This window comes from Streptomyces sp. NPDC012827, assembly GCF_042900905.1.
GTDB lineage: Bacteria > Actinomycetota > Actinomycetes > Streptomycetales > Streptomycetaceae > Streptomyces > Streptomyces gulbargensis.
The window spans coordinates 538,055-593,082 of sequence record NZ_JBIBBY010000001.1; the positions used below are offsets into that span (position 1 = coordinate 538,055).

At 73.0% G+C, this 55,028-nt stretch carries 58 protein-coding genes and 1 tRNA gene (1 of these 59 cut by a window edge); 22 read left to right on the plus strand and 37 right to left on the minus strand.

Translation table 11 applies throughout. The features are described from left to right. Positions 1–260 precede the first annotated feature (260 nt). Both ACFY60_RS02370 and ACFY60_RS02375 read right to left on the minus strand, forming a co-directional pair. Positions 261–1,631, minus strand: coding sequence for a DUF3152 domain-containing protein (locus tag ACFY60_RS02370; RefSeq protein WP_388607464.1), 1,371 nt, complete (start codon positions 1,629–1,631; stop codon positions 261–263). Positions 1,632–1,639: 8 nt separating this feature from the next. Further along, a complete protein-coding gene (locus tag ACFY60_RS02375) occupies positions 1,640–2,605 on the minus strand; it encodes an alpha/beta fold hydrolase (RefSeq protein ID WP_388607462.1) in 966 nt (321 codons plus the stop codon). A gap of 141 nt (positions 2,606–2,746) precedes the next feature. On the opposite strand from ACFY60_RS02375, the gene ACFY60_RS02380 reads away from it, so the two are divergent. The 4 genes from ACFY60_RS02380 (at position 2,747) to ACFY60_RS02395 (ending at position 4,858) form a co-directional block, all read left to right on the plus strand. Then, entirely contained in the window at positions 2,747–2,962 is a 216-nt protein-coding gene (locus ACFY60_RS02380) for a hypothetical protein (protein WP_309053093.1), read from the plus strand. 297 nt (positions 2,963–3,259) lie between these two features. Continuing rightward, positions 3,260–3,919, plus strand: a complete 660-nt coding sequence (locus ACFY60_RS02385; RefSeq protein ID WP_309053092.1) for a TetR/AcrR family transcriptional regulator — start codon at positions 3,260–3,262, stop codon at positions 3,917–3,919. 151 nt (positions 3,920–4,070) lie between these two features. Beyond that, entirely contained in the window at positions 4,071–4,298 is a 228-nt protein-coding gene (locus ACFY60_RS02390) for a DUF3107 domain-containing protein (RefSeq protein ID WP_189800025.1), read from the plus strand. Between the two features lie 251 nt (positions 4,299–4,549). Beyond that, entirely contained in the window at positions 4,550–4,858 is a 309-nt protein-coding gene (locus ACFY60_RS02395) for a hypothetical protein (RefSeq protein ID WP_388607460.1), read from the plus strand. A gap of 187 nt (positions 4,859–5,045) precedes the next feature. Here ACFY60_RS02395 and ACFY60_RS02400 read toward each other — a convergent pair whose 3' ends face one another. Next, complete coding sequence (locus ACFY60_RS02400) at positions 5,046–5,768, minus strand: ferritin-like fold-containing protein (RefSeq protein WP_388607457.1); 723 nt, start codon at positions 5,766–5,768, stop codon at positions 5,046–5,048. A gap of 487 nt (positions 5,769–6,255) precedes the next feature. On the opposite strand from ACFY60_RS02400, the gene ACFY60_RS02405 reads away from it, so the two are divergent. Next, positions 6,256–8,997: a DEAD/DEAH box helicase gene (locus ACFY60_RS02405; RefSeq protein ID WP_389457079.1), complete on the plus strand. Its 2,742-nt coding sequence runs from the start codon at positions 6,256–6,258 to the stop codon at positions 8,995–8,997. 136 nt (positions 8,998–9,133) lie between these two features. After that, entirely contained in the window at positions 9,134–10,021 is an 888-nt protein-coding gene (locus tag ACFY60_RS02410) for an alpha/beta fold hydrolase (RefSeq protein WP_388607453.1), read from the plus strand. A 43-nt stretch (positions 10,022–10,064) separates the two neighbouring features. Here ACFY60_RS02410 and ACFY60_RS02415 read toward each other — a convergent pair whose 3' ends face one another. After that, on the minus strand, positions 10,065–10,898 hold the full coding sequence (locus ACFY60_RS02415) for an NYN domain-containing protein (protein WP_388608148.1): 834 nt from the start codon (positions 10,896–10,898) through the stop codon (positions 10,065–10,067). A gap of 362 nt (positions 10,899–11,260) precedes the next feature. Between ACFY60_RS02415 and ACFY60_RS02420 the strand changes: the two genes are divergently transcribed. After that, positions 11,261–11,413 carry a hypothetical protein gene (locus tag ACFY60_RS02420; protein ID WP_309057628.1) on the plus strand — a complete coding sequence of 51 codons (153 nt, stop codon included), beginning with the start codon at positions 11,261–11,263 and terminating at the stop codon, positions 11,411–11,413. 115 nt (positions 11,414–11,528) lie between these two features. On the opposite strand, the gene ACFY60_RS02425 is transcribed toward ACFY60_RS02420, so the two are convergent. The 4 genes from ACFY60_RS02425 to ACFY60_RS02440 all read right to left on the minus strand — a co-directional run bounded on the left by ACFY60_RS02425 (position 11,529) and on the right by ACFY60_RS02440 (position 15,448). Then, positions 11,529–12,134, minus strand: a complete 606-nt coding sequence (locus tag ACFY60_RS02425) for a MarC family protein (RefSeq protein ID WP_388607451.1) — start codon at positions 12,132–12,134, stop codon at positions 11,529–11,531. 803 nt (positions 12,135–12,937) lie between these two features. Beyond that, positions 12,938–13,798: a PHP domain-containing protein gene (locus ACFY60_RS02430; protein WP_388607448.1), complete on the minus strand. Its 861-nt coding sequence runs from the start codon at positions 13,796–13,798 to the stop codon at positions 12,938–12,940. 200 nt (positions 13,799–13,998) lie between these two features. Further along, positions 13,999–14,637, minus strand: coding sequence for a DUF6758 family protein (locus ACFY60_RS02435; RefSeq protein WP_388607446.1), 639 nt, complete (start codon positions 14,635–14,637; stop codon positions 13,999–14,001). Between the two features lie 226 nt (positions 14,638–14,863). Further along, positions 14,864–15,448 (minus strand): suppressor of fused domain protein, encoded by a 585-nt coding sequence (locus ACFY60_RS02440; RefSeq protein WP_388607444.1) that lies wholly within the window; start codon positions 15,446–15,448, stop codon positions 14,864–14,866. Between the two features lie 423 nt (positions 15,449–15,871). On the opposite strand from ACFY60_RS02440, the gene ACFY60_RS02445 reads away from it, so the two are divergent. Further along, positions 15,872–16,999, plus strand: coding sequence for a magnesium and cobalt transport protein CorA (locus tag ACFY60_RS02445; RefSeq protein WP_388607442.1), 1,128 nt, complete (start codon positions 15,872–15,874; stop codon positions 16,997–16,999). 24 nt (positions 17,000–17,023) lie between these two features. Here ACFY60_RS02445 and ACFY60_RS02450 read toward each other — a convergent pair whose 3' ends face one another. Next, positions 17,024–17,683 (minus strand): TetR/AcrR family transcriptional regulator, encoded by a 660-nt coding sequence (locus tag ACFY60_RS02450; protein WP_388607440.1) that lies wholly within the window; start codon positions 17,681–17,683, stop codon positions 17,024–17,026. 109 nt (positions 17,684–17,792) lie between these two features. On the opposite strand from ACFY60_RS02450, the gene ACFY60_RS02455 reads away from it, so the two are divergent. From ACFY60_RS02455 to ACFY60_RS02465, 3 genes are all read left to right on the plus strand, one after another. After that, positions 17,793–18,041, plus strand: a complete 249-nt coding sequence (locus ACFY60_RS02455; RefSeq protein ID WP_388607439.1) for a hypothetical protein — start codon at positions 17,793–17,795, stop codon at positions 18,039–18,041. A 77-nt stretch (positions 18,042–18,118) separates the two neighbouring features. Beyond that, positions 18,119–18,517 (plus strand): VOC family protein, encoded by a 399-nt coding sequence (locus ACFY60_RS02460; protein ID WP_388607437.1) that lies wholly within the window; start codon positions 18,119–18,121, stop codon positions 18,515–18,517. A 98-nt stretch (positions 18,518–18,615) separates the two neighbouring features. Next, complete coding sequence (locus tag ACFY60_RS02465) at positions 18,616–19,122, plus strand: hypothetical protein (RefSeq protein WP_388607435.1); 507 nt, start codon at positions 18,616–18,618, stop codon at positions 19,120–19,122. Positions 19,123–19,227: 105 nt separating this feature from the next. Here ACFY60_RS02465 and ACFY60_RS02470 read toward each other — a convergent pair whose 3' ends face one another. Then, positions 19,228–20,016, minus strand: a complete 789-nt coding sequence (locus ACFY60_RS02470) for a hypothetical protein (protein ID WP_388607434.1) — start codon at positions 20,014–20,016, stop codon at positions 19,228–19,230. A 269-nt stretch (positions 20,017–20,285) separates the two neighbouring features. Between ACFY60_RS02470 and ACFY60_RS02475 the strand changes: the two genes are divergently transcribed. Genes ACFY60_RS02475 through ACFY60_RS02485 form a run of 3 tightly spaced genes read left to right on the plus strand, consistent with a single transcriptional unit; the run spans position 20,286 to position 23,297 of the window. Further along, positions 20,286–21,566, plus strand: coding sequence for a magnesium transporter MgtE N-terminal domain-containing protein (locus tag ACFY60_RS02475; protein ID WP_388607432.1), 1,281 nt, complete (start codon positions 20,286–20,288; stop codon positions 21,564–21,566). After that, positions 21,559–22,119, plus strand: a complete 561-nt coding sequence (locus ACFY60_RS02480) for a DUF1003 domain-containing protein (protein ID WP_309051580.1) — start codon at positions 21,559–21,561, stop codon at positions 22,117–22,119. The genes ACFY60_RS02475 and ACFY60_RS02480 overlap by 8 nt, the downstream gene beginning before the upstream one ends. A gap of 44 nt (positions 22,120–22,163) precedes the next feature. Next, positions 22,164–23,297 carry an Mrp/NBP35 family ATP-binding protein gene (locus ACFY60_RS02485; protein WP_388607429.1) on the plus strand — a complete coding sequence of 378 codons (1,134 nt, stop codon included), beginning with the start codon at positions 22,164–22,166 and terminating at the stop codon, positions 23,295–23,297. Between the two features lie 65 nt (positions 23,298–23,362). On the opposite strand, the gene ACFY60_RS02490 is transcribed toward ACFY60_RS02485, so the two are convergent. The 5 genes from ACFY60_RS02490 to sigE all read right to left on the minus strand — a co-directional run bounded on the left by ACFY60_RS02490 (position 23,363) and on the right by sigE (position 28,183). Continuing rightward, positions 23,363–23,989 carry a hypothetical protein gene (locus tag ACFY60_RS02490; protein WP_388607427.1) on the minus strand — a complete coding sequence of 209 codons (627 nt, stop codon included), beginning with the start codon at positions 23,987–23,989 and terminating at the stop codon, positions 23,363–23,365. 74 nt (positions 23,990–24,063) lie between these two features. Further along, positions 24,064–24,543, minus strand: a complete 480-nt coding sequence (locus tag ACFY60_RS02495) for a sec-independent translocase (protein WP_309055156.1) — start codon at positions 24,541–24,543, stop codon at positions 24,064–24,066. Between the two features lie 91 nt (positions 24,544–24,634). Beyond that, positions 24,635–26,431, minus strand: coding sequence for a S1C family serine protease (locus ACFY60_RS02500; RefSeq protein WP_388607425.1), 1,797 nt, complete (start codon positions 26,429–26,431; stop codon positions 24,635–24,637). A 76-nt stretch (positions 26,432–26,507) separates the two neighbouring features. After that, on the minus strand, positions 26,508–27,428 hold the full coding sequence (locus ACFY60_RS02505; protein WP_388607424.1) for a zf-HC2 domain-containing protein: 921 nt from the start codon (positions 27,426–27,428) through the stop codon (positions 26,508–26,510). Continuing rightward, the gene (sigE, locus tag ACFY60_RS02510) at positions 27,425–28,183 is read right to left on the minus strand and encodes an RNA polymerase sigma factor SigE (protein ID WP_388607422.1); all 759 of its coding nucleotides are present in this window, start codon (positions 28,181–28,183) and stop codon (positions 27,425–27,427) included. Before sigE ends, ACFY60_RS02505 begins: the two co-directional genes overlap by 4 nt. A gap of 142 nt (positions 28,184–28,325) precedes the next feature. On the opposite strand from sigE, the gene ACFY60_RS02515 reads away from it, so the two are divergent. Next, on the plus strand, positions 28,326–28,991 hold the full coding sequence (locus ACFY60_RS02515) for an O-methyltransferase (RefSeq protein WP_345287126.1): 666 nt from the start codon (positions 28,326–28,328) through the stop codon (positions 28,989–28,991). A 122-nt stretch (positions 28,992–29,113) separates the two neighbouring features. Here the strand turns inward: ACFY60_RS02515 and ACFY60_RS02520 are convergent, their stop codons facing one another. Further along, positions 29,114–29,281: a DUF3117 domain-containing protein gene (locus tag ACFY60_RS02520; RefSeq protein ID WP_073809075.1), complete on the minus strand. Its 168-nt coding sequence runs from the start codon at positions 29,279–29,281 to the stop codon at positions 29,114–29,116. Positions 29,282–29,593: 312 nt separating this feature from the next. Here ACFY60_RS02520 and ACFY60_RS02525 point away from each other — a divergent pair, with 312 nt between their 5' ends. Continuing rightward, positions 29,594–30,397, plus strand: a complete 804-nt coding sequence (locus ACFY60_RS02525; RefSeq protein WP_388607420.1) for an enoyl-CoA hydratase/isomerase family protein — start codon at positions 29,594–29,596, stop codon at positions 30,395–30,397. Between the two features lie 23 nt (positions 30,398–30,420). On the opposite strand, the gene ACFY60_RS02530 is transcribed toward ACFY60_RS02525, so the two are convergent. Next, the gene (locus ACFY60_RS02530) at positions 30,421–31,005 is read right to left on the minus strand and encodes a DNA-3-methyladenine glycosylase I (RefSeq protein WP_309052757.1); all 585 of its coding nucleotides are present in this window, start codon (positions 31,003–31,005) and stop codon (positions 30,421–30,423) included. Beyond that, positions 31,002–31,415, minus strand: a complete 414-nt coding sequence (locus ACFY60_RS02535) for a hypothetical protein (protein ID WP_388607418.1) — start codon at positions 31,413–31,415, stop codon at positions 31,002–31,004. The genes ACFY60_RS02530 and ACFY60_RS02535 overlap by 4 nt, the downstream gene beginning before the upstream one ends. A 110-nt stretch (positions 31,416–31,525) precedes the next feature. Here ACFY60_RS02535 and folP point away from each other — a divergent pair, with 110 nt between their 5' ends. Further along, positions 31,526–32,386, plus strand: a complete 861-nt coding sequence (folP, locus tag ACFY60_RS02540; protein WP_309052755.1) for a dihydropteroate synthase — start codon at positions 31,526–31,528, stop codon at positions 32,384–32,386. Positions 32,387–32,455: 69 nt separating this feature from the next. Here the strand turns inward: folP and ACFY60_RS02545 are convergent, their stop codons facing one another. Both ACFY60_RS02545 and dapE read right to left on the minus strand, forming a co-directional pair. Beyond that, positions 32,456–33,205 (minus strand): TIGR00730 family Rossman fold protein, encoded by a 750-nt coding sequence (locus ACFY60_RS02545; protein ID WP_388607415.1) that lies wholly within the window; start codon positions 33,203–33,205, stop codon positions 32,456–32,458. A 75-nt stretch (positions 33,206–33,280) separates the two neighbouring features. After that, on the minus strand, positions 33,281–34,384 hold the full coding sequence (gene dapE, locus ACFY60_RS02550) for a succinyl-diaminopimelate desuccinylase (RefSeq protein WP_388607414.1): 1,104 nt from the start codon (positions 34,382–34,384) through the stop codon (positions 33,281–33,283). Positions 34,385–34,413: 29 nt separating this feature from the next. On the opposite strand from dapE, the gene ACFY60_RS02555 reads away from it, so the two are divergent. Both ACFY60_RS02555 and ACFY60_RS02560 read left to right on the plus strand, forming a co-directional pair. Next, the gene (locus ACFY60_RS02555) at positions 34,414–35,349 is read left to right on the plus strand and encodes a hypothetical protein (RefSeq protein ID WP_388607413.1); all 936 of its coding nucleotides are present in this window, start codon (positions 34,414–34,416) and stop codon (positions 35,347–35,349) included. 373 nt (positions 35,350–35,722) lie between these two features. Continuing rightward, positions 35,723–36,124, plus strand: a complete 402-nt coding sequence (locus tag ACFY60_RS02560; protein WP_388607410.1) for an ATP-binding protein — start codon at positions 35,723–35,725, stop codon at positions 36,122–36,124. Between the two features lie 70 nt (positions 36,125–36,194). Here the strand turns inward: ACFY60_RS02560 and dapC are convergent, their stop codons facing one another. Then, entirely contained in the window at positions 36,195–37,292 is a 1,098-nt protein-coding gene (gene dapC / locus ACFY60_RS02565; protein WP_388607407.1) for a succinyldiaminopimelate transaminase, read from the minus strand. Positions 37,293–37,379: 87 nt separating this feature from the next. After that, positions 37,380–37,700, minus strand: a complete 321-nt coding sequence (gene fdxA / locus ACFY60_RS02570) for a ferredoxin (protein ID WP_058940613.1) — start codon at positions 37,698–37,700, stop codon at positions 37,380–37,382. A 112-nt stretch (positions 37,701–37,812) separates the two neighbouring features. On the opposite strand from fdxA, the gene ACFY60_RS02575 reads away from it, so the two are divergent. Both ACFY60_RS02575 and ACFY60_RS02580 read left to right on the plus strand, forming a co-directional pair. Continuing rightward, complete coding sequence (locus ACFY60_RS02575) at positions 37,813–38,814, plus strand: GNAT family N-acetyltransferase (protein WP_388607405.1); 1,002 nt, start codon at positions 37,813–37,815, stop codon at positions 38,812–38,814. Further along, on the plus strand, positions 38,811–39,662 hold the full coding sequence (locus ACFY60_RS02580) for a tetratricopeptide repeat protein (protein WP_388607403.1): 852 nt from the start codon (positions 38,811–38,813) through the stop codon (positions 39,660–39,662). Before ACFY60_RS02575 ends, ACFY60_RS02580 begins: the two co-directional genes overlap by 4 nt. 62 nt (positions 39,663–39,724) lie before the next feature. Here ACFY60_RS02580 and ACFY60_RS02585 read toward each other — a convergent pair. Continuing rightward, positions 39,725–39,799, minus strand: a tRNA-Ala gene (locus ACFY60_RS02585). Between the two features lie 134 nt (positions 39,800–39,933). Here ACFY60_RS02585 and ACFY60_RS02590 point away from each other — a divergent pair. Further along, positions 39,934–40,296 (plus strand): DUF1304 domain-containing protein, encoded by a 363-nt coding sequence (locus ACFY60_RS02590; RefSeq protein ID WP_388607401.1) that lies wholly within the window; start codon positions 39,934–39,936, stop codon positions 40,294–40,296. A gap of 72 nt (positions 40,297–40,368) precedes the next feature. On the opposite strand, the gene ACFY60_RS02595 is transcribed toward ACFY60_RS02590, so the two are convergent. The 14 genes from ACFY60_RS02595 to ACFY60_RS02660 all read right to left on the minus strand — a co-directional run. After that, on the minus strand, positions 40,369–42,423 hold the full coding sequence (locus ACFY60_RS02595; RefSeq protein ID WP_388607399.1) for a hypothetical protein: 2,055 nt from the start codon (positions 42,421–42,423) through the stop codon (positions 40,369–40,371). Positions 42,424–42,599: 176 nt separating this feature from the next. Then, positions 42,600–42,953, minus strand: coding sequence for a DUF6113 family protein (locus ACFY60_RS02600; protein WP_345284832.1), 354 nt, complete (start codon positions 42,951–42,953; stop codon positions 42,600–42,602). After that, positions 42,950–43,843, minus strand: coding sequence for an N-acetyl-1-D-myo-inositol-2-amino-2-deoxy-alpha-D-glucopyranoside deacetylase (gene mshB / locus ACFY60_RS02605; RefSeq protein WP_388607397.1), 894 nt, complete (start codon positions 43,841–43,843; stop codon positions 42,950–42,952). Before mshB ends, ACFY60_RS02600 begins: the two co-directional genes overlap by 4 nt. 50 nt (positions 43,844–43,893) lie before the next feature. Then, positions 43,894–44,088, minus strand: coding sequence for a hypothetical protein (locus ACFY60_RS02610; RefSeq protein ID WP_053640878.1), 195 nt, complete (start codon positions 44,086–44,088; stop codon positions 43,894–43,896). A 319-nt stretch (positions 44,089–44,407) separates the two neighbouring features. Beyond that, positions 44,408–45,352, minus strand: coding sequence for a hypothetical protein (locus tag ACFY60_RS02615; protein WP_388607395.1), 945 nt, complete (start codon positions 45,350–45,352; stop codon positions 44,408–44,410). Between the two features lie 57 nt (positions 45,353–45,409). Beyond that, on the minus strand, positions 45,410–46,513 hold the full coding sequence (locus tag ACFY60_RS02620) for an ABC transporter ATP-binding protein (protein WP_388607393.1): 1,104 nt from the start codon (positions 46,511–46,513) through the stop codon (positions 45,410–45,412). After that, positions 46,506–47,489, minus strand: a complete 984-nt coding sequence (locus ACFY60_RS02625) for an ABC transporter ATP-binding protein (RefSeq protein WP_388607390.1) — start codon at positions 47,487–47,489, stop codon at positions 46,506–46,508. Before ACFY60_RS02625 ends, ACFY60_RS02620 begins: the two co-directional genes overlap by 8 nt. A 6-nt stretch (positions 47,490–47,495) precedes the next feature. Next, positions 47,496–48,485 (minus strand): ABC transporter permease, encoded by a 990-nt coding sequence (locus ACFY60_RS02630; protein WP_388607388.1) that lies wholly within the window; start codon positions 48,483–48,485, stop codon positions 47,496–47,498. Beyond that, positions 48,478–49,401 (minus strand): ABC transporter permease, encoded by a 924-nt coding sequence (locus ACFY60_RS02635; RefSeq protein WP_388607387.1) that lies wholly within the window; start codon positions 49,399–49,401, stop codon positions 48,478–48,480. Before ACFY60_RS02635 ends, ACFY60_RS02630 begins: the two co-directional genes overlap by 8 nt. An 87-nt stretch (positions 49,402–49,488) precedes the next feature. Further along, positions 49,489–51,114 carry an ABC transporter substrate-binding protein gene (locus ACFY60_RS02640; protein ID WP_345284847.1) on the minus strand — a complete coding sequence of 542 codons (1,626 nt, stop codon included), beginning with the start codon at positions 51,112–51,114 and terminating at the stop codon, positions 49,489–49,491. Between the two features lie 171 nt (positions 51,115–51,285). Beyond that, entirely contained in the window at positions 51,286–52,392 is a 1,107-nt protein-coding gene (locus tag ACFY60_RS02645; protein WP_345284849.1) for a dipeptide ABC transporter ATP-binding protein, read from the minus strand. After that, a complete protein-coding gene (locus tag ACFY60_RS02650; protein WP_388607385.1) occupies positions 52,385–53,443 on the minus strand; it encodes an ABC transporter ATP-binding protein in 1,059 nt (352 codons plus the stop codon). Before ACFY60_RS02650 ends, ACFY60_RS02645 begins: the two co-directional genes overlap by 8 nt. Before the next feature lie 17 nt (positions 53,444–53,460). After that, positions 53,461–54,411 carry an ABC transporter permease gene (locus ACFY60_RS02655; protein WP_388607383.1) on the minus strand — a complete coding sequence of 317 codons (951 nt, stop codon included), beginning with the start codon at positions 54,409–54,411 and terminating at the stop codon, positions 53,461–53,463. Further along, positions 54,404–55,028 carry the 3' portion of an ABC transporter permease gene (locus ACFY60_RS02660; protein WP_388607381.1) on the minus strand. The gene runs 302 nt beyond the window's last position, so the window shows 625 of its 927 coding nt (coding positions 303–927); its start codon lies off the right edge, out of view; its stop codon occupies positions 54,404–54,406. Before ACFY60_RS02660 ends, ACFY60_RS02655 begins: the two co-directional genes overlap by 8 nt.

The following is a 55,028-nucleotide window of genomic DNA, read 5'->3' on the forward strand; positions in this document are numbered from 1 at the left end:
GCCCCCCGCGGCCCCCGCGCCCGGCCCGGCCGGGGGGGGGGGGGGGCGGCCCCCCCCCCCCCCCCCCCGGGGGGGGCCGGGGCCCCCCGGGGGCCCCCCCCGCCCCCCCCCCCCCCCCCACCACCGGAAGGGGTGAATGCGCGTAACTTTGCCGACGGGACGGCGTTCCGTTGCGATACGCGTCCGGATGATCACCCAGCGTCAACCCCGGGCCGCTCCTCGGCCGGGCCGTCGAACGGCGGGGCCGCGCGGGAAAGGCCTCAGTGGCCGGGGTGGACCCACGGGTTCGGGCGGCACTTGACGCCGTCGATCTCCAGGGACTTCGTCTGCTGCTGCATCACGGGGGCGAGGGCTCCGGGCGTGCGGCAGTTGACGTGGCCGTTGCCGAGCCGGTGTCCGACCTCGTGGTTGATGAGCATCTGACGGTAGGCGTGCATCGCCTTGGGCCCGAAGGTCTCGGAGCCCTGGGCCCAGCGGAAGGCGTTGATCATGACGCGCTCGGTGGAGGCGGAGTCGCAGGAGACGTTGTCGACAGTGGTGTCGAGCCCCGACTTGGCGCACCATTTCGCCGTCGTCCCGGGGCTGGCGAGGGTCACCACGAACTCCGGCTCCCCGGTCGCGATCCGCTCGAAGGCCATGGCGCCCCGGCCGGCCCAGCTGCGCGGGTCGTTCAGGGTCTTGTGGACGGCGTCGGCGAAGAGGGCGGGGTCGAGACCGATGCCCTTCTCGACGTCGATCCGGTAGCGGATCAGACGCCCCTTGCCGGGCGCCTTCCGATAGCCCGGCACGGCCTGGAACTCGCCGTTGCCGGTGAGCTTCGGGTCGATCGGGAACTGGCGGGTCATGAGCTGCTCGTACGTCGGCGCGGACGTCCTGCGAGGGGCTGGGGCGGCCGGCGGGGTCCTGGGCACGGACCGCCCGTCGGAGCGCGAGGCGGTGTCGTCGGAGACGCGTCCCCCGGCGGCCTCGGCGGCGCGCGCGGCGCCCGGGCCCTTCTGCCGTTCGGCGACCTGTCCGGCGACGACGACGGCGAGGACGGTGGTGACGGCGGCGGCCGCGATCCCCGCGTAGGTGAGGCCGCGCCCCCGGCCGGTGCGGCCGTCGGCCCCGTCGCGGCCGTCGGTCTCCTGGCGACCTGCGTCGGCGGGTCCCTGGGGGGCGCTGTCCGTGCGCGGGCCGGGGACGGACCCGGCCCGGCGGCCGGACGCCCCGGCGGCGCCCGGACCGGCCGCGGGGGTACGGGGCGTCGCGCGCCGCACCGGCGGAGGGGCACCGCCCTCGTCGTGGGCCGGGTGCCCGCCACGCACCGGGCCGCCGTGCGCGGAAGGACGCGCGTCCCGGGCACCGCCCGGCACGGAGCCGTACGCGGGAGTGCCGTGGGCGGGAGTGCCGTACGCCGGGGTCCCGTGTGCGGGCGTCCCCTGCGCCGGGGTGCCGTACGCGCCGGGCGCGGGGCGCGCGGCCGGCGCCCCGTACGGGCGGGGGTTCTGCGCCGGGGCGGCCTGGGGCTCCCGGTCGGCCGGGCTCTGCGGCTTGCGGCGCCTGCCCGTTCCGGTGCCCTCTTCCACGACGGGCACGCGGCCGGTGTCGGAGAGCGAGGGCGCGGCGCCCTTGCGGCTGTGTCGTCCCACGCCCCGGATCAGCTCCCGCCGTGGTCGGCGATCAGTTCCCGGGCGGCCTGCGCGACCGTCTCGGGGTACTCCATCATCGCCACGTGCCCCGCGTCGGGGAGGGTCAGCAGACGCGAGCCCCGGAAGGCGGCGGCGGCCCGCCGGGCCATCCGGTACGAGACGAGCCGGTCGCGCCGCCCGTACACGAGGAGCGTCGGGGCGAGGACCCGCTCCGCCTGGCGCCACAGGCCCTGCTGGCCGCCCAGGGTGTAGGCGTCCACGATGCCGCGCGAGGAGCGGGCCATGACGTCCCAGAAGTACGGGAGCGCCATGCGGCGCTCCATCTCCTCGACGGCGTGCCGCAGTCCTTCGTCGGTGACGCGGCCCGGGTCCCCGTAGCAGAGGCCGAGGACGCCGCGGACCCGCTGCTCGGCCGTCCAGTCCCGGGTGAGCCGGGAGAAGAGGGGGGCGATGCCGGGGAGGGCGAGGAGCGCTGTCGGCCAGGCGCCGCGCTGGGCGCGCAGTTCGGGCAGGGCCGGGGAGATCAGGGTGAGGGTGCGCACCAGGTCCGGGCGGACGGCCGCGACGCGGGTGGCGACGGCGCCGCCCAGCGAGTTGCCGAAGAGGTGGACGGGGCCGCGGCCGCCGGCGTCCAGCAGCCGGATGACGGCCCGGGCGTGCCCGGTGACCGAGTAGTTGCCGTCGTCGGGCGGCGGGGAGTCGCCGAAGCCGGGCAGGTCGACGGCCTCGCCGTCCACGGTGTCCGCGAGCAGCGGCATCAGGGTCGACCAGTTCAGCGAGGAACCGCCGAGGCCGTGGACGTACAGGGCGGGCGGCAGACCGGGCCGGTCGCCGGGGCGGGCCCGCACGGTGAGCGTGAGCCCGGGGAGCGCGACGGAGCGCAGTTCCTCGCCGTCGGCGACCCGTACGGTGCGGATCCGGGACGCCGGGGGCGCGGCGGCGCTCCGGGTTTCCGGCAGCTCGGTCGAGGACATGGCCGCAATATTACGAGACGATCACGCGGCGGCGCGTGTGGGTGCGGTCACACGCGCGTGTGCGGAGGGGCGTTCCTGCTCATACGCTCGATGAGAGGGGCCGTCGCACCGGCCCGCCGCTCCCGTGCCGGAAGGAAGCGCATGACTGTCGATCCGACCGAGCCGGACACCTTCGCAGAGGAAGAGGACGCCGTGCTCGACGAGGAGATCCCGGAGGCCGACGCCGCCGAGCAGCAGACCGAACTGCAGCAGCGGGAGGACGAACCGCTCACGCACGTCGCGCACGAGTCGGCGAACGAGGCGGACGCGACCGAGCAGGCGCGGGTCGTCGCGCTCGACGAGGACGACTACCGCTGAGACCGGGCACCGGCCCGGACGGCACCGTCCCCGGTGACCGAGGACGGGTTCGGGGCCGTGGCGTCCGGCGCCGGCGGACGGGGCGTCCGAGCCGTGTGACGGGTGGCCGAGGACGGTCGACCGGCGCTCCGGCGCCGGCCGGCCGGCCGCTCCGTCCGTCCTCCGCACGCAACCGGCTGTCGACCAGGGCGTCCGGTCCGTGAAATTCTGCGTTCGCACCGCGCACAGCCGCGTTACCCAAAAGTACGATGGCGGCGCGTCGCGACAGCGCGCATGGATCGATTCTTGGGAGGCCGCGTGAGCGCCATCGAGCAGACAGAGGCAGCACGCCCTCGGGGCACGCGCCTGCCGCGACGTGCCCGACGGAACCAGCTCCTCGGCGCGGCCCAGGAGGTCTTCGTCGCCCAGGGCTACCACTCGGCGGCCATGGACGACATCGCCGAGCGCGCGGGCGTCAGCAAGCCGGTGCTCTACCAGCACTTCCCCGGGAAGCTGGAGCTCTACCTGGCCCTGCTCGACCAGCACTGCGAGGCGCTCCTGCAGTCCGTGCGGACGGCGCTGGCCTCCACCACGGACAACAAGCTGAGGGTCGCGGCCACCATGGACGCGTACTTCGCGTACGTGGAGGACGAGGGCGGCGCCTTCCGGCTGGTCTTCGAGTCCGACCTCACCAACGAGCCGGCCGTGCGCGAACGCGTGGACCGGGTGAGCCTGCAGTGCGCCGAGGCGATCTCCGACGTGATCGCGGAGGACACGGGCCTGTCCAAGGACGAGTCCATGCTGCTGGCCGTGGGCCTCGGCGGCGTCTCGCAGGTCGTCGCCCGCTACTGGCTGTCCAGCGAGTCCCCGATCCCCCGCGACAAGGCGGTGGCGCTGCTGACCTCGCTCGCCTGGCGCGGCATCGCCGGTTTCCCGCTGCACCCGTCGGAAGGCCAGCTGAGCGCCGAGGGTCACTGACCCTTCCGGACCCTCCCCGCCGGGGACATTCCCGCCGGCTGTTCGCTCCTGGCGTGCTGCGGCTGAGCCGTGCGCGTCCCCTCACCGGGCTAATGTGTGCAGCGTACGGCGCGGCAACCGCGCAACGCTGACCGTTCGGAGGGACATAGCCGTGGAGGTCAAGATCGGCGTGCAGCACGCACCCCGGGAGATCGTTCTGGAGAGCGGGCAGTCCGCCGAGGAGGTCGAGCGCGCGGTGGCCGACGCGCTGGCCGGCAAGGCGCAGCTGCTCAGCCTCTCGGACGAGAAGGGCCGCAAGGTCCTGGTCCCGGCCGAGAAGATCGCGTACGTGGAGCTCGGTGAGCCCGCGGTGCGCCGGGTGGGCTTCGGCGCGCTCTGAACCCCGATCCCGGCCCGGTCCGTGGATCCGCACGGAAAAAGGCCCGGTGGACCGTCTCGGTCCGCCGGGCCTTTTTCCGTCGGCGCCCGTGCGCCGCTCGGGGCGCGAAAGCGCCGGGTTCGTCCGGGTGTCCCCCTTTTGCCGCGTTCGGCCACGTCAGGGCGTACGGGGAGGATTGCCCTCGGAACGCGAAGGGTAGGTACGGCTGTGACCGCACCACCCGCCCCGCACCACTCGCGAGGTGATCCACCGTGTTCCTGGAAGCCCTCGGTTCCGCGCTGCTCGGTTTCGCCCTGGCCTGGGTGTTCGCGCATCGCCTGGCCGACCGCCTCCCCGCCCGGGGGATCGTTCTCGCCGCCGGCCCGCTCGGCGGGGTCTTCGGGGCGCTGGTGACGCACGGGGCGCTGGGCCCCGGTCACTTCCTGGCCACCCTCGTCGGGGCGGTCGCGGTGGCGGCGGTGCTGCTGTCGCTGCTGGTGCGCCCGTCGTCACGGCGGCTGCGCCGATCAGCCGGCCTCGGCCGGGGCGTGAACGGCGCCGCCCGTCCGTACCACCTCTGACGTCCGTCCGTGCGGAGCGCGCTCCGCACGGACCACTTCCCGGGCGGCGTACCGCTGCTGACGGGCCGTACCGGATCGCTGCCGAAGCTCCGGGGCGGTCGTCACCGCCGCCGCGGTCCGCTTCCCCGGTACGGGCCGGAGGGCCGTCCGGAGTCCCGCGACACGGCCCCCGGGGGCTCCGGCGGTCCTACGCGGCGAGGCCCAGCGCGGCCATCCGCTTGGTGTGCGCCTCGGTGATGCGGGAGAACATCCGGCCGACCTCCGCGAGGTCGAAGCCGTCGGCCACCCCGCCGACCAGCATGGTCGAGAGGGCGTCCCGCTCGGCCACGACGCGCTGCGCCTGCGAGAGGGCCTCGCCCATCAGGCGGCGCGCCCAGAGCGCGAGGCGTCCGCCGACCCGCGGGTCGGCGTCGATCGCGGCGCGGACCTTCTCCACGGCGAAGTTGCCGTGGCCGGTGTCGTCGAGGACGGAGAGCACCAGGGCGCGGGTGTCGGAGTCGAGCCGGGCGGCGACCTCCCGGTAGAAGTCACTGGCGATCGAATCGCCGACGTAGGCCTTGACCAGGCCCTCCAGCCAGTCGGACGGGGCGGTCTGGCGGTGGAAGTCGTCGAGCGCCTTGGCGAAGGGCTCCATCGCGGCGGTCGGCTCGGCGTCGACGGCGGTGAGCCGGTCGCGGAGCCGCTCGAAGTGGTGGAACTCGGCGGAGGCCATCTTCGCCAGCTCGGCCTTGTCCGCGAGGGTCGGCGCCAGCTTGGCGTCCTCGGCCAGCCGCTCGAAGGCCGCCAGCTCGCCGTAGGCGAGGGCGCCGAGGAGGTCGATCACGGCGGCCCGGTACTGCGGCTCGGCGGATGCCGTCGCCCAGTCCTTGGCGGCGATCCCGGTGGGTGTGGCGTTGTCAGGCGTCTCCATGCAGCGCACAATAGCCCGCCCGCACGGCGCCCGAAGGCCCTGGTCAGTCAGTGTGACCGTGCCCTCATCCCGTTTTCTCCCAACACACCTGCGCGATTCCGGGGTACAGTGATAAAGCGCCTGCTGAGTATGCGGACATGCTTTCGCGTGTTCGGACGTATTCGGTGGGCCGACTCATGAATGAGGATGCCCGGTCGGTGGCCCGATCGGCTCCGGCCCGACAGCCCTTCCGGCGGACCCGCGGAAGGGTCACCCTCAGCGGTACGACGCTCGAGCGACGGCAGTGGTCCCGTGTCACCCGGCAGTGATCTTCCCGATCCGGCCCGGAAGCGTCCCGGCACGGTGAGACCCCCTTCGTTCGCCTCGTCCCGCGTCTCACAGAAGAGGCAGCACCCTGACTACGACTTTCCGAGAGCTCGGAATCCTCCCCGAGACGGCCGAGGCCCTTGAGGCCGTCGGCATCGTCACCCCCTTCCCCATCCAGGAGATGACCCTGCCGGTCGCCCTCACCGGCACCGATGTCATCGGCCAGGCCAAGACCGGCACGGGCAAGACCCTCGGCTTCGGTCTGCCGATCCTGGAGCGCGTCACCGTCCCCAGCGACGTGGAGGCCGGCCGCGCCACGCCCGAGCAGCTGACCGACGCCCCGCAGGCGCTCGTCGTCGTGCCCACCCGCGAGCTGTGCCAGCAGGTCACCAACGACCTGCTGACCGCCGGCAAGGTGCGCAACGTCCGCGTGCTCGCCATCTACGGCGGCCGGGCGTACGAGCCCCAGGTCGAGGCGCTGAAGAAGGGCGTCGACGTCGTCGTCGGCACCCCCGGCCGTCTGCTCGACCTGGCGGGCCAGCGCAAGCTCGACCTCTCCCACGTCAAGGTCCTCGTCCTGGACGAGGCGGACGAGATGCTCGACCTGGGCTTCCTGCCCGACGTCGAGAAGATCATGAACATGCTGCCGCCGAAGCGTCAGACCATGCTGTTCTCGGCCACCATGCCGGGCGCGGTCATCGGCCTCGCCCGCCGCTACATGTCGCAGCCGACGCACATTCGCGCCACCTCGCCCGACGGCGAGGGCGTGACCGTCGCCAACATCAAGCAGCACGTCTACCGCGCGCACAACATGGACAAGCCGGAGATGGTCTCCCGCATCCTGCAGGCCAACGGCCGCGGGCTCGCGATGATCTTCTGCCGCACCAAGCGCACGGCCGCCGACATCGCCGAGCAGCTGGAGCGTCGCGGCTTCGCCTCCGGCGCGGTCCACGGCGACCTCGGCCAGGGCGCCCGCGAGCAGGCGCTGCGCGCCTTCCGCAACGGCAAGGTCGATGTGCTCGTCTGCACCGACGTCGCCGCGCGTGGCATCGACGTCGAGGGCGTCACGCACGTCATCAACTACCAGTCGCCGGAGGACGAGAAGACGTTCCTCCACCGCGTGGGCCGCACCGGCCGCGCGGGTGCGAAGGGTACGGCGGTGACGCTGGTCGACTGGGACGACATCCCGCGCTGGCAGCTCATCAACAAGGCGCTCGGTCTGGACTTCCACGACCCGGTCGAGACCTACTCGAGCTCCCCGCACCTGTTCGAGGAGCTGGACATCCCGGCGGGCACCAAGGGCATCCTGCCCCGCGCCGAGCGGACCCGTGCGGGTCTGGGCGCGGAGGAGCTGGAGGACCTGGGCGAGCCGGGCGGCCGGCGCGGCCGCGGTGGCCGCGAGCAGAAGCCGGCGGCCGAGGAGCGTCCGGAGGAGCGCACGCGGACCCCGCGCCAGCGTCGCCGGACCCGGGGCGGCGGCGGCACCCTCGCCGACGCGCCCGCGACGGCCGACGCCACGGTGACGGCCGCTCCGGCGGAGGCCCCCGCGGCTCCCGCCGAGGAGGCTCCGGCCGGTCCCCGTACCCCGCGCCGCCGTCGCCGTACGCGCGGCGCCGGTACGGGCACGGTGCCGGTGGCCCACGCCGCCACGCCCGCCGCCCCCGTCAAGGAGACCGCTTCGGTGGCTCCGGCGGTGGAGACCCCGCGGACCGAGGTACGCCAGGTGATCGAGGCCCCGCAGGCCGCCGAGGCACCGAAGGCCACCGAGGACCGCAAGACCGCCGAGGCACCGAGCACCGAGGCTGTCCGGAAGCCCGAGGCCGCCGAGGCCCCGGTCGACGAGCAGTCGAAGCGGGCCCCGCGCCGCCGCGGCCGGACCGCCCGCCCGGAGGCCCCCGCGGCCCCGGCCGCCGAGGTCGTGGCGCCCGCGCCGCGCCGCCGCCGGCCGCGCATCGTGCGCCCGGCGGAGGACACCGTGTCCTTCCAGACGGTCGAGACCGCCGCCGCGGCGCTGCGTGCGGAGGCCGCTGCCGCCGCCGCGGCTCGTACGGAGGCGCCGAAGGCCGCCGCCGAGGCACCGCAGGCCGTCCGGGCCCAGACGCCGGCCCAGGCCCAGGCACCGGCGGAGGAGGCCCCGAAGGCCCCGCGCACCCGCCGTGCCGCCCGCCGCGCCGCCGGCTCCCCCGTGACCGCCACCGCGCCGGCCGAGGCCGCCGTCGTGACGGAGACCGCCGAGGCACCGGTGGAAGAGGCTCCGAAGGCCCCGCGCACCCGCCGCACCGCGCGCCGCGCCGCCGGCTCCCCGGTCACCACGACCGCGCCGGCCGAGGTCATCGTCGTGGCGTCCGCCCCGGAGCAGGCCGCTCCCGAGCAGGAGGCCGTCGCCGAGGTCCCGGCGCCGCGCACCCGTCGTACCGCCAAGAAGGCCGTCGCCGCGGAGGTCACCGAGGCACCCGAGGCCACCGAGGAAGCCCCCAGGACCACGCGCCGCCGCACCACCAAGAAGGCCGTCGCCGCCGACGTCACCGAGGCACCCGAAGTCACCGAGGAAGCCCCCAAGACCACCCGGCGCCGCACCACCAAGAAGGCCGTCGCCGCCGACGTCACCGAGGCACCCGAGGCCACCGAGGAAGCCCCCAAGACCACGCGCCGCCGCACCACCAAGAAGGCCGTCGCCGCCGACGTCACCGAGGCACCCGAAGTCACCGAGGAAGCCCCCAAGACCACCCGGCGCCGCACCACCAAGAAGGCCGTCGCCGCCGAGGCGCCCGCCGCTTCCGAGCCCCAGACGGCGGCCCCCCGCCGCCGGGTGACGAAGAAGGCCGCCGCGGCGGAGTCCGCCCCGGTGGCGGCCGAGGAGGCCCCGAAGGCCACGCCTCGTCGCCGTACGACCAAGAAGGCGGCGGCCGAGCCGGAGAGCTGATCTCCCGCACGTCACGCGCCTCGCGGCCCGGTTCCGGATGCTCCGGAACCGGGCCGCGGCCGTGTCCGCCGGTGGGCGCGCCGCGGGTGTGCCGTCCGGTCGGGCCACGCCCGGTGGCCAGGGCTACAGTCCAGACATGAGCAAGCCCCGGACCCTCGTGCTGCCGCCCCGCACCCGTGCCCGCCGTCTCGTCACCGCGCGGGGCGACTTCGCGGTGCTCGACACCGCACCGGCGGGCGAGCGGCGCGGAACGGTCCTCCTGCTGCCGGGCTACACCGGCAGCAAGGAGGACTTCCTCGCCCTGCTCGGGCCGCTCGGCGAGGCCGGTTACCGGGCGGTGGCCGTGGACGGCCGCGGCCAGCACGAGTCGCCGGGCCCCCGGGGCCGGGCCGCCTACCGGCGACGGGCACTCGCCCTCGACACGGCGGCGCAGGCCGGGGCCCTCGGCAACGGTCCGGTGCACCTGCTCGGCCACTCCTTCGGCGGTCTCGTGGCCCGCTCGGCCGCCACCCTCGCGCCGGACGCCTTCCTGTCGCTCACCCTGCTGTCCTCGGGGCCCGGCCGGGTGGCACGGGCCCAGCGGATCCGGGTCCGCGCCCTGCGGGGCGCCCTCGCCGTCCTGCCGAAGGAACAGGTGTGGGCGGCGACGCGCTGGCTCGACAGCCGGGGCGAGGAACCCGAGGCGGCCGACCCCCCGGAGATCGTGGGTTTCCTGCGGCGCCGCTGGATGCGGACGCGGATCTCCCAGCTGGCGGGGGCGGGGCGGCTGCTGCTGCGGGACCCGGACGGTACGGCGGAACTCGCCGCCCTGCGGATGCCGCTGCACATCGTCTACGGCTCCGACGAGATGGTCTGGCCGCCGGCCGAGCTGGCGGCCGCGGCGGCCCGTACGGGGGCGCACCACACGGTTCTGCCGGGCGCGGGCCACTCCCCCAACGTCTCGCATCCGAAGGAGCTGGCCGACCGTCTGACGGCGTTCTGGCAGCGGGCCGACGCCCCCGTCCGGGTGGGTACGGCCCCCTGAGGCCTTCGGCGCCCTGGGACGTCCGGTGCCCGGAACGCCGCCGTCAGTACTGTGACCGGAGGTGCTGCCAGAAGCCGTCGCGCAGCGCCCGCCGCAGGGCGGCGTGGCCGCGCAGTGAGCGGCTGAGCAGCCCCTCGGCCTCCATCAGGAGATCTTGGTCGACGGGCCCGGGGAGGTAGGGATCACCGGGCAGGAGCTCGGCGAGCTGGTCCCGGCCCCGTTCGGCGAGCCAGGTGGCGGCGATCCGGGCGCCGATGAAGCGGACCTCGTCGCGGGAGGGCGGGGGCTCGCCCTCGTTCTCGTACATCGTGACGGGCCGGCGGGTCACGTACGGCCGGCAGAAGTCGAGGTCGAAGGTGCGCTGGCTGTCGACCTCCCAGAGCAGTGCCTCGGCCTGGTTGCGGCCCTCGGCGGCCTCGATGCCCCAGAGGTGCACGCGGGCCCCGTAGCCCTGCGCGGCCTCCACGGCGGAGACCAGGTCCTCGTCGCCGCCGACGAGCGCCGCGTCGCTGATGGCACGGTGGCGGGCGAGGGACTCCAGATCGCTGCGGATGAGGGAGTCGACGCCCTTCTGCTGGTTGTTGGCGTTGAGGTTGCCGAGGCGGACCTTGACGTCGGGGAGTTCCGCGATGGCCTGCTGCTCGGGGGTGTGGATGCGGCGGCGGGCGCCGTCGTACCAGTAGACACGCAGGAGACGGCTGTCCGCGAAGATCGTGCGCGCCTTGTCGATGAAGGCGTCGATGAGGCCCTCGGCGTCGAGGTCGAAGGAGCGCCGGTCCTCGGTTCCCGCCACCAGCAATCCGGCCGCAGCATGGACGTAACCCGCGTCCACGAAGATGGCGTGGGTGGAGGGCGTTTTGGCGACCTCCGCCAGCATGCGCTGCAGGAGTTCGTTGGTGCGTTCCAGGCGTGCGTCGAGCGCGCGCAGGCGGGCGTCGGCGGCCGGGTCGCGGGGAGCGGAGGGAGGGGTGGGACCGGTGTCCTCGTCGCGGGCGGGGCCGGGAGGCGGTGCCGTCGGCGGGTCCGAAGGCAGGGGCGCGGCCGGGGTGGCGGAGGAGGTGGTCCGAGCGTCGTCGTTCATACGCGCCTCATTCTCCGCCGGACGCGCCCTACCCGCCAGTAGTTAGCCATCCGAAAATTTTCCTTAGCGTAAGGAATGTTTGCAGGATGCATCTCGTTGAACCCGTATGTCACACAGTTCTCCACCAGGAGGATCAACTCAGACGAAGGGAGAAGCCTGTGCGCTTCGAAATTCTGCGACTCGACGACGTCGACGGCACGCCCGTGGACAGGACCGTCGTGGACGCCGCCTCCGTCAACGGGATCGTGCAGCAGGCCGCAGCGATCGGCCAGCGCATCTGGATCCGACCCGCCGAGACCTCGGCCTTGTAACAGGCCTGACGGTCCACATAACGCACCGCGCCCCCGCGTGGACTCCGCCCAGACGGAATCCGCACGGGGGCGCAGTGGTGTCCTGGGGCGGGGCGCGGACGGGAGCCCGCGCGGGTCAGGCGCCCCGGATCACCTGGGTGACGCCGTTGATGATCTGCTGCACGGCGATGGCCGAGAGCATCATGCCGGCGAGGCGCGTCACGAGCACCACGCCTCCGTCCTTGATGACCCGGATGATCAGCAGCGAGTAGCGCATGGTCAGCCAGAGGACGAGGTGCATGGCCACGATGGCCGCCCAGACGGAGATCTGCGCGCTCGCGCTGTCCGCGTGCTGCACGGCGAGGATCACGGACACGATCGCGCCCGGCCCGGCGAGGAGCGGCATGCCGAGCGGGACGAGCGCGACGTTCACGTCCTTGGTCTGCTTGGGCTCGTCGGTCTTTCCGGTGAGCAGGTCGAGCGCGATGAGCAGGAGCAGCAGGCCGCCCGCGATCATCAGGGCGGGGACGGAGACGTGCAGGTAGGCGAGGATCTGCTGCCCGAGGATGCCGAAGACGGTGATGACGCCGAACGCCACGGCGACGGCCTGCCACGCCATCCGGCGCTGCACCTTGGTGGCGCGGCCGGAGGTCAGGGCGAGGAAGATCGGGGTGATTCCCGGGGGATCCATGATCACGAAGAGGGTCAGGAAGAGCGAGCCGAAGACGGCGACGTCGAACACGGTGGGGTGCCTTGCGGGGAGAGGTGGATCGGTTGCGGAGGACGCCCCCACCGTCGGAATCTGTGATTCCGCCGTAGGGGCGCGCGTGCCCGCCACAGGCGAGCAAGGGCGTGTGCCGCCTTGCTCACCGGCGTCGAGCGGACATGAAGCTGTACGGGGCGGGGCGGGGTGCCGCGGGACCCGTGGGGTGGGCGCTGCGGACCGGGAGCGCCGTGGCCCTGACGTCCGGGCAGCCGCCCCGCGAACGGGCCGGGTGCCGTCCGTCACGAGCCGCGAGGCCCTGCCGGACGGCAGCCCGAGCGGGTCCGTGGCGAGGTCGCGGGGCCGGAAGGCCCGTACGAACCCGCCCGCCGAGCCGGGAGCCCGGAGGCCCGTACGGACCGGCCACCGGAGTCCGAGGACCCGTGCGCCACCCATCGATCGAGCCGACCGGCCGCCTGCCGGGCGCACGGCCCGTCCGGCGGACCCGACCGCAAGCCCGACGAGCGGACCGGCATCCGAGCCACCCTGGGCCTCGACCGGGGAGCCGCCCGGGGTAACCCGCCGGAAACCCGAGTCCGTCGCCGTACCGGACGACGGGGCTACGGGCCGACCCGCGACCGCCGGGGTTCGCTCCCTCGGCGCGATGGGGGGTCGACCGCCAGGTTGTCCCGGAGGCCCGTACGCACCGACCGACCGAGCCGGCCTGGTGACCGGATCGCGCTCGCGTCCCGGTCACGCCGGTCCGGCCGGAGCCGGGCGTCGCGGCCGTACGGCGCCCGAAGGGGCGACCCGCCCCGCCGGAGGCACCGCGCCCTGTGGGGCTAGGCGGCTCCCCCGGTGCCGGGGACCGGGAACGCGCCGGTGGCGCGGCGGATGATCTCGCCGTAGATCTCGGGGTCGGTGGTGTACTCGCCGAGTCCGCACGTCTTGCGGCTGCCGTGGTAGTCGCTCGAGCCCGTCGTCAGCAGACCCAGCTCCTTCGCGAGGCCCCGCAGCCGGGCGCGTGTCGGCTCGTCGTGGTCCATGTGGTCGACCTCGATGCCGTCGAGCCCCGCCTCGGCCAGCCGGGCTATCGCGGCCTCGGGGACGCACGCGCCGCGCTTGACCGCCAGGGGGTGCGCGAAGACGGTGACGCCGCCGGCCGCCTTGACCAGCCGGATCGCCTCGAAGGGGTCCAGCTCGTGCTTCCGGACGTGGGCGCGGCCGCCGTCGGCGAGCCACTGCGGCGTGAACGCGCCGGACACGTCCGGTACGACCCCGAGCTCGACGAGGGCCTCGGCGACGTGCGGGCGGCCGACGGAGCCGTCTCCGGCGATGCGGGCGACCTGGTCCCAGGTGAGGGGAACGCCGAGGTCCTGGAGCTTCTCGACCATGGCGCGGGCGCGCGGCACACGGTCGTCACGGACGAGTTCGCGCTCGGCGAGGAGCGTGGGCTCCTCCGGGTCGAAGAGGTACGCGAGCATGTGGAGGCCGATGCCGTCGAGGCGGCAGGACAGCTCGGCCCCGGTGACGAGGGTCAGGCCCTCGGGCAGGGCGGCGATCGCCTCGGCGTGGCCGCGGGTCGTGTCGTGGTCGGTGAGCGCGACGACGTCGAGGCCGGCCGCGCCGGCCTTGCGGACAAGTTCGGCCGGACTGTCGGTGCCGTCGGACGCCGTGGAGTGGGTGTGCAGATCGATGCGCACGACGCGGGACTCCAGGGGCTCGGCACGGACGGAGGGACACTCCAGCATAACGGGCGATTCGCACGCTCTTGTACGGAGCCGGTGGCGCCCACGCCTGTTACGCGGACGCCCCGTCAGGACGACCGGCCGGGCTCCCGTGGGAGCCGCCCCTGCGCTCGCGGGACGGTGCCGGCGAGGCGGCTTCGGTCGTGTCCCGGGCCTCAGGAGAGCAGTCGCGGGGTGAGCGCCCCGCAGGGCAGCAGTTCGACCTCGGCACCCGCGTCGCGCAGATCCGTCAGGACCAGCTCGTCGTACATGAGCAGGCCGGACTGCTCGGGCCAGACGATCGCCCACAGCCAGAGGCCACGCGCCTCGCCGGCGAACACGGCGCGGTCGTGCGGGGCGCCGGTGACGTGCCAGAGCGGGGTGGGTCGCCCGGCGGCGAGCACTTTCGCCTGGGGCGGTTTGTCGATGGCCATGCCGGGGCCGGGGTCGGGGCCGTCGATCCCGGCGTACCGGGCACCGAGGCCGACGCCGAGCTCCTCGGCGATCAGGAGCAGCTCGCCGATTCCGCCGAGCGGGCCGGGCCCCGAGCAGGCGACGGCGGTCGCGCGTCCGCCGCTGCGGTCGTCCCCGGCGTACGCGACACCGGTGAACAGCCAGCCGACGGGCAGCGGCCACGGCATCCAGACCGGGACGTGGGACCGGTGGACGACGACGCCGAGGGCTTCGACGCTGGGCGGGATCACGGGCTGGAGCGGATGCACCGAGCCGTGGACATCACACTGCCAGGAGTCGGCGAAGAGACCGGGCGCCCTGACCCGGCCACCGCACTTCGGGCAACTGGGTTCGCCCCTCATAGGGCTCAACGGTCCTACCCCATCCGCTCCGCGTCAAGGACGCCTCCGGATGATCACCCGTCCGGCGGGAGCCGTTCACCCTCGGTACTCCCGGCGCCGCCGGGGAGGGCGGACGCGCAGCGCGTCCGCCCCTCACTCGCCGTGACCGCCCCGGACCGGGGCAGCGGGCGGCGCCCCGTGGCCGCGGGCCGGACTCGTCCCGAACTCCTCGCGGTGGCGCGGAGGTTCAGTCCAGGTTCACGGAGCGTCGCAGCGGGTCGCGCAGGTCGGTGCCCTGGATGAGCCAGCGCTCCTCCAGGGCCTGGGCCCCGTGCACCCGCTTCCAGGCGGCCTCGTTCGCGGTCATGGGCAGCAGCGGCAGGAAGCGCACCGGGTCCATGGGGTGGTCGAGCTCCAGATCCTCGACGAGGCCGCCGGACTCGGCGACGAGGACGGAGCTGAAGGGGGCGCCGGGCCAGAGCGGTTCGCCGACGTCGAGCGACGCGCCCGGGGCGACGACCACTCCCTCGACCTGCGGGGTCGCGGCGAGGACGGCCAGCGGGCGCAGCACCTTGTCGGTCTCGGCGAGTCCGCCGCGCACGGTGAGGACGAGTTCCGCGCGGGGGCCCTTGACGGGGTCGGCGAGGGCGGAGGTGGGGTCGGCCATCGGTTGTGCGGACATGCCGAGGGTGGCGTACCGCACGAGATCGCCGTCCATGAAGCGGAGCACCTCGATCCGGTCCGTGCCGAGGAACGTCACCGCGGCCCTCGCGTCCGGTTCGCCGAGCGCCGTGCGCAGCCGGGCCTCGACCAGTGCAAGAACTTCTCCCATGCGGCGAGCATAGATCCCGTCGGGAATGGGCAAGGGACGGGATTGACCCTCGGTCGGCTGATAGTGTTGGCCACTGGTCGGGATTCCCGACTGCTCGTCACACGTCATCCCTCACGAGGGACCGGCCGGAGGAGGTGGGACTGCGATGGACCGAAGTCGGTCGGGCAGTACCAGCCGCTCTTTCGCCGCTCCGTACTCGAGCCCGGTGCGCTGCACCCTCCGGTGACCCGGGGTCCGTTCGGACCCGACCTCTCCGGCATCTCGCACGACGGAAGAGCACTTTCGCCTTTGCCTGTCTGTAGCGAACGCCGTCACCGCGCCCTGCCGGTGCCGCCCGCTTTGTGGACGACGTAGCTCCACGTCCTCATTCCGGGCTGTGCCACGTGTCGCGCGCCGACGGCCTCTCCGTGAAGGAGCATGCCCATGTCGATGATTCGTGACCTGCGCGCCGCCGTCCGTCCGGGCCTGCGCCACTCCCTGCGCAAGACGCCCACCACGTACACCGCTTACGACCCGACGCGTGACCACTCCGCCTCCAGTGCCGTGGTCGACTGCGCCGTCTACCGCGACGGGCTCCGCGTCGAGGACCGCGACTGCCTGACGCCCCGGGGCGCGATGCGTCACGTCCGCGAGAGCGGCGGCTTCGCGTGGATCGGCCTGCACGAGCCGACCGAGGCCGAATTCGCGGTCATCGCCGCCGAGTTCGGGCTGCACCCGCTGGCCGTCGAGGATGCCGTGCACGCCCACCAGCGGCCCAAGCTGGAGCGGTACGACGACACCCTCTTCACCGTCTTCAAGACGATCCACTACGTGGAGCACACCGAACTGACCGCGACCAGCGAGGTCGTCGAGACGGGTGAGGTCATGTGCTTCACCGGCCCCGACTTCGTCATCACCGTCCGGCACGGCGGCCAGGGCTCCCTGCGCAACCTCCGCCACCGCCTCCAGGGCGAGCCCGAGCTCCTCACCAAAGGGCCGTCCGCCGTCCTGCACGCCATCGCCGACCACGTGGTGGACGGCTACATCGCGGTCGCCGACGCCGTGGAACTGGACATCGACCAGCTGGAGATCGATGTCTTCTCACCCGCGACGAAGGGCTCCACACGCGGTACGGACACGGGGCGCATCTACCAGCTCAAGCGTGAGGTGCTGGAGTTCAAGCGGGCGGTGACCCCGCTGCTGCGCCCGATGCAGCTGCTGAGCGAGCGTCCGATGCGGCTCGTGGACCCCGACATCCAGAAGTACTTCCGTGACGTCGCCGACCACCTCGCCCGCGTCCAGGAGCAGGTCGTGGGATTCGACGAGCTCCTGAACTCGATCCTCCAGGCCAATCTGGCGCAGGCCACCGTCGCCCAGAACGAGGACATGCGCAAGATCACCTCGTGGGCGGCCATCGTGGCCGTCCCGACGGCGGTCTGCGGTGTGTACGGCATGAACTTCGACCACATGCCCGAGCTGCACTGGAAGTACGGCTACCCGATGGTCCTCACCGGCATCATCGCGGTCTGCTTCACCATCCACCGCACCCTGAAGCGCAACGGCTGGCTGTAGGCCGCGAGCGGCCGGCCGTCCTCCTCAGGCCTGGAGGGCGGCTCTCAGCAGTCCGTACACGTGGTCGGTCTCGGGCACGAGCGCGGCCTCGATCTCGTCGTCCGTGCGGCCGGCCAGGGTGAGCTCCTGTATCCGCCGGAACAGGAGGCGGTCGGCGGCGGCGATCTGCGCGGCGGCGGCCCGGGCCTCGATCGCCGTGACGCTTCCCGAGCCCCCCTCCCGCTCCTCCCCCTCCTCTCCCTCCGCCTCGGAGGCGGCGACGAGCGCTCGGGCGAGGGCCTCCTCGCGCAGGTCGTGCAGCTCGCGCAGCCGGGCGGTGAGCGTCGGGCTGTCCGCGATCATGCGGGCGAACTCGGGGCCGGTGAAGCCGGCGACCGGGCTGTGCTCCGCGAGCGTGGCCCGGAACGCCCGCTCGAGCGCCGTGAGCGGCGCCTCGCCCGGCTCGCGGTCCGCGACGGTACGGGCGAGGCCCTGGGTGAAGGCCTCGTGATGGTCGAGGGCCAGGTCCTCCTTGCGCGGAAAGTAGTTGGTCACCGTCTTCTTGGCGACGCGGGCCGCGTGCGCGATCTCGGTGATGGTCGTCTGCTCGAACCCCTGCTCGACGAAGAGCCGGGTGGCGCAGTCGGAGATCAGCTGCCGTGTCTCCTGCTTCTTGGACTCCCGGAGTCCCAGCTCGGTACTCATGAGGGAATCTTACACCCGGCGCAAAATTAGTCTTGCGCTACTCGGGCGCCTCTGCGTAAAGTTACATCCGTCGCAATATTCCTCCCGAGCCAAAGGACGTCATCCGCCCATGCGCGCCCTCGACGCCACCCCGTTCGCCCGCCGGGCGGACGCCACTTCCGAGCCCGCCGCCCCGACCACCCCCGGCACGGCCGCGGGAGCCACCGCGAGCCTTTCCGCGCTCTCCCCCCTCTCCGGCCCGCCCGCCGTGCGGGGCCGTGGAGCCGAGCTCCGCGCCCCCGCCCAGCGCCCGATACCGCGCGGCCGCGGCACCAAGGCGGCCCGGCCCCTCCACCGGGCTCCGCGTCGCACGTTCTGAAGCGTCACCCTCCGCCCCCCCGCCCCACCACCACGCCCGGCCGCAGCCGTAGCCGCACCCACCACGCCAGGAGTCCCGTGAACGTCACCACTTCCACCCTCTCCCTCACCGTCGCCGATGTGGACGCCTCGCGTGAGTTCTTCCGGACCCACCTCGGCTACGAGGTCGCGATGGCCGCCGAGGGCTTCGCCTCGCTTTCGCGGGGCGAAGCCGACCCGGCCGCCGACATCGTGCTGCTGCGGACGGGCACGGAGGTCCTGCCCCCGGAGCAGCGGCACCGGCGGGCGGAGGGTGTCATCCTGGCGTTCACCGTCAGCGGGCTCGACGCCGAGGAGCGCCGGCTGCGCGAGGCCGGAGCGCCGATCACCATGCCGCTGCGCGAGGAGCCGTGGGGGGAGCGGCTGTTCCAGATGACGGATCCGAACGGCATAGTCGTCCAGCTCGTCGAGTGGGTCACCCCGTCGAACCCGGTCTAGGAGCGGCCCGCGTCAAGGAGGGGAGCCCGGGGCGGAGGAGCGGGGGCGCGGCGCGGACGGCCCGGCGCCGCGGGGCGGTCGGCCGATAGGCTGCCGCCATGACCGACACGCTGCTCACCGGCGCCCTCGTCGAGGAGGCCACGAAGAAGTCCGGCCTCGTGTGGGTGCGGGGCACGGGCCCCGCCCGCGCGCTCTGGCACGTCTGGCACGACGGTGCCGCGTACGTCGTCGGCGACGGCCCCGGCGAGCAGCCGCTGCCCGGCCTGGCCGACGGCGGTACGGCCGAGGTGACCGTGCGCAGCAAGGACAAGGGCGGCCGGCTGGTGTCCTGGACGGCCTTCGTACGGGAGATCCCGGCGGGCTCCGAGGAGTGGGACGCGGCCGTGGCCGAGCTGAAGGGCAAGCGGCTGAACGCTCCGGACGGCGAGGCGATGCCGGGGCGCTGGGCGCGCGAGTGCCGGGTGCTGCGGCTGGAACCGCGTGCGGCGACGACGGAGCTGCCGGACGGCTCCCTGGCCGCCGCACCGCTGCCCACCGGGGCGACGACCCGCCGCCCGGTGCCGGCGGCCCTGCCGAAGCTGCTGCTCCGCAAGCGCCGCGCCTGAACGGCCCCGGCACCGGGACGGTACTCGGCCGGGCGGACGGACGGCCAGGCGCGGGGCGCGCCTGAGCGGCCCTGACGCCGGGATGTTCCGCGGCCGGGCGGACGGCTAGGCGCGCGGAAGCTGCTTGCCGTAGTCGAGGGTCTCCTCCTTCGACGGCGCGGTGAGCGGGAAGTCCTTGTTCCACTCGGAGAGCACCACGAGGCCCGCTCCCCCGCCCCGGGCCAGCCGGAGCGGGTACGGGGTGCCGTCCAGCGCCACGTCGAGCGTGCCGCCCTCGCCGCCCTGGCCGCCCTTGACCTTGATCGTGCGGGTGCCGCCGATCTGGTCACGGTCGCCCTTGACGGCCTCGCCGTGGATGCCGATCAGACCGTCGAGGAGGAGGTCCATGTCGGTGAAGCCGCGCAGCCGCGGGTAGGAAGGATCGTCCTGCGGGACCTTCACGTACTTGTCGTCGAGCTTGTCGGCGGCCTCGGAGTCGGACTCGGTCGGCTCGCCGGACGCCTTGTCGTCGTGGGTCCAGAATCCGGCGTCGGCCTTCATGTAGAGCGCGTCGCCGACGCGGAGCAGCTCGAAGGTGCTGTTCTTCGTCCGCACCGAGCCGGTGGCACCGTCCTGCTTGAGCCGCATGTCGAGCTTGTACGTGCCGCCCTTGCTGACGAAGGTGCCGGCGAGCCGCACGGCCCGGGCCTCGTCCGCCGCCGAACGGGCCTTCCGCTCGATCTCGGGCGCGGAGAGCCGGCCGACCCCGTTGGTCCCCTCGTCCGGGTCGGCGGCGCAGGCGGCGAGCCCCACCGTCAGACCCGCGCAGAGCGCCAGCGGGGCGACGGCTCTGCGCAGCCGTGCCGCTTGGACGCGCGCTGCCGGGGTACGCGATGACGGGACGAGGACGGTCATCTGCGCTGCCTCTCGTGTCGGTGGGGGGCCCGCGGGCATGCCCGTCGGGGCGCGGGGGCGAGGGTCGCCGCTCACGGCCGGGCGAGCGCCGGGGCCGGTTGGGGGGAACGGCAGACGCAGCGTACCCGGGCCGGGGGACCGCTCCTGCGGCAGCCGTACGGAGGTGCTGCCGGAGCGGGGCGGAACGGCACGGGCTAGCCTGAAACCGGCAAAGCCCGGCAACGGCTCTGCGAGAACCGGAATCGTGCGGCACCGAGGAGGCGCGTGGCATGGCGGCAGGCGCCCCCCGCATCTTCGTCTCCCACCTGGCCGGTGTCCCGGTCTTCGACCCGGTCGGCGACCAGGTGGGCCGGGTCAGCGATCTCGTGGCCATGCTGCGGGTGGGACGCAGGCCTCCCCGGTTGCTCGGGATGGTGGTGGAGGTGCTCAGCCGCCGCCGGGTGTTCGTGCCGATGACCCGCATCACCGGTGTGGAGTCGGGCCAGGTCATCACCACGGGTGTGGTGAACATGCGCAGGTTCGAGCAGCGGCCGACGGAGCGGCTCGTCCTCGGTGAGCTGCTGGACCGGCGGGTGCGGCTCGTGGGCCCGGACGGGCGGGAGGGCGAGGAGGTCACCGTCCTCGACGTGTCGATCCAGCAGCTGCCGGCTCGCCGGGACTGGGAGATCGACAAGGTCTTCGTGCGGCGAGGCAAGGGCGGGGCGTTGCGCCGGAAGGGCGAGACGCTGACCGTGGAGTGGTCGGCCGTCAGCGGATTCTCCCTGGAGGAGCACGGCCAGGGCGCCGAGAACCTGGTCGCGACCTTCGAGAAGCTGCGGCCCGCCGACCTGGCCAACGTGCTGCACCACCTGTCGCCCAAGCGGCGCGCCGAGGTGGCGGCGGCGCTGGACGACGACCGGCTCGCGGACGTCCTGGAGGAGCTGCCCGAGGACGACCAGATCGAGATCCTGGGCAAGCTGAAGGAGGAGCGGGCGGCCGACGTCCTGGAGGCGATGGACCCGGACGACGCGGCCGACCTGCTGTCGGAGCTGCCGGAGGAGGACAAGGAGCGGCTGCTGACGCTGATGCGGCCGGACGACGCGGCGGACGTGCGGCGGCTCATGGCGTACGAGGAGCGCACGGCGGGCGGTCTGATGACCACGGAGCCCATCGTGCTGCGGCCGGACGCCACGGTGGCGGACGCGCTGGCCCGGGTGCGGCAGCAGGACCTGTCCCCCGCGCTCGCCGCCCAGGTGTACGTGTGCCGGCCGCCCGACGAGACGCCGACGGGGAAGTACCTGGGCACGGTGCACTTCCAGCGGCTGCTGCGCGACCCGCCGTTCACGCTGGTCGGCGCGCTGGTGGACAGTGACCTGCCGCCGCTCGGCCCGGCCACCCCGCTGCCGGCGGTGACCAGCTATTTCGCCGCGTACAACCTGGTGGCGGCGCCGGTGGTGGACGAGAGCGGTTCGCTGCTGGGCGCGGTCACCGTGGACGACGTACTGGACCATCTGCTGCCGGAGGACTGGCGGGAGACGGAGTTCCACGAGGAGGGGGTGCAGGGTGGCTGACCGGACGCAGGAGCGCGACCGCGAGCAACGGGAGCGGCAGCTGCCGAGGATCCGGCTCGACCAGCCCCGGATCCGGCGGCCCCGGCTGCTGCCGGAGTACGACCCCGAGGCCTTCGGGCGGCTGTCGGAGCGGATCGCCCGCTTCCTGGGGACGGGCCGGTTCATCGTCTGGATGACGGTGATGATCATCGCGTGGGTGGTGTGGAACGTCTCCGCGCCGGCCGGGCTGCGCTTCGACGAGTACCCGTTCATCTTCCTGACCCTGATGCTCTCCCTCCAGGCCTCGTACGCGGCTCCGCTGATCCTGCTCGCGCAGAACCGGCAGGACGACCGGGACCGGGTGAACCTGGAGCAGGACCGGAAGCAGAACGAGCGGTCGATCGCGGACACCGAGTACCTGACGCGGGAGATCGCGGCCCTGCGGATGGGCCTGGGGGAGGTCGCCACGCGGGACTGGATCCGTTCGGAGCTCCAGGATCTGGTGAAGGAGCTGGAGGACCGGGATCTATTCCCGTCCGGGGGCGGCCGGCACAGTGACGTACCCGACCGTTGACAGCCCTTTCATGGGCCGGTGGTCGTCGCCGTACCATCTGTCGTATGGCTACGGAAGACGCGGTGCTCGAGGCACTGGCGACGGTGAACGACCCCGAGATCAACAAACCGATCACTGAGCTCGGCATGGTGAAGTCGGTGGAGATCGGACCGGACGGCCGGGTCGCGGTGACGGTCTATCTGACGGTGTCCGGGTGCCCGATGCGCGACACCATCACGCAGCGCGTGTCCGAGGCCGTGTCGCGGGTCGAGGGCGTCACCGGTGTGGACGTCTCGCTGGACGTGATGAGCGACGAGCAGCGCAAGGAGCTGGCGGCGGCGCTGCGCGGGACGACGGCGGAGCGGGAGGTGCCGTTCGCGAAGCCGGGTTCGCTGACCCGGGTGTACGCGGTCGCCTCCGGAAAGGGCGGCGTCGGCAAGTCCTCCGTGACCGTGAACCTGGCGGCGGCGATGGCCGCCGACGGTCTGAAGGTCGGTGTGGTCGACGCCGACATCTACGGCCACAGCGTGCCGCGGATGCTGGGCGCGGACGGCCGTCCCACCCAGGTCGAGAACATGATCATGCCGCCGTCGGCGAACGGCGTGAAGGTCATCTCGATCGGCATGTTCACCCCGGGCAACGCGCCCGTCGTCTGGCGCGGCCCGATGCTGCACCGCGCGCTCCAGCAGTTCCTCGCGGACGTGTACTGGGGCGACCTGGACGTCCTGCTGCTCGACCTGCCGCCGGGCACCGGTGACATCGCGATCTCGGTCGCGCAGCTGGTCCCGAACGCGGAGATCCTCGTCGTCACCACCCCCCAGCAGGCGGCGGCCGAGGTGGCCGAGCGGGCCGGTTCGATCGCGGTGCAGACGCACCAGAAGATCGTCGGCGTGGTGGAGAACATGTCGGGTCTGCCGTGCCCGCACTGCGACGAGATGGTCGACGTGTTCGGCACGGGCGGCGGCCAGAAGGTCGCGGACGGCCTGACGAGGACCACGGGCGCCACCGTTCCCGTGCTCGGCTCGATCCCGATCGACGTGCGGCTGCGCGAGGGCGGCGACGAGGGCAGGCCGGTCGTCCTGTCGGACCCGGAATCCCCCGCCGGCGCGGCGCTGCGCGCGATCGCCGGCAAGCTGGGCGGCCGCCAGCGCGGTCTCTCCGGCATGAGCCTGGGCATCACGCCGCGCAACAAGTTCTGACGCGGCCGAGCGTACGGCGAAGGGGCGCCCCCCGTCCGGGGGCGCCCCTTTCCCGTGCCCCGGTGCTACGCGTACGCGCCGAGGTCCTTGATCTGCGAGAAGCCGAGGCCGTACGCGCTCATGCCCCGCCCGTACGCCCCGAGGTGCACGCCCGAGGCCGAGCCGGCGAGGACCCAGCCGAACTCGGTCTCGCGGTAGTGGAAGGGCACGGGCGCGCCGTCCACGGGCAGCGAGAGCGTCGACCAGGCGGGCCCGGTGAGGTCGTCGGCCAGCTCGAACGCGGTCTCGGTCTGCTGGTCCAGCCAGTGGTCGCGCAGCGCGTGGTCGAGGGAGGCGGGCCAGGTGTGGGCGAGGAGCCCGGAACCGGCCAGCCAGGCGGCGGAGGAGACCGTGGTGGCCTCGAGGACGCCGGTGCCGTCGCCGGTGCGCCGTACGGGGCTCGCCGCCACCGTCACGACGACCGCGAACCGTTCCTTCTCGGTGGTGCTCGCGTCGGACTTTATCGACGGCTCGTCGCCGTGGCCGGTCGAACCGTGCTGCACGGTGCCGTCCGCCGCGGTCCCGACCTGCATGAGCCAGCGCGGCCCGGTAAAAGCCTCGTCGAGGCCGTACCAGGCGAAGGACGCGCGCAGATAGCTCTCGGCGGAACGCCGGGCCGCCCGCGCACCCTCCGCCCGACTCGTGGTCTCCATCTCGGCCGCCTCCTCGTTCGTTCGACAGAGCGAGGATAGCCACCGGGGAGTGCCTGGCCGGTGACAGCCCGCCGTCAGGTCGCGTCGGAGTCGTACGGCGGGCGCTCGCCGGCGTCCGGCCGGTCCTTCTTCACGAGGTCGGGCGAGCCGTTCACGGCGGTGACGGGAGCACCGTTCACGGCGGTGCCGGCGGCCGGGGCTCCGGTGAGGGAGGAGGGCTGCGACTCCCGGCCGTGGACGGCGTCGGCGACCTCGTTCATCTCCTTCTTGAGGTCGAAGGTGCTGCGCAGCTCCTTGAGCTCACGCAGGTCCTCGTTGCCGTCCAGCTGCTTGCGGATGAAGGTCTTGGGGTTCAGATCCTCGAACTCGAAGTTCTTGAACTCCGGGCCCAGCTCGCTGCGGATGTCTTCCTTCGCGCTGTCGGAGAAGTCACGGACCTTCCGGATGAAACGGGAGACGTCCTGGATGACCTTCGGCAGTTTGTCCGGCCCGAAGACGAGCACGGCCAGCACGACGAGCGTCACCAGCTCGAGTGCGCCTATGTCGGTGAACACCTAGTAGCTCCTTCATGCCGGTCAAGGGCCCCGTCCACGGTACCCGCCGAAACTGCCGGACGGGTACCTCGCGGTGTCCTCCACATGCCGCTCAGGTGCCCTGGGAGGAACCGAGCGTCAGTGTCTTGGTGATCTCGCGGCCGCCCCGCTTCAGGGTCAGTTCGAGTCGGTCGCCGGGACGGTGGGCGCGGATCTTGACGATCAACTCCTCGCCGTTGTGGACCCGCTGGCCGTCGACGCGGACGATGACGTCGCCCGGCCGCAGCCCGGCCCGGGCGGCGGGGCCGCCGGGGGTGACGGACGGCGCGCCGTCCTTGCCCTTCTCCCCCACGCGGGCGCCGTCGCCGTTGAACTGCATGTCGAGGCTCACACCGATGACGGGGTGGGTGGCCTTGCCGGTATTGATGAGTTCCTCGGCGACCCGCTTGCCCTGGTTGATCGGTATGGCGAAGCCGAGGCCGATGGAGCCGGCCTGCTCACCGCCCCCTTCGCCGTCACCGGATCCGCCGGCCGCGCGGATGGCGCTGTTGATGCCGATGACGCGGGCCCGGGAGTCGAGAAGTGGCCCACCGGAGTTCCCGGGGTTGATGGGCGCGTCGGTCTGGAGGGCGTCGACGTAGCTGACGTCGCTGCCGTCACCCTTCTCGCCGCCGGCGGTGATCGGGCGCTCCTTGGCGCTGATGATCCCGGAGGTGACGGTGTTGGAGAGGTCGAAGGGGGCGCCGATGGCGACGACGGGGTCGCCGACGCGGACGTTGTCGGAGTTTCCGAGCGGCAGCGGTTTGAGACCGGAGACACCGGTCACCCGGACGACGGCGAGGTCGTACCCGGCGTCCTTGCCCACGAGCTCGGCGTCGGCACTCTCGCCGCTGGAGAACGTGACCGTGATGTCGCCGGAGGAGCCGGCGCCGTCGACCACGTGATTGTTGGTGAGGATGTGGCCCTTGGTGTCGAGGACGAAGCCGGTGCCCGTCCCGGCGCCCCCGCCGCCGCTGACGTGGAGGGTGACGACGCCCGGCAGCGCGCTGGCCGCGATGCCGGCGACGCTCTCGGGTGCGCGGCCGGTGTCGGCGGCCTCGGCCTGGGGCAGCTCGACGGTGGTGAGACCGCCGTGGCGCTCCACGTAGGCGCCGACGCCCCCGCCGATGACGCCGGTGACGAGCGCGAGGAGCAGCGCGCCGACGAGGGCGAGGCCCTTGCCGGGCTTCTTCCTCGCGGGCGGCGCCACCGGGGTGACGCCGGTGGGGCCGGTGCCCCAGGGGTCGTACTGCACCCACGGCGCGGGTGCGACGGTCTGCGGCTGCGGGTGGGGTACGGGCGCGGCGGGCGCGGGTACGGCCTGCGGCGGTACGGCGGCGGCCGGCCGCTGCACGGGCGGCGCGGGCGCCCACGGCCCGGGCTCCCCGTAGGGCGGCGTCCGGTACTCGTCGGGCGCGTGCAGCGGCTGCGGAGCCGGCGGGGCCGGGGGCTCGTCGCGGCCGTCGTACGGGGCGGGCGCGGCGTCGGCGTCGTGCGGCGGCAGGCCCGCGGGCGCGACCGGAGCGAGCGGTCCGTGCGGCTCCCCCGGGCGCTCGTCCGCCACCGACGTGCGCTCCTTCGTCAGGTCGACGGCCGGCGGGGCGGGCGCGGGGTCCTGCCCGGCGGGCGCGGCCGGCGCCGGTACGGCGTCGAGGGCCGGGGCCCCGGCGGGGGCGCCCACGGGCTCACCGGCCGGGCCGTCCTTCGTCAGGTCGACCGCCGGCGGGGCAGGCTCGGGGGCCTGCGCCGGTGAGGCGGGCCGAGGGGCTTGGAGGGGAAAGTCGTCGTCCGCGGGGGGCGGCGAGGGTATCCGCGCCGCCTCCGGGGCCGTCGAAGGCCGGCTCCACCAGTTCGGCTTCCCGTCGTTCATGCTCTCCCCGCAAACCGCTGACCCGTGCGCGCCCCTGGCTCGGGGCCCCTGCCCCAGGATTCAACCAGGTCGCGGGTCAGCGGGGGGAGCCGAGCGGCAGGGTGGACGGGCCCGGGGCGGGGCTCGGCACGGGCCCGAGGGCCAGATGCGGGACCGGGCCCGTCGGCCGTATGAAGGGGGACAGCGCGAACGGCGGGTGCGCCGCCTGGTTCTGGAGCCGTACCGCCAGGAGCGGCGACGGGGCGGAGTGCGCGACGGGCGGGACGTGGCCGGGTGCCAGCGGTCCGCGCGGCGCGGTGAGCGGCCGGGCGGCGAAGGGGGGCGCCTCGCCCGCGAGGGACTGCGCGCCGGTGGAGCGCTCCCCGGAGCGGGCGCCGCGCACGGTGCTCGCGCCGGGTCCGGTCGCGGAGGCGCTCGCCCGCAGCGGGGTGATCGCGCTGCCGGTGCCCTGTCCGCGACCGCTCGCGTTCACGGAGGACTCCAGCGGCAGGGTGCCGCCGAGGGCTATGGCCGCGAAGGAGACGGCGCTGGCCGCGGCGAAGGCGAAGCGCCGGCCGCGTCCGGGCAGTCCGGGGCCGCGGTCGACCTCGTGGATGCGGAAGCCGCGCCCGGTGCCGGGGGCGGGCGTGGCGACGGCCGCCGTGGCGAAGCCGTCGGACTTCAGGCCCGCGGAGCCGAGGAACTCCTCCAGGGGGCCTCGCGGCGCGGCGGGTTCACCAGGGCCCCCGGGGGCCGCCGGTGCTCCCGGAGGTCCCCCGGGCAGCCCCTGGAGGCGTGCGAGGAAACCCTCCGACGGTGCGGGCGGCGCCGAGGAGGCGAAGACGCTCTTGAGGGTGCGCTGCGCGTCGGCCTCGGCCTTGCAGCGGGCACAGGTGGCCAGGTGGGCCAGGACCCGCTCACGGGCGTCGTGACCGAGTTCGCCGTCGACGAGCGCGGCGAGCCGGTCCCCCAGGTGGTGCTCCGCGGGGGTCGGCGAGGAGGGACGTGTGCCGCTCACGCTGTCCCGGCCTCCCATCCGACGGCGGCCAGCGCACGCTCCGCCCGGGCCTCGGGCGAGCGGTGCTTGAGCGCCTTCCGCAGGTGGGAGCGGCCGCGGTGGATGCGGCTGCGGACGGTGCCGAGCTTCACGCCGAGGGTGGCGGCGATCTCCTCGTAGGAGAGGCCCTCGATGTCGCAGAGGACGACCGCGGCGCGGAACTCGGGCGCGAGGGTGTCCAGGGCCTGCTGCACGTCGGCGTCGAAGTGCGTGTCGTTGAAGGCCTGCTGCGGCGAGGGTTCGCGGCTGGGGAGCCGCTCGGCCGCGTCGTCGGCGAGCGCGTCGAAGCGGATGCGCTGCTTGCGGCGGACCATGTCGAGGAAGAGGTTGGTGGTGATGCGGTGCAGCCAGCCCTCGAAGGTGCCGGGGGTGTAGGTCGACAGCGAGCGGAAGACGCGGACGAAGACCTCCTGGGTGAGGTCCTCGGCGTCGTGCTGGTTGCCTGTCAGACGGTAGGCGAGGCGGTACACGCGGCCGCTGTGGGTGCTGACGATCTCCTCCCAGCTGGGCGGAGTCCACGCCTGCGATTCCGCATCCGATGCGAAGGTCGCGGTGGTGGGTGCGGAGTCGGCGGTGCGGATACGGTCAGCGGTGTCGGTCACGGATTTCGGCTCACCCGCCGACCTGAGAAGACGCCGAAGCACTCCTCCCCGATCCACAGGCGTAGCCGCACCTCCCCTGTCGGCTCTGGTGGTGTCCAGCGGAGCCCCTACCATAGCCACCTCGCCCGTTAGCTCCGGATAAGAATCTTTACGCGAATTTGGGACGGGCTCGTCCGGCTGACCGGGCTCACCCTCCGCCTTCTGTGAACGCCCGGTCCCATCTGCGGGTTCCCGCTGACAGCGGATACAGTCACCGTTGCGTCAACTACGGGGACAGGAGAGGGCCATTACCGCCAACCGGCAGACGAGCTGGGCGTTCGCCGACGCCTATGTCGCCGAGGACGAAGCTCTGCGCTGGGCCCGGGAGCGGGCCCGCGAGACGGGGCTTCCCTCGGTGTCGCCGGGTACGGGCGCGGCCCTGCGCCTGCTCGCCGCGTCGGCGGACGCCAAGGCGGTGGCGGAGATCGGGACGGGCACCGGCGTGTCGGGCATCTATCTGCTGCTCGGGATGCGCCCGGACGGGGTCCTGACGACGGTCGACCTGCAGCCGGAGCGGCAGCAGGTGGCGAAGACGGCGTTCCGCGCGGCGGGATTCGCCGGCAACCGGGCGCGGTTCATCCCCGGGCGCGCCCTGGACGTCCTGCCCCGGCTCGCGGACGGCGGGTACGACCTCGTCTTCTGCGACGGCGACCGGCTGGAGTACCTGGACTACCTCGCTGAATCGTTGCGCCTGCTGCGGCCCGGGGGGGTCGTCTGCTTCGAGGGCGTCTTCGCGGACGGCCGTACGGTGGACTCCTCGGCCCAGCCGGCCGAGGTGCAGCGGGTGCGGGAGCTGCTGCGCGCGGTGCGGGAGAGCCAGGAGCTGCTGCCGACGCTGCTGCCGGTGGGCGACGGCCTCCTGTGCGCGGTGCGCCGGGGCTGAGCCGGGCCGCACGGGACCCGGAGACCCACGGGAGCCGCACGGGCCCCGGATCCCTCCGCCGAGACACCACTGCCCCGGAGCGGCGGAGCCGTCCGGGGCAGCGGTGAAGAGTCGTGTACGCGTCAGCCGACGACCTGCTTCAGGGCGTCGCCCAGTGCCTGGGCCTCGTCCGGGGTCAGCTCGACGACAAGCCGACCGCCGCCTTCGAGCGGAACGCGCATGACGATGCCCCGCCCCTCCTTGGTCACCTCGAGCGGGCCGTCACCCGTTCGCGGCTTCATGGCCGCCATGCTCGTTCCCCTTCCTGAAACCAGCTCATCGCAGCCGGGCAGCTCCATGGGATGGAGCACGCGTCACCGGCTTCGAACACATTGCTTCCAGGTCATTATCCCGCATCGCAGGACCCGATGACCAACATCGATCCGCATCGCTTGCGCAACGCGCTTCCGCAAAACCCCTCATTTCGGCGATCCGCCTGCGATACTTCGCCGCCGCGCGTCACCAAGGCGTCCGGAATTCTTTGACGCAGCTCACATGGGCGGCCGGGATGATCTCCGCCATGCTGGGCGGGTCAACGACGCAAAGAGGCGAAGGGGTCCCCGATGGCCGACACGGTCCTGTACGAGGTGAGCGACGGGCTCGCCACCATCACCCTCAACCGGCCCGAGGCCATGAACGCCCTGAACGTGGCGGCCAAGGTGGCCCTGCGGGACGCGGCCGAGGCGGCGGGCGCCGACCCGGCCGTACGGGCGGTGCTGCTCACGGCCGCGGGCGACCGCGCCTTCTGCGTGGGCCAGGACCTGAAGGAGCACGTGGGCCTGCTGCTCCAGGACGCCGAGTCCGGCACCCGGGAGACCATGACGACGGTCCGGGACCACTACAACCCGATCGTGCGGGCCCTCACCGGTATGAAGAAGCCCGTCGTGGCGGGCGTGAACGGTGTCGCGGCGGGCGCGGGCCTCGGTTTCGCCCTCGCGGCGGACTACCGGGTCGTCGCGGACACCGCCTCGTTCAACACCTCCTTCGCGGGCGTGGCGCTGACGGCGGACTCGGGCGTGTCCTGGACGCTGCCGCGGCTGATCGGCGCGAGCCGCGCCTCGGACCTGCTCCTCTTCCCGCGCTCGATCAGCGCCCAGGAGGCGTACGAGCTGGGCATCGTGAACCGTCTCGTCCCGGCGGCCGAGCTGGCCGCCGAGGCCGAGAAGGTGGCCCGCCGCCTCGCGCAGGGGCCGACCGTCGCGTACGCCGCCCTGAAGGAGTCCCTCGCCTACGGGGCCGACCACTCGCTCACCGAGGCCCTCGACAAGGAGGACGAGCTGCAGACCCTCGCGGGCGCCTCGGAGGACCACACGATCGCGGTGCGCGCTTTCGTCGCCAAGGAGAAGCCGGCGTACAAGGGCCGGTGACCGGCCGCCCGGGGCGGCCGGCGTCAGTTCCCGCCCCGGGCCACACAGCCCGTCACGTGGTCGTCCACGAGGCCGCAGGCCTGCATGAGGGCGTAGGCGGTGGTGGGGCCGACGAAGCGCAGGCCGCGCTTCTTGAGCGCCTTGGACAGGGCCGTCGACTCCTCGGTGACGGCCGGCACCTCCGCGACCGTGCGCGGGACGGGACGGTGCGCCGGGTCGGGGGCGTACGACCAGATGAGCCCGTCCAGCTCGCCCGGGGACCACTGCGCCAGCAGCTTCGCGTTGGCGAGGGTGGCGTCTACCTTGGCGCGGTTGCGGATGATGCCCTCGTCGGCCAGGAGCCGCTCGCGGTCCGCCTCGCCGAAGGCGGCGACGGCGGCGATCTCGAAACCGGCGAAGGCGCGCCGGAAGCCCTCGCGGCGGCGCAGGATCGTGATCCACGACAGGCCGGACTGGAAGGCCTCCAGGCACAGCCGCTCGAAGAGGGCGTCGTCGCCGTGGACGGGGCGGCCCCACTCCTCGTCGTGGTACGTCACGTAGTCGGGGGCCGACAGGCCCCAGGGGCAGCGCAGTCGGCCGTCCGGCCCGGGGATCGCCTCGCCGGTCACGCGCGCTCCCCTTCCGCGCCACCGGAGCCGGACACGGGGCCGGGCGCGGGTCCGGGGCCGGGCGCGGCGCCGGAGTCCTGGACGCCCGCGCCGTCGCCGCCGGCGGTCCGGCCCGGGACCGCGCCGGCGAGGGCCTCCTCCAGCTCCGCGATCCGGGCGTCGCGCTCGGCGAGCTCGGCCCCGAGGCGTACGAGGACGTCGTCCACGTCCTCCATGCGGTAGCCGCGGACGGCCACGGGCAGCCGGAGCGCCTCCACGTCGGCGCGGTCGACGGGGCGGGTGACCGGCAGGGGGTCGACGAGCTGCTCGGGCGCCACCTCGGGCAGCACCTCGCTGTCGCCGCCGCCGACGACGGCCAGGGTCACGGCGGCCACGACCACGACCATCGTGATGAGCAGAAACCAGAACACGCGCGCCTCTTCCCCGAGTGGAATTCGTCCCGTGCCGATCGTGCCACGTGCCACCGGCGGTTAGGGTCGCAGACGATGCGGGCGACCGGCCACGAGGGAGGACAAAAGGGATGCTGCGCTTGGGACGGCGGGAATTCGGGCCGCACGAGCCGGTGATCATGGCGATCGTGAACCGGACGCCGGACTCCTTCTACGACCAGGGCGCGACCTTCCGCGACGAGCCGGCGCTCGCCCGGGTCGAGCAGGCGGTGGCCGAGGGCGCCGCGATCGTCGACATCGGCGGGGTGAAGGCCGGTCCCGGCGAGGAGGTGACGGCCGAGGAGGAGGCGCGCCGCACGGTCGGCTTCGTCGCGGAGGTGCGCCGCCGCCACCCGGACGTGGTGATCAGCGTCGACACCTGGCGGGCCGATGTCGGCGAGGCGGTCTGCGAGGCCGGGGCGGACCTCCTCAACGACGCCTGGGGCGGCGTGGACCCGCGGCTCGCGGAGGTCGCGGCGAAGTACGGGGCGGGCCTGGTGTGCACGCACGCGGGCGGCGCGGAGCCGCGGACCCGGCCGCACCGGATCGCGTACGAGGACGTGATGGCCGACATCCTGCGGGTGACCGTCGGCCTGGCGGAGCGGGCGGTGGCGCTCGGCGTGCGGCGGGACGGGATCATGATCGACCCGGGGCACGACTTCGGGAAGAACACCCGGCACAGCCTGGAGGCGACCCGGCGGCTCGGCGAGATGACCGCCACGGGCTGGCCGGTGCTGGTCTCGCTGTCCAACAAGGACTTCGTGGGCGAGACCCTGGACCGGCCGGTGAAGGAGCGGGTGCTCGGCACGCTGGCGACGACGGCCGTCTCCGCGTGGCTCGGCGCCCAGGTGTACCGGGTGCACGAGGTCGCCGAGACGAAGCAGGTCCTCGACATGGTGGCCTCCATCGCCGGTCACCGGCCCCCCGCCGTCGCCCGGCGCGGCCTGGCGTAGAGGGGCGGGCCCCGGAAGGGCCGGTCGCGGCGGACGGAGCCGTCCCCACGACCGGCCGGGGGCGGTGGCCTACCGGCCGACCTCCTTGGTGACGAGCGCGACCGCCTCCTCCACGTCGTCCGTGACGTGGAAGAGGAGCAGGTCCCGCTCGGAGGCCTTGCCGCCGGCGACGACGGTGTCGCGCAGCCAGTCGACGAGGCCCTTCCAGTACTCCGTGCCGAACAGCACGATCGGGAAGCGGGTCACCTTGCGGGTCTGGACCAGGGTGAGCGCCTCGAACAGCTCGTCCAGTGTGCCGAGGCCGCCGGGCAGCACGACGAAGCCCTGCGCGTACTTCACGAACATCGTCTTGCGGACGAAGAAGTAGCGGAAGTTCACGCCGATGTCGACGTGGGGGTTGAGCCCCTGTTCGAAGGGCAGCTCGATGCCGAGGCCGACCGAGATGCCCTTGGCCTCCCTGGCTCCCTTGTTGGCCGCCTCCATGGCGCCGGGCCCGCCGCCCGTGATGACCGCGAAACCGGCCTCGACGAGCGCCCTGCCGATCTTCACGCCCGCCTCGTACTCGGGCGAGTCGGGCCGGGTACGGGCCGAGCCGAAGACGCTGATCGCGCTGGGCAGTTCGGCCAGCGCGCCGAAGCCCTCGACGAACTCGGACTGGATGCGCATGACCCGCCAGGGGTCGGTGTGCACCCATTCCGAGTCGCCCTCGGTGTCGAGCAGCCGCTGGTCCGTGGTGCCGGGCTGGACCTGGTCCCTGCGCCGCAGCACCGGTCCGAGCCGCTGCTCCTCCGGCTTCGTGTCCCCTTCGGGGGTCCCCATGGCCTGCTCCCTCCGTCGATCCGTCGATCTTCTGGTCCGGTCAGGGTAGGACGGCAGAGGTGACGAATGGCGAAATTACGGAAGGCGTGCGGTCAGCCAGTCGCGGAGCCGGGCCTCGCAGTGGTGGATCCGGTCGACCTGGACGTGCTCGTCGCGCTTGTGCGCGTAGATGGCGTCGCCGGGTCCGTAGTTGACGGCGGGCACGCCGAGTGCGCTGAAGCGGGCGACGTCGGTCCAGCCGAACTTGGGCTGGGCGCTGCCGCCCACGGCCTTCATGAAGGCCTCGGCGGCGGGGTGCGAGAGGCCGGGCAGGGCGCCGGGGCTCTCGTCGTCCACGACGAACTCGGCGACGCCGCAGCCGTCGAAGAAGGCGCGGACGTACGCCAGGGCCTCGGCCGGGCTGCGGTCGGGGGCGTAGCGGTAGTTGACGGTCACCGTGCAGGCGTCGGGGATGACGTTGGTGGCGACGCCGCCCTCGATCCGTACGGCGTTGAGGCCCTCGTGGTACTGGAGGCCGTCGATGACCGGCCTGCGCGGCTCGTAGGAGGCGAGGCGCTCCAGGATGGGGGCGGCGGCGTGGATGGCGTTGGAGCCCATCCAGGAGCGGGCGGAGTGGGCGCGCTCGCCGGCGGTGCGCAGGACGACCCGCAGGGTGCCCTGGCAGCCGCCCTCGACCTGGCCGTCGGAGGGCTCGAGGAGGACGGCGAAGTCGCCCTCCAGCCACTCGGGGTGGGCGGCGGCGACCTTGCCGAGACCGTTGAGGTCGGCGGCGACCTCCTCGTTGTCGTAGAAGACGAAGGTGAGGTCGCGGTTGGGCTCGGGCACGGTGGCGGCGATCCGCAGCTGGACGGCGACGCCGGACTTCATGTCGGAGGTGCCGCAGCCCCACAGGACGCCGTTCCCGTCGAGCCGGGAGGGCACGTTGTCGGCGATGGGCACGGTGTCGATGTGGCCGGCGAGCACGACGCGCTCGGGGCGGCCGAGCGTGGTGCGGGCGACGACGTTGTTCCCGTACCGGTCGACGGTGAGGTGCGGCAGGGCCCTCAGGGCCCGCTCGATGGCGTCGGCGAGCGGTCCCTCGGTCCCGCTGACGGACGGGAAGTCGACGAGGGCGGCGGTGAGCGCGGCGCCGTCCTGGGACAGGTCGAGAGCGGGGTCGAGCGGGGTGATGTCAGCCATATGCCGACCCTAACCCGGGCTCCAGTACGGTGGGCCCCGTGTCCGAGCCCACCCGTCCCGCCCGTCGCGGTCGCCTCGCCCGTTCGGCGGCCGCCCTCGCCGTGCTCTGCGGCCTCGCCGGTTACATCGCCGTCCACCAGCTGACGGGGAGCAAAGGCGCGCCCCGGTGCGGCGTGGGCAGCGGGGAGAACCGGTACGAGTTCACGCCGGAGCAGGCGTCGAACGCGGCGACGATCTCGGCGGTGGGCACCGGCCGGGGGCTGCCGGAGCGGGCGGTGACGATCGCCCTGGCGACGGCGCTGCAGGAGTCGGCGCTGCGGAACATCGAGCACGGTGACCGGGACTCGCTGGGGCTGTTCCAGCAGCGGCCCTCGATGGGCTGGGGGACGCCGCGGCAGATCCTGGATCCGGTGTACTCGGCGACGAAGTTCTACGAGGGGCTGGAGAAGGTCCCGGGGTATTCGCGGCTGCCGCTGACGGTGGCGGCGCAGAAGGTGCAGCGGAGCGGTTTCCCGCAGGCGTACGCGAAGCACGAGCCGGACGCGGCGCTGCTCTCCGCGGCGCTGACGGGCCGGGCACCGGCCGCGCTGTCCTGTACGGCGCGCGTGACGGGCGGCCGGCCGGGCGATCCGCGCCACGTGCGCGAGGAGCTGGCGCGGGACTTCGGCCGCGGGGCGGTGCCCGCGGCGGTGGCGGGCGGGTCGAGCGCGGGCCGGCCGGCCTCGGGGCCGCCGGTTCTGACCCTGCCGGTCCGGCCGGTGACGGGCACGGGCCGGGCCGCCGGGGACCGGCGCGGCTGGGAGCTGGCGCAGTGGGCGGTGGCGCGGGCGGAGGATCTGCGCGTCGTCGAGGTCGCGTACGGGGGCAAGGTCTGGCACGCGAGCGACTCGGGCGGCGGCTGGGAGCCCGCCTCCGGCTCGTCCGCCGCGGAGCCGGGCACGGTCCGCCTGCGACTGGCGCAGTAGCGGCCCCGGGGGCCGGTCGCCGGACCGCGCGGCGGACGGGCCGGAGGCGGGCTCCCGGCGCGGCGGACCGCCGCGCGCCCACCGGTCACGCGTGCGGTGGTTCACTCGCCCGGGGGGCGGCTCCGGTGAACCGCGGAGGGACACGCACCTGCCCCGGACGCCGCCCCACGCCCCCGTCCGCGTCCCGGCTCCGGCCTTGCGGCACAAGGGAAGTGACGGTTCGGCAGGGAGCCCGACACGGACGCGTTCGTCCGCTTTCCTCCCCACCCGACAATACGACGCATTGCCAACTCTTTACCTTCGGTCGCCGCAACCTCCCCCGCCCCGCAGCCGGTTGTCACCGCGTACACGTCCTCTCCGTCGAAGGAGCACCATGTCCCTCCCCCTGACCCGTCGGATCGCCCGCGCCGCCCTCCTCCTCGCGGCCGGCGCAGCCCCCGTGGTCGGTGCGGCCGGCTCCGCGAGCGCCCTGGACCACGGCCTCGCGCCGACCGGCGCCCTGGGCAGCGTGACCGCCCTGGACACCGCGACCGCGAACGGCACCGTCGACAGCGCCTCGCAGACCGCGACCGGTGTCGTCGGCGAGGCCGGCGGCGAGGCGGTCGCCGCGGCCGCTCCGACCGCCGGCAAGGCCGTCGACGCGGCGGGGCGGACCGCCACCCCGCTCGCCCAGGAGGCCACCGGTGACGCCGCCGACAGCGCGGGCCGCCTCGTGACCAGGACCACCGAGAACCCGACCCAGGGCACCCTGGGCGGCCTGCCGCTGGGCGACTGACACGCGTCGGCACCGAACGGGTGAGGGCCCGGGGAGCGTCCGCTCCCCGGGCCCTCACCCGTTCCCGCCGTCAGCGCAGGCGCTCGACCGCGGCCCGGACCCGCTCGTCCGTCGCCGTGAACGCGACCCGCACGAACCGGTCGCCCGCCTCGCCGTAGAAGTCGCCCGGCGCCACCAGGACGCCCTTCCCCGCCAGGTACGCCACCGTCTCCCAGCACGGCTCGTCCCGGGTCGCCCACAGGTAGAGGCTCGCCTCGCTGTGCTCGATCCGGAAGCCGTGACCCTCCAGAGCCGTCCGCAGGGCGGTGCGCCGGGCCGCGTACCGCTCGCGCTGCTCCAGCACGTGCGCGTCGTCCGAGAGCGCCGCGACCGTGGCCGCCTGCACCGGCGCCGCGGTCATCATGCCGCCGTGCTTGCGGATCCGGAGCAGCTCGCCGAGCACCGCCGCGTCGCCCGCGACGAAGGCGGCCCGGTAACCGGCCAGGTTGGAGCGCTTGGAGAGCGAGTGGACGGCGACGAGGCCCTCGTACGAGCCGCCGCAGACGTCCGGGTGCAGCACGGAGACCGGGTCGGCCTCCCAGCCCAGCTCCAGGTAGCACTCGTCGGACAGGACGAGGACGCCGTGCTCGCGCGCCCAGGCCACGATCCGGGTCAGCTCGTCCTTGCCGAGGACCCGGCCGGTCGGGTTGGACGGCGAGTTGAGCCACAGCAGCTTGACCGCGGCCGGGTCGAGGTCGGTGGTGGGGTCGTCGTAGACGACGGGCTCCGCGCCGCAGAGCCGCGCGCCGACCTCGTACGTCGGGTAGGCGAGGCGCGGGTGGGCGACCTGGTCGCCGGGGCCGAGCCCGAGCTGCGTCGGCAGCCAGGCCACCAGCTCCTTGGAGCCGACCACCGGCAGCACGTTCTCGTGGGCCGTGCCGACGGCGCCCAGGCGCCGCTCGCACCAGCCGGTGAGCGCGTCCCGCAGCTCCTTCGTCCCCCAGACGGTCGGATAACCCGGGGAGTCCGCCGCGGCCACCAGGGCCTTCTGGATCAGCGCCGGGACCGGGTCGACGGGCGTGCCGACGGAGAGGTCCACGATTCCGTCCGGGTGCGCCAGGGCCGTCCTCTTGTACGGCTCCAGCTTGTCCCAGGGGAAGACGGGCAGGCGCGAAGAGACTGCGCTCACGGTTCTTGGCTCACTTCCTCGTACGTACGGGAAAACGCCTCGGTCCCGCACGGCGGGCGGCGCCGTGCGGGACCGGAGTGCGGTCGATCAGCCGTTCTGCGGCGGCAGCGCGGCGATGAAGGGGTGGTCGCGCTCGATCAGGCCGAGCTTGGAGGCGCCACCGGGCGAACCGAGCTCGTCGAAGAACTCGACGTTCGCCTTGTAGTAGTCCTTCCACTCCTCCGGGGTGTCGTCCTCGTAGAAGATCGCCTCGACCGGGCAGACCGGCTCACAGGCCCCGCAGTCGACGCATTCGTCCGGGTGGATGTACAAGGACCGCTTGCCCTCGTAGATGCAGTCGACGGGGCACTCCTCGATGCACGCCTTGTCCTTGACGTCGACACAAGGCTGCGCGATGACGTAGGTCACGCTGTCGTTCCTCCTCGGTAGGGCTGGTCTGCGCGGGAGCGCGGCGTCGTCGATGCCCGCACCTAGTATCTCCGTTCTTGAGGGCGATCCGAACAGGAGGGGCGGAGAAGCTGTGGAATTCACCGGCGGAGGACGGCTCGAGGTCCGCATCACCAGCGCTGACGTGGGAAAACGTGTCTCCGTTCGGTCTGTGACGACCCAGGGTGTCGAGGGTGGGAAGTTCACGGACTCGGTCGGGGTGCTCACATCCTGGGACGACGGTGTGCTGCTGATCACACGAAAGAGCGGTGAGGGCGTCCGCATCCCGGAATCGGCGCTGGTCGCGGGGAAGGTCGTACCGGCCGCCCCGGCCCGCCGCAGGGGCCCCGCGGCCACCTTCGCCGAGCTGGCCCGGGCGACGGCGCGCGCCTGGGAACCGCCGGAGAGCGAGCCGCTCGGGGAATGGACCCTGCGGGCGGCGGGCGGGTTCACCCGGCGGGCCAACTCGGTCCTGCCGCTCGGTGATCCCGGGATGCCCGTCCCGGAGGCCCTGGAGCGCGTACGGGAGTGGTACGAGGCCCGGAAGCTGCCCGCGATCGTGCAGGCCGCCACCGGCGCCGAGGGCACCCAGGAGCTGCTCTGCGCCCAGCTGGAGCGGCGGGGCTGGCGGCGCGAGATCTCGGCGGAGGTACGGATCGGGGCCCTGGCGCCGGTCGGGGACGTGGACGCCGACGTGGCGGCCGTCCGCCTGGCGCGCACCGCCGACGACACCTGGTTGCGCCGCTACCGGCGCTTCGGGGAGGTGGACGCCACCGCCCGTGCCGTCCTCGCCTCGGGGCCGAGCGTGTGGTTCGCCTCCGTCCCGGGTCCGGGAGAGGTCCCGGCGGCGATCGGGCGGTGCGTGGTGGACGGCCGGTGGGCGGGGTTCCTCGCCGTCGAGGTCGACCCGGAGCAGCGCCGGCGGGGACTGGCGACCGCCGTCATGACGGCGCTGGCCCGGCGGGCCCTGGAGGAGGGCGCGTCGGCGGCCTGGCTCCAGGTGGAGACGGAGAACGACGGGGCGCGCGCCCTGTACGACGGGCTGGGCTTCGCGACCCACCACCACTACCACCACTACCGGTGGGCGGAGGCGTGAGCGAGGAGCCACCGGTGGAACCGGCCGGGCCGCCCGACCGGCGGCGGGAGTTCGCGGAGGAGGCACGCTCCGAGCGGCCCGACCTGGCCCGGCTCTGCCTGCTGATCGGCGCGGTGGCCGACCCGTCGGTCACCGAGGAGGACCTGGAGCGGGCGGACATGGAGCTCGACCGGCTCGCCGGTCTGGTGCCGTACGCGACCCGGGTCACCGGTGACTGGGCCCGGGAGCTGGCCGCCCTCCTCGGCCGCCGCGAAGGCTTCGAGGGAGTGCCCGCGGACTACCAGCGCCTGGAGTCCTCGCTGCTGCACGAGGTGCTGCGGCGGCGCAGAGGGCTGCCGATCCTGCTCTCCGTGGTCTGGATGGAGGTGGCCCGCCGGGCCGGCGCGCCCGTGTACGGGCTCGGGCTGCCCGGTCACTTCGTGGTGGGGTTCGGGGACCCGGCCGAGCTGCACCTGGCCGACCCCTTCGCCGGCGGGCGGCCCCTGACGGGCGCGGACGCGGAGCTGCTCGTGGCGAGCGCGACCGGCGAGTCGCTCGACCGGTCGATGCTGCGGCCGGCGGAGCCGGGGGCGATCGTGCTGCGCATCCTGAACAACATCCGCGCGTGGGCGGCCCCGCGCCCGGAGCGCTCGGACGTGGCCCTGTGGGCGGTGGAACTCTCCCTGCTGCTGCCGTCCCACCCCGCCAGGCTCCGTTACGAGCGCGCGGAACTGCTGGTGCGGCGCGGGGACTTCCTGACCGGCGCGGCGGAGATGGAGGCGTACGCGCGGGTGATGGACGCCGTGGACCCGGAGGCGGCGGTCACGATCCGCCGCAGGGCGCAGGCGGCGCGGGCCCGGCTGAACTAGGCCGCCACGGAGCGCACGCGGCGCGGGTGTCTCGCCGCAGGTCCTGCTCCCTGTGTGGAGGGGGCGGGGCGGCCGGATTCGAACCGGCGTCCTCCGAGATGCCATCGCGGCGCATTACCTCTGTGCTACGACCCCGCCTTGGGCAGAACCTTACGCGCTGTCACCTCGGCGGCGCCAGGGATTTCCGGGCCGGCCCGGCGCCCCGGTGAAGGGGCGGGACACCCCCGCGTCGACACCCGCCCCTGAGCGGGTCCGGCGGCAGAATGGGCCCATGCCGCTGACCGCCGACATCCTCGTGGCCCTCGTCGCCCTGCTGCACGCCTCCATCCTGGTCATGGAGATGTTCCTCTGGCAGAAGGAGCCGGGCCGGCGCTTCTCCGGCTTCGACGCCACGATGGCCCGCGAGACCGCGACCATGGCCGCCAACCAGGGGCTCTACAACGGTTTCCTCGCCGCCGGGCTCGTCTGGGGCCTCGTCGCGGAAGATCCCACGGGCTTCCGCGTCCAGGTCTTCTTCCTGTCCTGCGTGGTGATCGCGGGCCTCTACGGAGCCGCCACCGCCAACCGCCGGATCCTCTTCGCCCAGGCCCTGCCCGGGGCGCTCGCGCTCTCCGCCGTCCTCGTCGCCGGCTGACCGGCCGGAGCCCGGGAAAGCCCGGGGCCCCCGTCCGGAAGGACGGGGCCCGGGCCACGGCGACGGGGGCGGTCAGCCCTCGCCGCTGAGGTCGATCGTCCGGGTGCGCTCCGCGCGGGTCTTGCCGCGCAGCGCGTCCCGCATCACGTAGGCGACGTCGTCGGCGGACACCTCGTGCTTGGTGCCGTCACCCTTGGTGATCATGACTCCCTCGAAGGCGCCGTCGAGGAGCCGGTCGATGGCCTTCTTGTCGTAGACCTCCACGAGGCGGCCGTCCACGGCCTTCATGGAGAGGATCTGCGGCAGGGACCGGGCCGGGCCGAAGTCGATCTGCTTCCCGCCCGCCTTGATCGTGATCAGGTCGGACATGGCCGGCTGGGCGAACTCCCGCATCGCACGGTCCAGCTCCGCCTTGGTGACGGTCGGCCGACGGGTGGTCACGGGGAGCTCGACGACGTTGGGCGCGCCCGTCTCGACCTGGGCACGGTAGGCGTCCCGGACCGAGATCATCGAGCGCTGGATGTCCAGCGCCTTGCCGGGCCTGCCCTCGACCGGGGTGACCTTGTTCGGCGAGAAGAGGATGGTGCCCTCGGTGGCCGAGGCGGAGGTGCCGGCCAGGTCGCGCAGGGCGACGGCGAGCTTCTCCTCGTCGACCGGGAAGACCGGCTTGGCGACCCGTTCGCCGCCGAAGAGGGAGCCGATGACCGAGACCGGGTTGTAGTCGCTGCCGGCGGCGGCGCGGACGGTCTCCTGGCTGTCCAGGGAGAGACCCGCCTTGTCGGGGGCCAGCTCCACCTTCTTGCCGCCGACACTGAGCCGCAGCGGGGTGGTGGTCCGCTTGCCGAGGGCCGCCTCCAGCTTGTTGACGGCCTCCTCCTTCGTACCGCCGCCGATGTCCACGCCGAGGACCGTGGTGCCCTTGGGGACGTCGGAGTGGTTGAGGAGCAGTCCGGCGCCGTAGGCGACACCGGCGATGCCGACGAGACCCGCGGCGGCCAGGACCAGCTTGGAGCGGCCCTTCTTGCGCGCGGCGCGGCTCTGGGCCGGGGCGGCGGGACGCGGGGCCGGCGCCGGGGTCTCCTCCGCGCTCCGGGCGGGGGCCGGCTCGGGCGTGCGGCGGGCGGCGGACGCGGGGACCGCGGGCATGCCGCTGGAGAGCGTGTCGCCGGAGACGTGACCGCCCTCGGCCGGCCGTCCCGGCGCGGTGCCCGGCGCGGGCCGGGGGGCCGGCTGCTGCGGGGTCAGGATCGCGGTGTCGTCGGACATCCGCGGCGCCCCCGCGCCGGGACCGCCCTGGGGGCCCACGGGCCCCTGCGGACCGGGGCCGGTGAACGTGGCGGTGCCGGTGGCCGGGCCGGTGGTGGGCCCGGTCGGCGCGCCGGCGCCCGGATCCGGCCGCCCCGGCAGACCGGCGGCGGGGCCTTCGTGGACCGGGGTGCCGTTCGGCGGGGTCTGCTGGTACGCGGGCGTGCCGGCGGCCGGGGTGCCCGTGTCGTACAGGGGGTTGCCCGGGGCCGCCTGCGAGGTGACCGGGCGGCTCGACGGGGTGCTGCCGACCGTCGGGACACCGGAGGTCGCGGACCCGGCGAAACCGGTGCCGGGGGTCTGCCGACCGGGGCCGGGCGCCGACTTCGGAGCAGGGGCGGGCGCGGGCACGGGGGCCTGGGGCGACGCCGGGGCGGGCCCGGAGGCGGGCGCCGGGGCGGCCGGCTTGCGCGGGGCGAACCAGTCGCTGGTCCCCTTGGGCTTCGCCGGCGCCGGCTCCTCCGCGCGCGGCGGCTCCGGGGCCGGCCGCGGCTCGGGCTCGGGCTCCGGGGCCGGGGCGGCGGGTTCCGGCGCGGGCTCCGGCTCGGCGGACCCGGCGACGGGCTTGCGGACCACGACGGGCGGGATCGGCCGCGAACCCGGGATGTTGATCCGGATCCGGGTGGTCAGCGTGGTCTCGGTCTTGGGCTCCTCCGGCGGCGCGGGCGCGACGGGGCTCTCCTCCGGCGCGTCCTGCGTGGGGTGGAGCGACGGATACTGGCGGGATCCGTACGGCGGGGTCCCTGAGGGGTAGGCGGCTCCACCGCGCCCCTGGGCGCCGGAGGACGGACTGTCAGTCTCTCGACCAGTTTCACGACTCAAAGCAGGATCTCCCGGTTGGCTCCGCCGCCCGCTCTTGCTGATGTTCGTTCTGACCCGGGCGGTTCGGCGGCGCGCACCACCATACTGGCCGCCGCCGTCTCGTACCCGACCCCCGGTCGGACCGCGACGGGCAATCCGGCCGAAGTCAGGGCGACGCCGGTCTCAAGTCGGCCTGCTCACGCGGCCGGACGGCCCGGCGCGGCACGGGTGGCGCACATCACAGCGATCGCCATGCTTCCGAAAAGGTAGAGCAGCTCGGCGAGGCCGCCCCCGAACACTCCGTCGCCCTCGGGACGTCGGAAGCTGAGGAGGATGACGGCGAGGAGCCAGCCGGCGCCGGCGGTGACCACGGCGAACGGGCCGCCGACGGCCCGCAGCCCGCCGTAGAAGAGGCCGGCGGTGGCGAGCAGGGCCAGGAGCAAGCCGCCGGGCAGCCAGGCGGCTTGGACGAGGGCGCCGGCGGTGCCGACGAGGGCGCCGAGGACGACGAGCAGGGTGTGGAGGGCGAAGCGGCCCGGGGAGAAGTTCACCGGTCGCTCACCCCGGCGAAGAGGTCGGTCTCGCGCTCGCCGGCGGGGGCACCGGAGGTGCCCCGGACCAACTCGTAGTACTCGGTGGTGAGGATGGGCTGGCCGAGGTCGTTGGACAGGGCGAAGAAGGGGCCGTCCACGGCGACTTGGGTGGCATGGGCGGCCATGGCGGCCGTCTTGCGGGCGGCGTACGCGGGGTGGCCGCCGATCTCGGCGGTGACGCGGTCCTCGTCGACGACGCCGGGGACGTCGGAGAGGGCGGCGACGGCGGGGAAGGCGGATCCCTCGGCGCGCAGCCGGGCGAAGCCCGCCTCCAGGACGGGGCGCGGGACCCGGTTCCAGTAGATCTTGGCGATGGTGTGGGCCGGGCCGAGATCGGGGCGGTAGGCCGGGTCGGCGGCGAGGTCGGCGGCGCGCATCGCGACCCGGTGGGCCTGGATGTGGTCGGGGTGGCCGTAGCCGCCGTCCGGGTCGTAGGTGACGAGGACCTGGGGGCGGGTCTCGCGGACGATCTCCACGAGGTACGGGGCGGCCTCGTCGACGGGGGTGTTCCAGAAGGCGCCGGGGCGCTCGTTCTGTTCGACACCCCTCATCCCCGAGTCGCGGAAGCGGCCCGGGCCGCCGAGGAAGCGGTGGTCGGTGACGCCGAGCTCGGCCATGGCGGCGGCGAGTTCGCCCGCGCGGTGGGGGCCGAGCCGGTCCTCCCGGTCCGGCGCCAGGTGGGCGAGGCCGGGCGGGATGACCTCGCCCTCCTCGCCCAGGGTGCAGGTGACCAGGGTGACGAGGGCCCCCTCGGCCGCGTACCTGGCCATGGTGGCGCCGTTGTTGATCGACTCGTCGTCCGGGTGCGCGTGCACGAGGAGCAGACGACGGGCGGGAAGCTCGGTCATGGCCCCAGCCTACGAGGCGGGGCCACCGGCGGACCGGCGGCCTGCCCGGGTCAGAACTTGAGGCCGCCGATCATGCCCGCCACATTGGTGGTCAGGGTGCTGATGGACGGGGCGATGGACGAGCTCGCCAGGTAGAAACCGAGGAGCGCGCAGATCGCCGCGTGTCCAGCCTTCAGCCCGGATTTCCGGATCAGCAGGAAGACGACGATCGCCAGCAGCACCACCACGGAGATCGAGAGTGCCACGGCGGTTCACCTCCACACTTCTTCGGTCGGATGGTCGAGCGGTTCGGTCAGGCTGCATGTGCCGGGCGGATACCTACCCACCCAGTGCTACGGATCATAACTATCCGTGCCATCGCATCGATCGGCGGACGGAGGCACAGAGGGGGCGCACACCGCTGTTTTCGGCCGCGCGTGGACCGCCGGTCGTGCTCCCCCGTACTCGAACGGGCTGGACGGGGGCCTTTTTGAGGGCAGTCGGCGGCCGTGACGGAATGGCCGAATTCCTCGCCTCGGAAGTTCGCTCGCGACCGGGGCGGTGGGGTACGGGCCGGCGGGCGTCTCACCAGCCGGGCGGGCGTGGGGAGGGTGGGGCCGGGGGAGGCGCGCCCGCCGGGGCGTACGGCGCTCCGGGTGGTACGGGGTCGGGGGCGCCGCGTCCGGCGAGGAGCGCGAGGACGGCGAGTCCGGCGAGCAGGGCGAAGAGGGAGCTGAGGGCGTGGAGCGTGCCGGGGGCGGTCAGGTCGGCGAACCCGGGCAGCGTCTCGTACCGGATCAGCTGCACCACCTGCGCCAGGCCGCCGCCGGTGAGGAGCCCGCCGGCGAGGAGGCCGAAGGCGCGGGTGTGGCGGGCGCGGGCGAGGGCGGAGATCCCGGCGGTGAGGTGGAGGGCGGTGAGGACGGCGGCGAGCCAGCCCGGGGGGACGCCGAGGGCCGGCCGGGCGACGGACCGGCCGCCGGTGAACCGGTCGACGGTGATCTCCAGGGGCAGTTCGGTGGCCCAGTACGCCTCCCAGAGGGTGCCGGCGGCCGCGGCGGTGACGAGGAGGGCGCCGGCGGTGGCGGCGGGGCCGGTGCGCGGGCGGGTGGGCAGCGGTTCGCGGGCGGAGCGGGGCGGGCGGCGGCCGGCGACGGCGGTGACGACGAGTCCGGTGGCGAGGGCGAGCTGGAGGAGGGTGCTGACGAGGGCGCCGGTGCCGGACGCCCATAGGCCGGGGAGGCGCAGGGCCAGGGTGACCGCCCCGGTGGCGGCGAGCGCGGAGGCGGCGTGACGGGAACGGAGGGAGGCGACGGCGGTGGCGGCGGTGGCGAGCAGGAGCAGCGGTTCGACGAGGGAGGTGTGCGACCGGCCGCCCGTGAGGGGGGCGTGGTCCCCGGCCCAGTACCGGACGAGGGCGAGGGGTGAGCCGAGGGCGGCCAGGTCCCTGAGGATCCAGACGGCGGACAGGAGGACGAGTGCGGCGCAGAACGCGGCGCCGGTGAGACGTGCCGGGCGTGTCACAGTCACGGTCCCGATCCTCGCGGTCGCCCCCGGCCGGGACAAGCGGTTCCGCGCCCCCGGCGTTCAGGGCCGGTCGGGGTCCCGGTAGAGGCTGGCGCCGCCCCGGGGACCGGCCGGGCCGTGGTCCGGCTCCTCGGGCGGGACGACCTGCTTCTCCTCGGCGAAGTGGCAGGCGGAGTCGTGCCGGGCGGGGCTGTCGGCGTGCCGGAAGGCGGCGGGGACGGCGAGGAGGGGGACTTCGAGGGCGCAGCGTTCCTGGGCCTTCCAGCAGCGGGTGCGGAAGCGGCAGCCGGAGGGGATGTTCGCCGGGGAGGGCACGTCGCCGGTGAGGATGATCCGCTCGCGGTGGGCGCGTGCCTCGGGGTCGGGCACGGGGACGGCGGAGAGCAGGGCCTGGGTGTAGGGATGGGTGGGGTGTTCGTAGATCTCGGCGTCGGTGCCGATCTCGACGATCCGGCCGAGGTACATGACGCCGACCCGGTCGGAGATGTGCCGGACGATCGACAGGTCGTGCGCGATGAAGACGTAGGACAGGTTGAACTCGTCCTGCAGCTTCTCCATCAGGTTGATGACCTGCGCCTGGACGGAGACGTCGAGCGCGGAGACCGGTTCGTCGGCGACGATGATCTCGGGGCGCAGGGCGAGGCCGCGGGCGATGCCGATGCGCTGGCGCTGACCGCCGGAGAACTGGTGCGGGTAGCGGTTGATGTACTCGGGGTTCAGACCGACGACGTCGAGCAGCTCCTGCACCTTGCGGCGCCGGTCGCCCTTCGGGGCCACCTCGGGGTGGATCTCGTACGGCTCGCCGATGATGTCGCCGACCGTCATGCGCGGGTTGAGCGAGGTGTACGGGTCCTGGAACACCATCTGGATGTTCCGGCGGACCGCCTTGAGGGCCTTCGCGGAGAGCCGGGTGAGGTCCTCGCCCTTGTAGCGGATGGCACCGGAGGTCGGGCGCTCCAGGTTGACCAGCATCTTCGCGACGGTCGACTTGCCGCAGCCGGATTCGCCGACGATGCCGAGGGTCTCCCCCGCGGCGAGATCGAAGTCCACGCCGTCGACGGCCTTGACGGCGCCGACCTGCTTCTTGAGGAGGACGCCCTGGGTGAGCGGGTAGTGCTTGTGCAGGTCCCGGACTTCGAGAATCGCCTCGGCCTTCTCAGCCATGGAGGCACTCCTTCCAGAAGTGGCAGGCGCTCGTCCTCGGCACGGGCGAGTCGGTGACCGGGTACAGCGGCGGTACGTCGGTCCGGCAGACGTCCTGGGCGAGGGGGCAGCGGGGGTTGAAGGCGCAGCCGGGCGGGATGTTCAGGAGGTTGGGCGGGAGGCCCTTGATGGCGTAGAGCTCCTGGCCCTTCTGGTCGAGGCGGGGGATGGATTCGAGCAGGCCCCGGGTGTAGGGGTGGGCGGGGGCCTTGTAGATCTCGTGGACGGGGGCCTGTTCGACGATCCGGCCGGCGTACATCACGGCGATCTTGTCGGCGACGTCCGCGACGACGCCGAGGTCGTGGGTGATGAGGATGAGGCCCATGTCGAGTTCGCGCTGGAGCTCGGCGAGGAGGTCCATGACCTGGGCCTGGACGGTGACGTCGAGGGCGGTGGTGGGCTCGTCCGCGATGATCAGCTCGGGTTCGAGGGCGAGCGCCATGGCGATCATGATCCGCTGGCGCATGCCGCCGGAGAACTGGTGGGGGTACTGGCCGACGCGTTCCCGGGCGGCGGGGATGCGGACCCGGTCCATGAGTTCGACGGCCTTGGCGCGGGAGTCCTTCCTGGACATGCCGCGGTGGACCTGGAACATCTCGCCGAGCTGGTCGCCGACGGTGAGGACGGGGTTGAGCGAGGAAAGCGCGTCCTGGAAGATCATCGCCATCTTGGCGCCGCGGACCTTGCGCCGCTCCTCCTCCTTGAGCGTGAGGAGGTCCTGTCCCTGGAAGAGGATCCGGCCGCCGGTGATGCGGCCGGGCGGCATGTCGAGGATGCCCATGATCGCCTGCGCGGTCACGGACTTGCCTGAGCCGGACTCGCCGAGGACGGCGAGGGTCTCCCCCGCGTCGACGGAGTAGTTGACGCCGTTGACGGCCTTGGCGACGCCGTCGCGGGTGTGGAACTCCACGTGCAGGTCGCGCACTTCGAGCAGCATGGGTCCCTACCTCAGCTTGGGGTCGAGGGCGTCGCGGACGGCGTCGCCGAGCATGATGAAGGCGAGGACGGTGACGGCGAGCGCGCCGGCCGGCCAGAGCAGCATGTGCGGGGCGTTGCGGACGTTCTGCGAGGCGGCGGAGATGTCGATGCCCCAGGAGACCGTGGGCGGTTTGAGGCCGACGCCGAGGAAGGAGAGCGTCGCCTCCAGGGCGATGTACGTGCCGAGGGCGATGGTGGCGACGACGATGACCGGGGCCAGGGCGTTGGGCGTGATGTGGCGCAGGAGCATCCGGGTGTTCGAGGCGCCGAGGGCCCGGGCGGCCTGGACGTAGTCGTTCTGTTTGGCGGTGATGACGGAGCCGCGGGCGATGCGGGAGATCTGCGGCCAGCCGAGCAGGACCATGAAGCCGATGACGGGCCACACGGTGTTGCTGCTGACGACGGAGAGCAGGACGAGGCCGCCGAGGACGACGGGGATCGCGAAGAAGACGTCGGTGACGCGGGAGAGGAACCCGTCCCAGGCGCCGCCGAAGAAGCCGGCGAGGCCGCCGAGGACGGAGCCGAGGACGGCGACGCCGAGGGTGGCGAAGACGCCGACCTGGATGGAGGCGCGGGCGCCGTGGACGGTGCGGGTGTAGACGTCGCAGCCCTGGGTGTCGAAGCCGAAGGGGTGGCCGGGCTGGGAGCCCTGCTGGGCCTTGGCGAGGTCGCAGTCGAGCGGGTTGCCGTCGGCGATGAGCCGCGGCCAGACGGCGATGAGCACCAGGAAGACGATGATCAGGCCGGAGACGATGAAGACGGGGTTGCGGCGCAGGTCGTGCCAGGCGTCGGACCACAGCGAGCGGGGCTTGTTGTCCGGGCCGGTGCCGTCCGGGGGGGCCTGCGGGCCCTTCTCCAGGGTCTCGGCCTCGGCCATCGCGAGGTCGTAGGCGCCGCCGCCGCCCGTGGGGGCGATGGCCTGGCCGTCGTACGGCTGCTCGGGCTGGTCAGGCATAGCGGATCCTCGGGTCAAGGACGGCGTACAGGAGGTCGACGAGCAGGTTCGCCACCAGGAAGACCAGGACGAGGACGGTCACGAAGCCGACGACGGTCTGGGTGTTCTGGCGGAGGATGCCCTGGTAGAGCTGGTAGCCGACGCCGTGGATGTTGAAGATCCGTTCGGTCACGATGGCCCCGCCCATGAGGGCGCCGACGTCGGTGCCGATGAAGGTCACCACGGGGATGAGGCTGTTGCGCAGCAGGTGGCGGGTGATGACCCGGCGGCGCGGCAGGCCCTTGGCGACGGCGGTGCGGACGTAGTCGGCTCGCTTGTTCTCGGCGATGGAGGTGCGGGTGAGCCGGGTGACGTAGGCGAGGGAGACGGAGGCGAGCACCAGGCCGGGGAGGATCAGTTCGTCGAAGGTGGCGGCGGAGGAGACGGAGGGTTTGATCCAGCCCCACTTGACGCCGAGGAGGAGCTGGGCGAGCAGGCCCGTGACGAAGGTCGGGACGGAGATGACGACCAGGGTCAGCAGCAGCACGCCGGTGTCGACGGGGCGGCCGCGCCGCAGGCCGGTGAGGACGCCGAGACTGATGCCGATGACGATCTCGAAGAGGACGGCGACGATCGTGAGGCGGATGGTGACCGGGAAGGCGTTGCCCATCAGCTCGGTGACCTCCTGGCCGTTGAAGGCCGTGCCGAAGTCGCCGGTGAAGACGTTCCCCATGTAGGTCAGGTATTGCTGCCAGACCGGCTTGTCGAGGCCGAATTCCTTCTTGAGCCGGGCGGCGGTCGCCGGGTCGCACTGGCGGTCGCCGCACAGGCCGGCGATGGGGTCGCCCATCACGTTCACCATCAGGAAGATCAGCAGCGTGGCGCCGAAGAAGACCGGGATCATCTGCAGCAGTCGCCGGATCACATAACGACCCATGAGGGGCTCCGGGGGTGTGGGGGGTAGGCGTACGGCCCGGCGCGGAGGTCCGCGGGCCGGGCCGTACGCCGTCGGCCTGCTCCGGCGTCAGTTGACCTTGATCTGGTCGTAGACCGGGACGCTGAACGGGTTCAGGGAGACGTTGGTGATGCGGTCGGAGTAGCCGGCGCTGCCGTTCTGGTACCAGAGCGGGATGGCGCCCATGTCGTCGCGGAGGACTTCCTCGGCCTTCTGGAAGAGTTCGACGGCCTTCTTGGTGTCGGTCTCGGCGTTGGCCTGGTCGACGAGCTTGTCGAACTCCGGGTTGGAGTACTTGCCGTCGTTGGACGAGGCGTTGGTGTAGTACATCGGCTGGAGGAAGTTCTGGATGAGCGGGTAGTCCATCTGCCAGCCGGCCCGGAAGGGGCCCTTCAGCTTCTGGGTGGTGACCTGGTTGCGGTAGTCGGCGAAGGTGCCGACGGGGTTGCCGACGCAGGCCCGGTCGTTGCCGAGGGCGCGGTTGATGGAGTTGCAGACGGCGTCGATCCACTGCTTGTGGGAGCCGGTGTCGGCGTTGTACGAGATCCTCAGCGTGCCGCCGGGGATGCCGCCGCCCTCCGCGACCAGCTTCTTCGCCTCGGCCGGGTCGTACTCGCAGGCCTCGCCGCACAGCTCCTTGTAGCCGCCGTCGGCGCCGAGGACCGGGGAGGTCCAGTCCTTGGCGGGGGTGCGGGTCTTCTGGAAGATCGTCTCGGTGATCTGGGCGCGGTTGATCGCCATGGAGAGGCCCTTGCGGAGCTTCTCCTGGCCCGGTTTGTTCCAGGCGGGCTCGTAGAAGGGGATGGAGAGCGTCTGGATGATGCCGGCGGGGGTGTTGATGTAGCGCTCGCCGAGGTCGGCCTGGACGTTCTTCAGCTGGGCGGCGGGCACGTCGTCGACCAGGTCGAGGTTGCCGGCGAGGAGGTCGGTGTAGGCGGTGTTGTTGTCGGTGTAGACCTTGAGGGTGACGCCGCCGTTCTGGGCCTTGTCCTCGCCGGGGTAGCCGTCCCACCGCTTCAGGGCCATCTGGGAGCCCTTGGAGTACGAGTCGACGGTGTACGGGCCGTTGCCGACGGGCTTCGACAGCCAGCCGGCGTGGTCGGTGAAGAAGGCCTTCGGGAGGGGTGCGAAGGCCGCGTAGCCGAGGGTGTCGGGGAAGGTCGAGAACTTCTGCGTGAGCTTGACCGTGAAGGTGCGCGGTCCGGTGACCTTGAGGCCGGAGAGGGTGTCGGCGGTCGGCTCGCCCTGGTCGGGGTGGACCTTGTCGTAGCCCTCGATGTACCCGAAGAAGTAGGCGTTCTTCTGGTTGTTCTTCAGGTGGGCGCCGTAGTTCCAGGCGTCGACGAAGGACTGGGCGGTGACCTTCTCGCCGTTGGAGAAGGTCCAGCCGTCCTTGACCGTGATGGTGAAGGTGGTCGAGTCCTTGGTCTCGATCTTCTCGGCGAGCATGTCCTTGGCCTCGCCGGTCTTCGGGTCGTACTGCTTGAGACCGCGGAAGATCATGTTGAGGACCTTGCCGCCCTGGACCTCGTTGGTGTTCGCCGGCTCCAGCGGGTTCTGCGGGTCGCCCCACGAGGAGGACACGATGCCGTCGGCCCCTCCGCCGCCGCTGTCGTCGCCGCCGCCGCAGGCGGTCGCCGCGAGGGCGACGGCGGTGGCCAGAGCGGCCCACCTGGCGAGCGTGGCTCCGCGCATGACATGCCTCCCGTTGGTCCTCGGACTCACTTAGGGCCCAATATCACCTGATATTGACGGGTATGCACTTTTATGGCGTCCGGATGAACCGGGGCTCGCGGAGGCACGGGAAAGCCCCCGGCACCTGGTGGGGTGCCGGGGGCTTTCCGTCGTACGGGGTGTCGCGCCGGATCAGACGGAGAGGACCGTCCGCTCCTCCGCGAAGTGGCAGGCCGACTCGTGCGCGGCCAGGGTGTCCTGGCCCTGGAAGCGCTCCGGGATCGCGAGGACCGGGACCTCCGTCGCGCACTTGTCCTGGGCCTTCCAGCAGCGGGTGCGGAAGCGGCAGCCCGACGGCGGGTTCGCCGGCGAGGGCACGTCACCGGTCAGGATGATCCGCTCGCGGTGCGCGCGGGCCTCCGGGTCCGGCACCGGCACCGCGGAGAGCAGCGCCTGGGTGTACGGGTGCGTGGGGTGGTCGTAGATCTGCTCGTCCGTACCGATCTCGGCCATCTTGCCGAGGTACATGACGCCCACGCGGTCCGAGATGTGCCGGACGATCGACAGGTCGTGCGCGATGAAGATGTAGGACAGGTTGAACTCGTCCTGCAGCTTCTCCATCAGGTTGATGACCTGCGCCTGGACGGAGACGTCCAGGGCGGAGACCGGCTCGTCGCAGATGATGATCTCCGGGTTGAGCGCGAGGCCGCGGGCGATGCCGATGCGCTGGCGCTGACCGCCGGAGAACTGGTGCGGGTAGCGGTTGATGTACTCGGGGTTCAGACCGACGACGTCGAGCAGCTCCTGCACCTTGCGGCGCCGGTCGCCCTTCGGGGCCACCTCGGGGTGGATGTCGAAGGGCTCGCCGATGATGTCGCCGACCGTCATGCGCGGGTTGAGCGAGGTGTACGGGTCCTGGAACACCATCTGGATGTTCCGGCGGACCGCCTTCAGCGCGCGCCCGGACAGCTTGGTGATGTCCTGGCCCTTGTAGAAGACCTCGCCGGCGGTGGCCTTCTCCAGGCTCATGAGGAGCTTGGCGACGGTGGACTTGCCACAGCCGGACTCGCCCACGATGCCCAGGGTCTCGCCCTGGAAGAGGTCGAAGGAGACCCCGTCCACGGCCTTGACCGCGCCGACCTGCTTCTTGAAGAGGATGCCCTGCGTCAGCGGGAAGTGCTTCTGCAGGTTGCGCACCTGGAGGATCGGCTCGCCGCGCTCGACGGGGGCCTCGATGGCGGCTACGGCCTCCGCCTCGGACACATCCTCGGCCTTGTCGTTCTTGCTGAGCTCAGCCATGGATCGTCTCCTTCCAGAAGTGGCAGGCGCTGCCGCGGCCCGGCAGCTCCGCGCCGTCCTGCTCGGTCACCGGGGCCAGCGGCGGGACGTCCGTACGGCAGATGTCCTCGGCGCGGGGGCAGCGCGGGTTGAAGGCGCAGCCCGACGGGATCTTGAGCAGGTTGGGCGGCAGGCCCTTGATCGCGTACAGCTCCTGGCCCTTCTGGTCCAGGCGCGGGATCGAGTCGAGCAGCCCCTTGGTGTACGGGTGGGCCGGGCGCTTGTACAGCTCGTGCACCGGCGCCCGCTCCACGATCCGGCCCGCGTACATCACGGCGATCTTGTCCGCGACGTCGGCGACCACGCCGAGGTCGTGGGTGATCAGGATCAGACCCATGTTGTACTCGGTCTGGAGCTCGGCGAGCAGGTCCATGACCTGCGCCTGGACCGTCACGTCGAGCGCCGTGGTGGGCTCGTCCGCGATGATCAGGTCCGGCTCCAGGGAGAGCGCCATGGCGATCATGATGCGCTGGCGCATACCGCCGGAGAACTGGTGCGGGTAGTCGTTGACGCGCGCCGCGGCGGCCGGGATCTTCACCCGGTCCATCAGCTCGATGGCCTTGGCCTTGGCCTCCTTCTTGGAGAGGCCCTGGTGCACCCGGAACATCTCGCCGAGCTGGTAGCCGACGGAGAGGACCGGGTTCAGCGAGGAGAGCGCGTCCTGGAAGATCATCGCGATCTTGCTGCCGCGCACCTTGCGGTGCTCCTCCTCGGACATCTTCAGCATGTCCTGGCCGCGGAAGAGGATCTCTCCCTTGGTCACGAAACCAGGCGGGGTGTCGAGGATGCCCATGATCGCCTGCGCGGTCACGGACTTGCCGGAGCCCGACTCGCCGAGGACGGCGAGGGTCTCGCCCGCGCTCACGGAGTACGAGACGCCGTTCACGGCCTTCGCGACGCCCTCACGCGTACGGAACTCCACGTGGAGGTCACGGACGTCGAGGAGCGGACCCTCGTGGGTCTCGCCGTCGCGCGGCGCCGGGACGGCCGCGGTCTTGTCGATAGTGGTCACTGCGTTCGTCCTACCTCTCAGCGCAGCTTCGGATCGAAGGCGTCACGAACCGCGTCGCCGAGCATGATGAAGGCGAGCACCGTGATGGTGAGCATTCCGGAGGGGAACAGCAGCGGGTGCAGGCCCGAGGAGATGCGGTCCTGCGCCTCGGAGATCATCACGCCCCAGGAAATGGCCGGCGGCCTGATGCCGATGCCGAGGAAGCTCAGGGTCGCCTCCGCGCCGATGACCGCACCGAGCGAGATCGTGGCGACCACGATCAGCGGAGTGACGGAGTTCGGCAGCACGTGACGGAACATCATGCGCGAGGTGGAGGAACCGAGCGAGCGCGCGGCGGCCACGTAGTCGGCCTGCTTGACCTGCATGACGGCGCCGCGCATGACGCGGGCCATGGACATCCAGCCGACCGCGGTCAGCGTGAGCACCACGGCCATGACGCCGGCGTTGCGCATGCCCTTCTCGTCACGGAAGTTGTTCAGGATGACGATCGCGGCGAGCAGCAGCGGCAGTCCGAAGAAGACGTTCGTGACGAACGAGAGGAGGGCGTCCGTCCACTTGCCGAAGAAGCCGCCGAGGACACCCACGAGGCCGCCGATGACCAGGGAGAAGGCCGTCGTCAGGACACCCACGATCACCGAGTTGCGGGTGCCGTAGATGGTCTGCGAGTAGACGTCGCAGCCCTGGAAGTTGTAGCCGAACCAGGCGCTGCCGCTGGGGCCCTCCATCGAGTGCTTCAGGTCGCACGCGAGCGGGTCGACGCTGGTGAAGAGGCCCGGGAAGGCCGCGATCACCAGGATGACGAAGATGAGGACCGCCGAGATGATGAACATCGGGTTGCGGACCAGGTCGCGGAAGGCGTCCTGCGCGAGGCTGCGGGTCTTGTCCTGCGCGGCCGGGACCGGAGCGGGCGCGGTGGGGCCGGCGGGGTTCTCGACGGCCGTGTCGGACTTCTGGGTCGTGTCACTCATAGCGAATCCTCGGGTCAAGCACGGCGTACAGCAGGTCCACGACCAGCGCGGAGATCAGGTAGACGAGCACCAGCAGGCTGACGAATCCGACGACCGCCGGTCCGTCCTCCACGTTCAGGGAGGTGAAGAGCTGGTAGCCCACGCCGGGGATGTTGAAGATGCCCTCGGTGACGATCGCGCCGCCCATGAGGGAGCCGAGGTCGGCGCCCAGATACGTGACGACGGGGATCAGCGAGTTGCGCAGCACGTGGATGCCGACGACGCGGCTCTTCGGCAGGCCCTTGGCCTTGGCGGTACGGATGTAGTCGGCGCGGAGGTTCTCGGCGACCGACGCCCGTGCGAGACGCGCGATGTAGGCCAGCGACACCGAGCCGAGCACCATGCCCGGCAGCAGGTAGCTGGAGAACCCGTCATCGGTGCCGGAGACGGGGAACAGGCCCCATTCCATACCGAGGAAGGTCTGGGTGACATTGCCGAGCACGAAGATCGGGACGGCGATGACGGTCAGGGTGGAGACGAGCACCAGGTTGTCCATGAAGCTGCCGCGGCGCATGCCCGCGAGGACACCGGCGACGACGCCGATGACGAGCTCGAAGGTGAAGGCCACACCGGCGACC

Coding starts and splice junctions, on each gene's coding strand:
- ACFY60_RS02375 (WP_388607462.1), bottom strand. CDS start 2,605: ATGTCCTCGACCGAGCTGCCGGAAACCCGGAGCGCCGCCGCGCCCCCG.
- ACFY60_RS02380 (WP_309053093.1), top strand. CDS start 2,747: ATGACTGTCGATCCGACCGAGCCGGACACCTTCGCAGAGGAAGAGGAC.
- ACFY60_RS02400 (WP_388607457.1), bottom strand. CDS start 5,768: ATGGAGACGCCTGACAACGCCACACCCACCGGGATCGCCGCCAAGGAC.
- ACFY60_RS02405 (WP_389457079.1), top strand. CDS start 6,256: ATGACCCTGCCGGTCGCCCTCACCGGCACCGATGTCATCGGCCAGGCC.
- ACFY60_RS02410 (WP_388607453.1), top strand. CDS start 9,134: ATGAGCAAGCCCCGGACCCTCGTGCTGCCGCCCCGCACCCGTGCCCGC.
- ACFY60_RS02415 (WP_388608148.1), bottom strand. CDS start 10,898: ATGCTGGCGGAGGTCGCCAAAACGCCCTCCACCCACGCCATCTTCGTG.
- ACFY60_RS02435 (WP_388607446.1), bottom strand. CDS start 14,637: ATGAGGGGCGAACCCAGTTGCCCGAAGTGCGGTGGCCGGGTCAGGGCG.
- ACFY60_RS02440 (WP_388607444.1), bottom strand. CDS start 15,448: ATGGGAGAAGTTCTTGCACTGGTCGAGGCCCGGCTGCGCACGGCGCTC.
- ACFY60_RS02445 (WP_388607442.1), top strand. CDS start 15,872: ATGTCGATGATTCGTGACCTGCGCGCCGCCGTCCGTCCGGGCCTGCGC.
- ACFY60_RS02450 (WP_388607440.1), bottom strand. CDS start 17,683: ATGAGTACCGAGCTGGGACTCCGGGAGTCCAAGAAGCAGGAGACACGG.
- ACFY60_RS02455 (WP_388607439.1), top strand. CDS start 17,793: ATGCGCGCCCTCGACGCCACCCCGTTCGCCCGCCGGGCGGACGCCACT.
- ACFY60_RS02465 (WP_388607435.1), top strand. CDS start 18,616: ATGACCGACACGCTGCTCACCGGCGCCCTCGTCGAGGAGGCCACGAAG.
- ACFY60_RS02470 (WP_388607434.1), bottom strand. CDS start 20,016: ATGACCGTCCTCGTCCCGTCATCGCGTACCCCGGCAGCGCGCGTCCAA.
- ACFY60_RS02475 (WP_388607432.1), top strand. CDS start 20,286: ATGGCGGCAGGCGCCCCCCGCATCTTCGTCTCCCACCTGGCCGGTGTC.
- ACFY60_RS02485 (WP_388607429.1), top strand. CDS start 22,164: ATGGCTACGGAAGACGCGGTGCTCGAGGCACTGGCGACGGTGAACGAC.
- ACFY60_RS02490 (WP_388607427.1), bottom strand. CDS start 23,989: ATGGAGACCACGAGTCGGGCGGAGGGTGCGCGGGCGGCCCGGCGTTCC.
- ACFY60_RS02500 (WP_388607425.1), bottom strand. CDS start 26,431: ATGAACGACGGGAAGCCGAACTGGTGGAGCCGGCCTTCGACGGCCCCG.
- sigE (WP_388607422.1), bottom strand. CDS start 28,183: ATGGTAGGGGCTCCGCTGGACACCACCAGAGCCGACAGGGGAGGTGCG.
- ACFY60_RS02520 (WP_073809075.1), bottom strand. CDS start 29,281: ATGGCGGCCATGAAGCCGCGAACGGGTGACGGCCCGCTCGAGGTGACC.
- ACFY60_RS02525 (WP_388607420.1), top strand. CDS start 29,594: ATGGCCGACACGGTCCTGTACGAGGTGAGCGACGGGCTCGCCACCATC.
- folP (WP_309052755.1), top strand. CDS start 31,526: ATGCTGCGCTTGGGACGGCGGGAATTCGGGCCGCACGAGCCGGTGATC.
- ACFY60_RS02545 (WP_388607415.1), bottom strand. CDS start 33,205: ATGGGGACCCCCGAAGGGGACACGAAGCCGGAGGAGCAGCGGCTCGGA.
- dapE (WP_388607414.1), bottom strand. CDS start 34,384: ATGGCTGACATCACCCCGCTCGACCCCGCTCTCGACCTGTCCCAGGAC.
- ACFY60_RS02560 (WP_388607410.1), top strand. CDS start 35,723: ATGTCCCTCCCCCTGACCCGTCGGATCGCCCGCGCCGCCCTCCTCCTC.
- ACFY60_RS02590 (WP_388607401.1), top strand. CDS start 39,934: ATGCCGCTGACCGCCGACATCCTCGTGGCCCTCGTCGCCCTGCTGCAC.
- mshB (WP_388607397.1), bottom strand. CDS start 43,843: ATGACCGAGCTTCCCGCCCGTCGTCTGCTCCTCGTGCACGCGCACCCG.
- ACFY60_RS02620 (WP_388607393.1), bottom strand. CDS start 46,513: ATGGCTGAGAAGGCCGAGGCGATTCTCGAAGTCCGGGACCTGCACAAG.
- ACFY60_RS02625 (WP_388607390.1), bottom strand. CDS start 47,489: ATGCTGCTCGAAGTGCGCGACCTGCACGTGGAGTTCCACACCCGCGAC.
- ACFY60_RS02630 (WP_388607388.1), bottom strand. CDS start 48,485: ATGCCTGACCAGCCCGAGCAGCCGTACGACGGCCAGGCCATCGCCCCC.
- ACFY60_RS02635 (WP_388607387.1), bottom strand. CDS start 49,401: ATGGGTCGTTATGTGATCCGGCGACTGCTGCAGATGATCCCGGTCTTC.
- ACFY60_RS02640 (WP_345284847.1), bottom strand. CDS start 51,114: ATGCGCGGAGCCACGCTCGCCAGGTGGGCCGCTCTGGCCACCGCCGTC.
- ACFY60_RS02645 (WP_345284849.1), bottom strand. CDS start 52,392: ATGGCTGAGCTCAGCAAGAACGACAAGGCCGAGGATGTGTCCGAGGCG.
- ACFY60_RS02655 (WP_388607383.1), bottom strand. CDS start 54,411: ATGAGTGACACGACCCAGAAGTCCGACACGGCCGTCGAGAACCCCGCC.